This window comes from Streptomyces malaysiensis subsp. samsunensis, assembly GCF_024519315.1.
Classification (GTDB): domain Bacteria; phylum Actinomycetota; class Actinomycetes; order Streptomycetales; family Streptomycetaceae; genus Streptomyces; species Streptomyces malaysiensis.
In genome coordinates this window covers 1-56,682 of the sequence record NZ_JANIIC010000037.1, presented here as the reverse complement: position 1 = coordinate 56,682, position 56,682 = coordinate 1, and the positions used below count along the sequence as shown (strand labels likewise).

Annotated in this window: 51 protein-coding genes and 1 rRNA gene; 18 read left to right on the top strand and 34 right to left on the bottom strand. The window is 72.5% G+C overall.

What is annotated here, in order from left to right; translation table 11 throughout:
• Nucleotides 1-523: 523 nt before the first annotated feature.
• Nucleotides 524-1,729 carry a DUF5685 family protein gene (locus NQU54_RS28495; RefSeq protein ID WP_167504246.1) on the bottom strand — a complete coding sequence of 402 codons (1,206 nt, stop codon included), beginning with the start codon at nt 1,727-1,729 and terminating at the stop codon, nt 524-526.
• Nucleotides 1,730-1,963: 234 nt separating this feature from the next.
• On the opposite strand from NQU54_RS28495, the gene NQU54_RS28490 reads away from it, so the two are divergent.
• Nucleotides 1,964-2,395 carry a cell division protein SepF gene (locus NQU54_RS28490; RefSeq protein ID WP_257633568.1) on the top strand — a complete coding sequence of 144 codons (432 nt, stop codon included), beginning with the start codon at nt 1,964-1,966 and terminating at the stop codon, nt 2,393-2,395.
• A gap of 10 nt (nt 2,396-2,405) precedes the next feature.
• Here NQU54_RS28490 and NQU54_RS28485 read toward each other — a convergent pair whose 3' ends face one another.
• Nucleotides 2,406-3,593, bottom strand: coding sequence for an acyl-CoA dehydrogenase family protein (locus tag NQU54_RS28485; protein ID WP_069868809.1), 1,188 nt, complete (start codon nt 3,591-3,593; stop codon nt 2,406-2,408).
• Between the two features lie 321 nt (nt 3,594-3,914).
• Nucleotides 3,915-5,693 carry an MFS transporter gene (locus tag NQU54_RS28480; protein ID WP_257633567.1) on the bottom strand — a complete coding sequence of 593 codons (1,779 nt, stop codon included), beginning with the start codon at nt 5,691-5,693 and terminating at the stop codon, nt 3,915-3,917.
• A 448-nt stretch (nt 5,694-6,141) separates the two neighbouring features.
• Between NQU54_RS28480 and NQU54_RS28475 the strand changes: the two genes are divergently transcribed.
• Both NQU54_RS28475 and NQU54_RS28470 read left to right on the top strand, forming a co-directional pair.
• Complete coding sequence (locus NQU54_RS28475; RefSeq protein WP_257633566.1) at nt 6,142-7,329, top strand: hypothetical protein; 1,188 nt, start codon at nt 6,142-6,144, stop codon at nt 7,327-7,329.
• A gap of 303 nt (nt 7,330-7,632) precedes the next feature.
• On the top strand, nt 7,633-8,667 hold the full coding sequence (locus tag NQU54_RS28470; protein ID WP_257633565.1) for a phosphatase PAP2 family protein: 1,035 nt from the start codon (nt 7,633-7,635) through the stop codon (nt 8,665-8,667).
• Nucleotides 8,668-8,805: 138 nt separating this feature from the next.
• Here the strand turns inward: NQU54_RS28470 and NQU54_RS28465 are convergent, their stop codons facing one another.
• Nucleotides 8,806-9,021, bottom strand: coding sequence for an I78 family peptidase inhibitor (locus NQU54_RS28465; RefSeq protein ID WP_069868803.1), 216 nt, complete (start codon nt 9,019-9,021; stop codon nt 8,806-8,808).
• 396 nt (nt 9,022-9,417) lie between these two features.
• On the opposite strand from NQU54_RS28465, the gene NQU54_RS28460 reads away from it, so the two are divergent.
• From NQU54_RS28460 to ctaD, 9 genes are all read left to right on the top strand, one after another.
• Complete coding sequence (locus NQU54_RS28460) at nt 9,418-9,720, top strand: gas vesicle protein GvpO (RefSeq protein WP_257633564.1); 303 nt, start codon at nt 9,418-9,420, stop codon at nt 9,718-9,720.
• Nucleotides 9,721-9,786: 66 nt separating this feature from the next.
• Nucleotides 9,787-10,239 (top strand): gas vesicle structural protein GvpA, encoded by a 453-nt coding sequence (locus tag NQU54_RS28455; protein ID WP_069868801.1) that lies wholly within the window; start codon nt 9,787-9,789, stop codon nt 10,237-10,239.
• The gene (locus tag NQU54_RS28450; RefSeq protein ID WP_257633563.1) at nt 10,236-10,955 is read left to right on the top strand and encodes a GvpL/GvpF family gas vesicle protein; all 720 of its coding nucleotides are present in this window, start codon (nt 10,236-10,238) and stop codon (nt 10,953-10,955) included. The genes NQU54_RS28455 and NQU54_RS28450 overlap by 4 nt, the downstream gene beginning before the upstream one ends.
• A 5-nt stretch (nt 10,956-10,960) precedes the next feature.
• Nucleotides 10,961-11,161, top strand: coding sequence for a gas vesicle protein GvpG (locus tag NQU54_RS28445; RefSeq protein WP_257633562.1), 201 nt, complete (start codon nt 10,961-10,963; stop codon nt 11,159-11,161).
• Nucleotides 11,162-11,217: 56 nt separating this feature from the next.
• Complete coding sequence (locus NQU54_RS28440) at nt 11,218-11,583, top strand: gas vesicle protein (protein ID WP_257633608.1); 366 nt, start codon at nt 11,218-11,220, stop codon at nt 11,581-11,583.
• Nucleotides 11,580-12,506: a GvpL/GvpF family gas vesicle protein gene (locus tag NQU54_RS28435; protein ID WP_257633561.1), complete on the top strand. Its 927-nt coding sequence runs from the start codon at nt 11,580-11,582 to the stop codon at nt 12,504-12,506. Before NQU54_RS28440 ends, NQU54_RS28435 begins: the two co-directional genes overlap by 4 nt.
• Complete coding sequence (locus NQU54_RS28430) at nt 12,503-12,706, top strand: gas vesicle protein (protein ID WP_069868793.1); 204 nt, start codon at nt 12,503-12,505, stop codon at nt 12,704-12,706. Before NQU54_RS28435 ends, NQU54_RS28430 begins: the two co-directional genes overlap by 4 nt.
• Nucleotides 12,703-12,981, top strand: a complete 279-nt coding sequence (locus tag NQU54_RS28425; protein WP_069868791.1) for a gas vesicle protein K — start codon at nt 12,703-12,705, stop codon at nt 12,979-12,981. Before NQU54_RS28430 ends, NQU54_RS28425 begins: the two co-directional genes overlap by 4 nt.
• Nucleotides 12,982-13,058: 77 nt before the next feature.
• Nucleotides 13,059-14,768, top strand: coding sequence for an aa3-type cytochrome oxidase subunit I (ctaD, locus tag NQU54_RS28420; RefSeq protein ID WP_257633560.1), 1,710 nt, complete (start codon nt 13,059-13,061; stop codon nt 14,766-14,768).
• On the opposite strand, the gene NQU54_RS28415 is transcribed toward ctaD, so the two are convergent.
• From NQU54_RS28415 to NQU54_RS28405, 3 genes are all read right to left on the bottom strand, one after another.
• On the bottom strand, nt 14,737-15,696 hold the full coding sequence (locus tag NQU54_RS28415) for a helix-turn-helix transcriptional regulator (RefSeq protein ID WP_257633559.1): 960 nt from the start codon (nt 15,694-15,696) through the stop codon (nt 14,737-14,739). The genes ctaD and NQU54_RS28415 overlap by 32 nt on opposite strands.
• Nucleotides 15,697-15,796: 100 nt before the next feature.
• On the bottom strand, nt 15,797-16,657 hold the full coding sequence (locus NQU54_RS28410) for a hypothetical protein (protein WP_257633607.1): 861 nt from the start codon (nt 16,655-16,657) through the stop codon (nt 15,797-15,799).
• Nucleotides 16,658-16,698: 41 nt separating this feature from the next.
• Nucleotides 16,699-17,937, bottom strand: coding sequence for a glycosyltransferase family 4 protein (locus tag NQU54_RS28405; RefSeq protein WP_079257123.1), 1,239 nt, complete (start codon nt 17,935-17,937; stop codon nt 16,699-16,701).
• A 271-nt stretch (nt 17,938-18,208) separates the two neighbouring features.
• Between NQU54_RS28405 and NQU54_RS28400 the strand changes: the two genes are divergently transcribed.
• Both NQU54_RS28400 and NQU54_RS28395 read left to right on the top strand, forming a co-directional pair.
• On the top strand, nt 18,209-19,198 hold the full coding sequence (locus NQU54_RS28400; RefSeq protein WP_257633558.1) for a DUF8842 C-terminal domain-containing protein: 990 nt from the start codon (nt 18,209-18,211) through the stop codon (nt 19,196-19,198).
• 167 nt (nt 19,199-19,365) lie between these two features.
• Nucleotides 19,366-19,665: a hypothetical protein gene (locus NQU54_RS28395; RefSeq protein ID WP_079153419.1), complete on the top strand. Its 300-nt coding sequence runs from the start codon at nt 19,366-19,368 to the stop codon at nt 19,663-19,665.
• Between the two features lie 108 nt (nt 19,666-19,773).
• On the opposite strand, the gene der is transcribed toward NQU54_RS28395, so the two are convergent.
• The 14 genes from der to pyrG form a co-directional block, all read right to left on the bottom strand.
• Nucleotides 19,774-21,237: a ribosome biogenesis GTPase Der gene (gene der / locus NQU54_RS28390; RefSeq protein WP_069868780.1), complete on the bottom strand. Its 1,464-nt coding sequence runs from the start codon at nt 21,235-21,237 to the stop codon at nt 19,774-19,776.
• Between the two features lie 55 nt (nt 21,238-21,292).
• Nucleotides 21,293-22,006: a lysophospholipid acyltransferase family protein gene (locus NQU54_RS28385; RefSeq protein WP_257633557.1), complete on the bottom strand. Its 714-nt coding sequence runs from the start codon at nt 22,004-22,006 to the stop codon at nt 21,293-21,295.
• Nucleotides 21,964-22,668 (bottom strand): (d)CMP kinase, encoded by a 705-nt coding sequence (gene cmk / locus NQU54_RS28380; protein ID WP_257633556.1) that lies wholly within the window; start codon nt 22,666-22,668, stop codon nt 21,964-21,966. Before cmk ends, NQU54_RS28385 begins: the two co-directional genes overlap by 43 nt.
• 142 nt (nt 22,669-22,810) lie before the next feature.
• Nucleotides 22,811-23,896, bottom strand: coding sequence for a prephenate dehydrogenase (locus tag NQU54_RS28375; RefSeq protein ID WP_069868775.1), 1,086 nt, complete (start codon nt 23,894-23,896; stop codon nt 22,811-22,813).
• Nucleotides 23,893-24,255 (bottom strand): chorismate mutase, encoded by a 363-nt coding sequence (gene aroH, locus NQU54_RS28370; RefSeq protein WP_069868773.1) that lies wholly within the window; start codon nt 24,253-24,255, stop codon nt 23,893-23,895. The genes NQU54_RS28375 and aroH overlap by 4 nt, the downstream gene beginning before the upstream one ends.
• A 225-nt stretch (nt 24,256-24,480) precedes the next feature.
• Nucleotides 24,481-25,623: a pseudouridine synthase gene (locus NQU54_RS28365; protein WP_257633555.1), complete on the bottom strand. Its 1,143-nt coding sequence runs from the start codon at nt 25,621-25,623 to the stop codon at nt 24,481-24,483.
• Nucleotides 25,623-26,303, bottom strand: coding sequence for an SMC-Scp complex subunit ScpB (gene scpB / locus NQU54_RS28360; RefSeq protein ID WP_079257126.1), 681 nt, complete (start codon nt 26,301-26,303; stop codon nt 25,623-25,625). The genes NQU54_RS28365 and scpB overlap by 1 nt, the downstream gene beginning before the upstream one ends.
• The gene (locus NQU54_RS28355; RefSeq protein WP_441005756.1) at nt 26,300-27,448 is read right to left on the bottom strand and encodes a segregation and condensation protein A; all 1,149 of its coding nucleotides are present in this window, start codon (nt 27,446-27,448) and stop codon (nt 26,300-26,302) included. The genes scpB and NQU54_RS28355 overlap by 4 nt, the downstream gene beginning before the upstream one ends.
• Before the next feature lie 365 nt (nt 27,449-27,813).
• Nucleotides 27,814-28,401 (bottom strand): hypothetical protein, encoded by a 588-nt coding sequence (locus NQU54_RS28350; protein ID WP_079153383.1) that lies wholly within the window; start codon nt 28,399-28,401, stop codon nt 27,814-27,816.
• Nucleotides 28,386-29,402: a ParA family protein gene (locus NQU54_RS28345; protein ID WP_244453040.1), complete on the bottom strand. Its 1,017-nt coding sequence runs from the start codon at nt 29,400-29,402 to the stop codon at nt 28,386-28,388. Before NQU54_RS28345 ends, NQU54_RS28350 begins: the two co-directional genes overlap by 16 nt.
• A gap of 588 nt (nt 29,403-29,990) precedes the next feature.
• Nucleotides 29,991-31,106 carry an alanine dehydrogenase gene (ald, locus tag NQU54_RS28340; protein ID WP_257633606.1) on the bottom strand — a complete coding sequence of 372 codons (1,116 nt, stop codon included), beginning with the start codon at nt 31,104-31,106 and terminating at the stop codon, nt 29,991-29,993.
• 197 nt (nt 31,107-31,303) lie between these two features.
• Nucleotides 31,304-33,559 (bottom strand): tetratricopeptide repeat protein, encoded by a 2,256-nt coding sequence (locus NQU54_RS28335; protein WP_372506063.1) that lies wholly within the window; start codon nt 33,557-33,559, stop codon nt 31,304-31,306.
• Between the two features lie 292 nt (nt 33,560-33,851).
• Nucleotides 33,852-34,478, bottom strand: coding sequence for an NUDIX domain-containing protein (locus tag NQU54_RS28330; protein ID WP_257633553.1), 627 nt, complete (start codon nt 34,476-34,478; stop codon nt 33,852-33,854).
• Between the two features lie 80 nt (nt 34,479-34,558).
• Nucleotides 34,559-36,214, bottom strand: coding sequence for a CTP synthase (gene pyrG, locus NQU54_RS28325; protein WP_069868759.1), 1,656 nt, complete (start codon nt 36,212-36,214; stop codon nt 34,559-34,561).
• A gap of 420 nt (nt 36,215-36,634) precedes the next feature.
• On the opposite strand from pyrG, the gene NQU54_RS28320 reads away from it, so the two are divergent.
• Nucleotides 36,635-38,443, top strand: a complete 1,809-nt coding sequence (locus NQU54_RS28320) for a glycoside hydrolase family 15 protein (RefSeq protein WP_069868757.1) — start codon at nt 36,635-36,637, stop codon at nt 38,441-38,443.
• 324 nt (nt 38,444-38,767) lie between these two features.
• Nucleotides 38,768-40,420: a PucR family transcriptional regulator gene (locus NQU54_RS28315; protein ID WP_257633552.1), complete on the top strand. Its 1,653-nt coding sequence runs from the start codon at nt 38,768-38,770 to the stop codon at nt 40,418-40,420.
• A 204-nt stretch (nt 40,421-40,624) separates the two neighbouring features.
• On the opposite strand, the gene NQU54_RS28310 is transcribed toward NQU54_RS28315, so the two are convergent.
• The 6 genes from NQU54_RS28310 to NQU54_RS28285 all read right to left on the bottom strand — a co-directional run bounded on the left by NQU54_RS28310 (nt 40,625) and on the right by NQU54_RS28285 (nt 47,945).
• Nucleotides 40,625-41,797: a glycoside hydrolase family 64 protein gene (locus NQU54_RS28310; RefSeq protein ID WP_257633551.1), complete on the bottom strand. Its 1,173-nt coding sequence runs from the start codon at nt 41,795-41,797 to the stop codon at nt 40,625-40,627.
• A 109-nt stretch (nt 41,798-41,906) separates the two neighbouring features.
• Nucleotides 41,907-43,061, bottom strand: a complete 1,155-nt coding sequence (locus NQU54_RS28305) for a glycosyltransferase family 4 protein (RefSeq protein ID WP_257633550.1) — start codon at nt 43,059-43,061, stop codon at nt 41,907-41,909.
• A gap of 633 nt (nt 43,062-43,694) precedes the next feature.
• Entirely contained in the window at nt 43,695-45,440 is a 1,746-nt protein-coding gene (recN, locus tag NQU54_RS28300; protein ID WP_257633549.1) for a DNA repair protein RecN, read from the bottom strand.
• 232 nt (nt 45,441-45,672) lie between these two features.
• Nucleotides 45,673-46,593 (bottom strand): NAD kinase, encoded by a 921-nt coding sequence (locus NQU54_RS28295; RefSeq protein ID WP_069868751.1) that lies wholly within the window; start codon nt 46,591-46,593, stop codon nt 45,673-45,675.
• Nucleotides 46,594-46,643: 50 nt separating this feature from the next.
• The gene (locus tag NQU54_RS28290; protein WP_257633604.1) at nt 46,644-47,516 is read right to left on the bottom strand and encodes a TlyA family RNA methyltransferase; all 873 of its coding nucleotides are present in this window, start codon (nt 47,514-47,516) and stop codon (nt 46,644-46,646) included.
• 66 nt (nt 47,517-47,582) lie between these two features.
• Nucleotides 47,583-47,945, bottom strand: a complete 363-nt coding sequence (locus NQU54_RS28285; RefSeq protein WP_372506067.1) for a hypothetical protein — start codon at nt 47,943-47,945, stop codon at nt 47,583-47,585.
• Nucleotides 47,946-48,022: 77 nt separating this feature from the next.
• Between NQU54_RS28285 and NQU54_RS28280 the strand changes: the two genes are divergently transcribed.
• Nucleotides 48,023-48,370, top strand: a complete 348-nt coding sequence (locus tag NQU54_RS28280; protein WP_257633547.1) for a sterol-binding protein — start codon at nt 48,023-48,025, stop codon at nt 48,368-48,370.
• Between the two features lie 100 nt (nt 48,371-48,470).
• On the opposite strand, the gene NQU54_RS28275 is transcribed toward NQU54_RS28280, so the two are convergent.
• From NQU54_RS28275 to NQU54_RS28260, 4 genes are all read right to left on the bottom strand, one after another.
• Entirely contained in the window at nt 48,471-49,295 is an 825-nt protein-coding gene (locus tag NQU54_RS28275; protein WP_257633603.1) for an ABC transporter ATP-binding protein, read from the bottom strand.
• A gap of 151 nt (nt 49,296-49,446) precedes the next feature.
• Nucleotides 49,447-50,511, bottom strand: a complete 1,065-nt coding sequence (locus tag NQU54_RS28270; RefSeq protein ID WP_257633546.1) for a FecCD family ABC transporter permease — start codon at nt 50,509-50,511, stop codon at nt 49,447-49,449.
• The gene (locus NQU54_RS28265) at nt 50,508-51,557 is read right to left on the bottom strand and encodes a FecCD family ABC transporter permease (protein WP_257633545.1); all 1,050 of its coding nucleotides are present in this window, start codon (nt 51,555-51,557) and stop codon (nt 50,508-50,510) included. The genes NQU54_RS28270 and NQU54_RS28265 overlap by 4 nt, the downstream gene beginning before the upstream one ends.
• Before the next feature lie 204 nt (nt 51,558-51,761).
• On the bottom strand, nt 51,762-52,811 hold the full coding sequence (locus NQU54_RS28260; protein ID WP_257633544.1) for an HAD hydrolase-like protein: 1,050 nt from the start codon (nt 52,809-52,811) through the stop codon (nt 51,762-51,764).
• Nucleotides 52,812-52,887: 76 nt separating this feature from the next.
• Here NQU54_RS28260 and NQU54_RS28255 point away from each other — a divergent pair, with 76 nt between their 5' ends.
• Nucleotides 52,888-54,255 carry a DUF1015 family protein gene (locus NQU54_RS28255; protein ID WP_257633543.1) on the top strand — a complete coding sequence of 456 codons (1,368 nt, stop codon included), beginning with the start codon at nt 52,888-52,890 and terminating at the stop codon, nt 54,253-54,255.
• 128 nt (nt 54,256-54,383) lie between these two features.
• Here NQU54_RS28255 and NQU54_RS28250 read toward each other — a convergent pair whose 3' ends face one another.
• The 3 genes from NQU54_RS28250 to rrf form a co-directional block, all read right to left on the bottom strand.
• Nucleotides 54,384-55,274 carry a tetratricopeptide repeat protein gene (locus NQU54_RS28250; RefSeq protein WP_257633602.1) on the bottom strand — a complete coding sequence of 297 codons (891 nt, stop codon included), beginning with the start codon at nt 55,272-55,274 and terminating at the stop codon, nt 54,384-54,386.
• Complete coding sequence (locus NQU54_RS28245) at nt 55,214-56,215, bottom strand: hypothetical protein (protein WP_306279142.1); 1,002 nt, start codon at nt 56,213-56,215, stop codon at nt 55,214-55,216. The genes NQU54_RS28250 and NQU54_RS28245 overlap by 61 nt, the downstream gene beginning before the upstream one ends.
• Before the next feature lie 261 nt (nt 56,216-56,476).
• A 5S ribosomal RNA gene (gene rrf / locus NQU54_RS28240) occupies nt 56,477-56,593 on the bottom strand.
• Between the last annotated feature and the right edge of the window lie 89 nt (nt 56,594-56,682).

Below are 56,682 nucleotides of genomic sequence, written 5' to 3'. Positions count from 1 at the left end.
CTCACCGTGGTTGACGCGGAAGCGGAAGGCTGCTCCACTTGGCCCATGGACTCACGGCGGCGACTGGTCACGCGCGACCACATCGACTTCGGTCGGGTGTGGTCGGCGTCCTGTTCGGGCTGACCGCCCGCCTCCGCTGCCGTAGGGGATTCCCCTCACCCAGTGTTTCGAGGCTTCGCCCGCCCGCCGGTCCCTCGCTCCGGTGTGGCCACCGCATATCCGCGTCGTCACGCGCGTCCGGCCTTCCCACACACGTCAGTGCTCCACCCCTCCCCTCAGTGCATTTTCCGGCCACAGAGTGTCCGGCGGACCACGATGCTTTCCCCTCCCCGCCCCTTCCCGCGGCATCCATGTGCGGCTCCGCCGCGTGGCAGGGGCTCCGCCCCTGGACCCCGGGGTCCAGGGGCGACTGCGGCGAAGCCGCATATCGATGCCCCGGCCCTGGGTCCGGGGCGAGGCCCCAGTTGTGGGAAGGAGCAGGGAGGGGAGCAGCCCGCCGCGGGCGTCACGATCCGCCGGGAAACTAGCAGTCGCAGCCGCAGTCACAACCATCACAGCAGTCGCAGCTACAGCAGTCGCTGCAATTGCCACAGCAGTCACAACAGTCGCAGCAGTCATCGCACTTATGGCACAGGCCCTCACGCGGCTGCCCGGACCACGGGTCGTGGTACGGGTCCCGGCAGCACACCTGGCAGGTGCAGCAGAGCCCGGTCCACACCAGGCAGCCGGCGAGCAGCCCCCGGCGGCGGCCGTGCGGCGGCTCCGGCGGTGCGCCGCCGGGGCCTCCCGGGGTGATCCACGGCGACTGCGGCGGCCCGTAGGAGGACTCCGGGGTGGTGGAGCCCTGGCCGGTGTGCGCACAGCCGGTGGTGCCGAAGGCGCGGTCGACCGCGCGCCGGAGCTCATGGACCAGCAGCACATGGGCGAGCCGGCCGGAGCCCTCGCCCGCGAATTCGGTGTCCTTCAGCGCCAGCCGCACCCCGTGCACCGCGTCGTCGCACAGCCTGCGCACCTCGGCGAGGTCGGCTCCGGTGGCCGCTATCGGGTTCCAGGCGCCGCTCTCGGCGTCCTCGGCCAGGTCCTCCACCGCGTCCAGCAGATGCGCCAGCCGTCCGAAGAGCCGGCCCGCCTCCTCCAGCGGGGCCCGGTTGCCGGGCCGCCCGGCCAGGACGGCGGTGTGCCCGAAGGCCGCGGCGGTCGCGGTCTCGGTGGGCTCGGTGACGGCCAGCAGTGAGGTGCCGGGGCCCGCGTGGGCCTCCAGTTCGGCCTGCCGGCCGACCGCGTCGAGCAACAGGGCGGTATCAAAACCGAGCGCCGCGCCGCCGCGCTCCCCCGCCCGGTCCCACCGCCCGGCCACCCGGCGGGCGGCCGCGGCGACCGGCCGACGGGCCAACGCCCCGTCGCCGTCCGCGACATGGTCCCGTACCTTCGCCGAGGCCAGCACCAGCGAGACGGTGGCCGCGAGCCGCGCCCCCTCGCCCTGGGCGACCGACGCCGTCCGCATCCCGCGCAGCGGACAGGGCCCGGCGGTGCGCCGCCAGCCGTCCGAGCGCCCGGCCTGGGCCTCCACCAGGACCGATATCACCAGGCCGTCGTAATTGGTGGCGACACGGGCGAACTGCCCGTGGTCCCCCCTCAACGCGAGGCACAGCCCGCACAAATGCGCCATCCACTCGGTGCGCAGGTTTTCCGACAGCCGATGCCGACAAGGCCGGATAATGCCAAACAACACGATCCCCCGTTCACCCGTACGTCCCCGACGTCACCCGTCCGGCAGCGGCGGAGTCTACCCAGCGCTCCGTCAGCCCCCTTAAGCAGGTGGAACTCTGATATGGCGCCAGCCGTTGTGCACCAGTAACGTCACGAATCCCCTGTGCGGCCGCAATCCACGTGGCAGACCATCCGCATCATGGACGACCATAGAGGGGCGGACGGTACACACCATCAGGGAGAGGAGGCGTCCATGGGATCGGTACGCAAGGCAAGTGCCTGGCTTGGCCTCGTCGACGACAGCGATGACGAGCGCTACTACGACGACGACTACGCCGAGGGGTCCGAGCCCGGCGGCTCCTGGATGACCGACCCGCGAGCGCGGGTGGCCGACCAGACCGCGCGGGACCAGGGCACCCGGATCGCCACGGTCACCCCGGACGGATTCCGGGACGCCCGCGGCATCGGCGAGCTGTTCCGGGAGGGCGTGCCGGTCATCGTCAATCTCACGACGATGGAGTCCTCCGACGCCAAGCGTGTGGTGGATTTCATGGCCGGCCTGATCTTCGGGCTGAGAGGCTCGATCGACCGCGTGGCCAACCGCGTCTTCCTCCTCACCCCGTCGGACTACCAGATCGTCAGCGGTCAGTCCGGCCACGCCACGGGCTTTTTCAACCAGAGCTAGGGTCCACCGCTCACCGGAAGGCGTCGATTCCGGTGAGCGCCTTGCCCAGCACCAGTTGGTGCATTTCGACGGTGCCCTCATAGGTGAGCACGGACTCCAGATTCGTGGCGTGGCGCATCACCGGATACTCCAGCGAGATGCCGTTGGCCCCCAGAATCGTCCGGGCCGTACGGCAGATCTCGATCGCCTCCCGCACATTGTTCAGCTTGCCGAAGCTGACCTGCTCGGGACGGAGCCGCCCCGCCTCCATACGCCGCCCCAGATGGTGGGCGAGCAGCATCCCCTTGTGGAGTTCCAGCGCCATATCGGCCAGCTTGGCCTGGGTGAGCTGGAAGCCCCCGATCGGCCGGCCGAACTGCTCGCGCTCGCGGGCGTAGTCCAGCGCCGCCTCGAAGGCGGAGCGGGCCGCCCCCATCGAGCCCCAGACGATCCCGTAGCGGGCGTGGCCCAGACAGCTCAGCGGCCCCCGCAACCCGGTGACCTCCGGCAGCACCGCGTCGGCCGGCAGCCGCACCTCGTCCAGGACCAGCTCACTGGTGACCGAGGCGCGCAGCGACCACTTGTGCTTGATGTCGGAGGCCGAGAAACCGGGCGCGTCGGTGGGGACGACGAAGCCGCGGACGCCCTCGTCGGTGCGGGCCCACACCACCGCGACCCCGGCCACCGAGCCATTGGTGATCCACATCTTGCGGCCGGTGAGCACCCAGTCCGAGCCGTCCCGCTTGGCGTAGGTGCGCATACCGGCCGGATCGGAGCCGTGGTCGGGCTCGGTCAGCCCGAAGCAGCCGATGACCTCGCCGGAGGCCATCCGGGGCAGCCACCGCTCCTTCTGCTCCTCGGAGCCGAAGCGGTGGATGGCGTACATGGACAGCGAACCCTGCACCGACATCAGGGAGCGGATCCCGGAGTCGGCGGCCTCCAGCTCCAGACAGGCCAGCCCGTACTGGATCGGACTGGCGCCCGCGCAGCCGTAGCCGGTGAGCGACATCCCGAGCGCGCCGAGGGAGCCGAGCTCCCGGGCCAGCTCCCGGATGCCGGGCACCTCGCCGCGCTCGTACCAGTCGGCGACGTACGGCAGCACGCGGTCGGCGGCCCACTGCCGCATGGTGTCGCGGATGGCCAGGTCCTCGGGGGCCAGGAGATCGTCGAGCCCCAGTGGGTCGCGCGGGTCGAACGGCGGCAGGGTGCCAGCGGACATGGGCGGCGGCCTCCGGTGGGTGCGGGTCCGGGTTCGCCGGGTGGCCACCCGCCGCCGGGGCGCGTCCTCCCGCCCGGCGGCCGGGGTGATCAGCCCGGTCGATCCGACGCTACGGCCGGGTAACCCCTGGCGTCCAGCCCCGCTCACACCGGGTCACCAGGACTCGGGCAGCACTCGGGCCGCGCTCCTGTGTTACTCGGGCAGGGCTGGGGCGGGACTCGGGCAGGGCTGGGGGGCCGGGTGGGGCTCAGGCGGGCCGTGCAGCAGGGCTCGGGCGGGTCGGTCAAGCCTTGGGGGGCCGGTCAGGACTCGGAGGGTCGGTCAGGACTCGGCGGCGACGGTGGCGCGGTCGCGGCGGGCCGGGGCGTCCGTACCGCCCTGCTCGCGCTGGCCCGGCTCCCGCTGGGCCCGTTCCAGCTGGGCCTGTTCCAGCCGGCCCTGGTCCCGCCGGCCTTGCTCTCGCTGGCCCTGGTCCCGCTGCTCCTGCTCCCGCTGGCCCTGGTCCGGGCCCTGGGAGGGCTCCTCGTCGCCGGCGGGGCACTCCATGGTCCTGGGCAGCCGCAGGGCGGCCAGCGCGCCGAGCAGCAGCAGACCGGCGCTCACCGCGAGCGTGATATGCAGACCGTGGACGAAGGCGGAGCGGGAGGCCGAGCGCAGGGCCTCCCCGGCGTGGCCGCCGAGCCGGTCGGAGACCTTGTACGCCGCGCCCAGCGACTGGCTCGCGTCGGAGCTGGCCGAGGCGGGGACGCCGGGCACCGAGGAGACGCCGGGCTTGTAGGCGGCGTTCATCACGCTGCCGAGGAGGGCGATGCCGATACCGGCGCCGAGCTGGTAGGAGGTCTCGCCGATGGCGGCGGCGCCGCCCGCCGAACCGGTGGACGCCTCGTTGAGCATGGACTCGTACCCGCTGAAGAGCGTGGTCTCCAGGCCGAAGCCCAGGACGATGAAGCCGCCGACGAGCACGGCGGGCCGGTCGGACAGTCCCATGGCGGTGAGCGAGAGAACGGCGAGGGCGGTGAGCGCGAAGCCGACGGCGACCATGACGCGTGGCCCGAGCCACTGGAGCATCCGGGACCCCACGAGCCCGGCGGCCATGGCGGCGAAGGTGAGCGGCAGCAGCCGCAGACCCGTCTCGAGCGGGGTGAGCCCGAGCACGAGCTGGAGGTACTGGGCGGCTATGAGCTCCAGGCCGACGAGCGCCAGCAGGGCGAGCACGATACAGCCGACGGAGATCGAGAAGGCGGGCCGGGAGAACAGCTTGAGGTCGACCAGCGGATGCGTACGGCGGCGCTGGCGGCGTACGAAGAGCACCAGCAGCACCGCCCCGAACAGCACCGGGGCGGCGGTCACGGCGTTCAGCAGCCCCGCGCCGCTGCCCATCCGCTTGACGCCGAAGACCACGCAGAACAGCCCGCACGCGGCCATGACCGCGCCCAGCACGTCCCAGGGCCCGTCGCCGTCGCCGGTGGACTCGGGCAGCAGCCAGCGGCCGACGGGCAGCGCCACGACCATCAGGGGCAGGTTCACCAGGAAGACCGAGCCCCACCAGAAGTTCTCCACCAGGAAGCCGCCGAGCAGCGGGCCGACCGCCGCGCCCACGGCGGCGACCGCGCTCCATATGCCGATGGCCATCGCCCGCTCCCGGCGGTCCGGGAAGACCTGGCGCAGGATCGACAGCGTCGCGGGCATGATCATCGCGCCGCCGACGCCCAGCAGGGCACGGGCCACGATGAGGATCTGGGGGTTGGCGGCGAAGGCGGCGAGCGCGGAGGCGGCGCCGAAGAGCCCGTAGCCGAGCAGCAGGACACGTCGTCTGCCGACCCGGTCGCCGAGGGTGCCGAAGAGGATCAGCAGCGAGGCGCAGACCAGTGGGTAGACATCCACGATCCACAGCAGCTCGATCGCGCCGGGGCGCAGATCCTCGGTGACGGCCGGGACCGCGACATGGAGCACGGTCGCGTCCACGGCCACGAGCAGCAGGCTGACGCAGAGCACGAGGAGCACGACCCAGCGGTTGGCCCCGCCGCTCGCCTCGGTGCCGCGCCATTGCCGAGGAACGCCCGCCGTCCGCCGAGAGCCGGCCGTGGTCGTCCCGGACATGTACGCACCTCCCTGGGTCTTGCGCTCGCGGTCCGCCGCCGGAGGGCGTCACGTCGTGGGGACGTCCCGGGTGGTCCCGGTGGCGAAGGCGCGAGTGAGAGGTCAGGGTACGCGAGACCGCGCGCGGGACGTGTGCCGCAGGTCATGTTGGGACCGCCCCGCGGATCGTTACGGAGGCGTACGTTCCACACTTCACCTTTTGTCCTCCGTACCTCTGCCGTCCCTCCTGCGTCGCCTCCGCGGCCCCGCTACGGCCCACCGGTGGCCGTCTTCCGTTCGCTCCCCGTTGTCCGCGGGGCGCTGTCCACGGGGCGCTGTCCGCGAGGCGTCCGGGGAGCACTGTCCGCGGGCTGTCCGCGAGGCGTTGTCCACAGCCTCCGCGGCGTCTCCGCGGGCCGTTGTCCACAGGCCCGGCGGGCGGCCCGGACCATCCCTGATAATCGTCGCCGTGACTGATCTCGCCCAGGCCGGCACCGCGCCGCTCGGCGACGACGGCCGACCGGGCCGCGCCGCCGGCTCCGCGCTGCGCCGGGCTGCCCCGGCATTGCTCGCCCACGCGGGGACGCGCCTGCTCGGGCTGGTGGTTCTCGCGATCTGGGGAGCCTTCGCGGACAAGAGCCCGCACCAGCTGCTCTCCGCGCGCTGGGACTCGCTGTGGTACACCCGCATCGCCGAGGAGGGATACGGCTACACGCTCCATCTGCCCGACGGGGCGGTCCACTCCAACCTGGCGTTCTTCCCCCTGCTGCCCGCGCTGGAGCGAGCGATATCGGCCATGACCCCGCTGGCCTCGGCCGACGCCGGTCTGCTGGTGAGCGGGGCGATGTCCCTGGTCGCCGCCTGGGGGATCTTCGCGATCGGCGATCTGCTCCACGGACGCCGGGTGGGGCTCACACTGGCCGTGCTGTGGGGGGTGCTGCCGGTCGGGATCGTGCAGTCGATGGCGTACTCGGAGTCGCTCTTCACGGCCCTGGCCGCGTGGGGGGTCTACGCGGCGCTCACCCGGCGGTGGCTGTGGGCGGGGCTGTGCGCGGCGCTGGCGGGGCTCACCCGGCCGGTGGGGGCTGCGGTGGTCGCGGCGGTCTGGGTGGCGTCCGCGATGGAGCTGCTGCCCGGCGGGCGCTGGCGCCAGGCGTGGCGACACGACCGGAGCCTGCTCGCGGGGGTCGTGCTGGCGCCGCTTGGCTGGCTTGGCTATGTGGTGTGGGTGGCCTTCCGGACCGGAAGCGCCACCGGCTACTTCGATGTGCAGAGCGGCTGGGGCAACGGCTTCGACGGCGGTCTGGCCTTCGCGGGCTTCATCGGCGGACTGCTGATCGAGCCGCCCTTCGTGGGCGGGCTGGGGCTGCTGCTCGGTGTCGGGGCGCTGGTCTGGCTCGCCGTCCGCTGTGTACGTCAGCGCCAGCCGCTGCCGCTGCTGGCCTACGGCGGGGCGGTGCTCGTCCTGGCGCTTGCCGCGAAGGGGTACTTCGGCTCGAAACCCCGGCTGCTGACACCCGCCTTCCCACTGCTGCTGCCGATCGCGGTCGCCCTGGCCCGGCTGCGTCCGGTGCGGACCGCGCTGGTCCTGGGGTCGGCCGGGCTCGCCTCGGCGGTGTACGGGGCCTTCTGGCTGCATGGCAGCGGACCGCCATGATCCGGCCATCCCCACCGGCCGGGCCGAGCCCCGCGGTTGATCACCCCGGCCGCCCGGCGACACCCGGGGAAACTTGGGGGAACGCTTTGGCTAATAGGCGATAAACACGCCCTGTAAGAATTCCATAAAGGCCCTGAGACACGCCCATTGGAAGGGTGGTAGCGGAAAAGTTACGGAGGCTCGCGCATTCCCCGGAAAGGGCACGGCCAAAAGGCACGGACGAGACGTACTCCACATCACATCGTCATCACAAAGCGACCTGATCGACTGAACCCACCTGTCACGCAATGTAACGTCGATTAGGTGCGTACCGAAGACAAGCTCCCCGCGACCGAGGAGCGAAGGCCCGATCTCGCGCGACCGCGCATGACCCGAACACGCTTCTGGCTTCTCGGGACCACGCTGGCGGTCTACGCGGCGACCGTGATCGGCGTGCTCACCACGTCATGGCTGGTGAAGCTCGACTGGCAGGTCATGCTGTTCCGGCCCTACAAACAGTGGCCGGAGTTCCACACCTTCCTGGATTACTTCGTGGTCATGGGTCAGCGCGGCCCCACCGCCGTGGCCGTCGCCGCCTGGCTGGGGTGGTGCTGCTACCGGCAGCGCACCCTGCGCCCGCTGCTGGTGCTGGGCACGTCCCTGCTGCTGCTGAACGCCACCGTGGGCGCGGTGAAGATCGGCTTCGGCCGGCTCGGTCCGCACTACGCGACCACCGTCGGATCCAATGAGATGTGGCGCACGGGCGATATATTTCCTTCGGGTCACACCGCGAACGCCGTGGTCACCTGGGGTGTTCTGGCCTATCTGGCGACCACCCCGCTGGCCCGCAGGGTCGCCTCGCTGATCGCCGCGGGCTTCGCCTTCGGGGTCGGCATGACCACCGTCTACCTCGGCACCCACTGGCTGAGCGATGTGGTGCTGGGCTGGGCCGCCGGGGTGCTGGTGCTGCTGGCGCTGCCGTGGCTGGAGCCGGCCATGGCCCGTGCCGAGGTGCTGATGCTGGCCCTGTGGCGCCGGGTGCGCGCGGGCCGGGCACCCGTGCCGGTGCCCTCCGGGCGGCCGGTCGCCGGGAGCCCGCTGGCCACCCCGCGCGCCGCCCGCGACGACGAGCTGCCCACCCGCGAGACCGTGGCCGTGGTCCGGCCCGTCGGTGCCACCAGCCGTGGCTCCGACGCCCGGCCCCATCACCCGGTCCGTCAGCACACGGTGCGCTCCGAGCGCACCCCGGTCACCCCGGTCGGCAGCCGCCGGCCGCCGCACCCCGACCGGGTGCCGCGCGCCACGACGCCTTTCGGCCAGTCCGGCGCGGCCCGCGGCCGGACGGCCACGGGCGGCTGAGCCGCCCAGCGGACCGCGGGGCGGTACGCACCCCCTCCCCCGCGCGGACCGCTCACACCGCGGCCCCGGACGCTCCCGCCGAGCGTCCGGGGCCGCGGTCGTGTCCGAACTGGCGCGTACCGGCGCGAACGAGGTGGGTCAGCCGCGCCAGCAGCGCTTCACGGTGCCCTCGTCCACCTCGAAGTCGATCCGCCCCCGCAGGTACTCCATCGTGATGATCGCGCCCGGTGGAAGCGTCCGTACGGTGCTCCAGCCGCGTGCGCGCGCCCGCTCCTCGGCGGTGTGGGCGTCGAGGCCCACATAGCTGTCGAGGTCGTCGTCGGGTTCGGCCGGAAGGTTCGGTACAGGTCCCATGAGAGCCACCGTAGGCGGCTCCCCACGCGTGGCAAACCCAGAGTGGCCATGGAACGCCATGGGACCGCCGCGCTCTCATGCCTCTCATGGCCGCCATTCGTCACACTTGTGTCACAGAAAACACGCCCGGGTTTGTGGACGGCTTCATCACTCTTCCGGGGCTTGTGTTGACGGCTCGAAGATGATTGCGAGTTTCCGTCGATATCCCCGCGCCAATGGACCGGCCGGGGTATGGGCGGCGGGCACACCGGCGGTAACTCTCGAACAATTCACACGGCGACCGGAAAAGCACCTCCCGGCCCCCTCCGGAGCGCACAATTCCACCACAAATCGCCGGGGTCGAAGCCCGAGGTTTACGCCCACCCGGACGCGGTACCCGCCGCCACCGGAGCCAACATGACCAACAGATCCGATGAGACCCCCAAGAAGACGGCGGCCGGCGGTCAGAGCCCGTCGGCGATTCTGCGCGCCGCCCGTGAACAGCTCGTCGAGCTGACCGGCCGGCACCCCGAGTCCCTGCCCCGTCTGGAGCGGACCGACGCGGGGTGGGTGCTGGAGGCCGAGGTGGTGGAGCTGGCCCGGGTGCCGGACACGATGAGCCTGATGGGCCTGTACGAGGTGACTCTCGACCCGGACGGCCTGCTCACCGGCTACCGCCGCCTCCATCGCTATGAGCGCGGCCGGAGCGACCGCCGCTGACGGCGGCGGGGCCGGACGCCCACCGGACAGGAGACGCCCACCGGACAGGAGAGGGACACACCCGACATGACCACTGTTGTCCCGGCACAGCAATCCAGGGGCGGGGGCGGCACCAGCGGCCTGTACGACGTCCTGGAACTCATTCTCGACCGGGGGCTCGTGATCGACGCGTTCATCCGCGTCTCCCTGGTCGGCATCGAGATACTCAAGATCGACGTCCGGATCGTGGTGGCGAGCGTCGACACCTATCTGCGGTTCGCCGAGGCGTGCAACCGGCTCGATCTCGAGGCGGGCCGGAACAAGTCCCCCGGCCTGCCCGAGGTGGTCGAGGGCATCACCGAGAACGGAGCGCGGTCCAAGACCAAGGGCGCCCTCTCCGGCGCCGGGGACACCGTTTCCAAGGCCGCCCAGACCGTGGCCGACGCGATCAGGCCCTCGGAGGAGGAAGCGGAGGAGGAGCCGCGCCGTCGGCGTCCGGCCCGTAAAGCGGCGCCGAGGAAGTCCGAGGAGTCCGCATGACCACGTATGTCTACGGCATCGCGCGCGGTGAGGTCCCGGACCTGGGCGATCGGCTGCTGGGCATCGGCGACCCCCCGCTGCCGGTCCGGGCGCTGAACGAGGGCGAGCTGGCCGCGATCGTCAGCGACTGCCCGCCCGAGCTCAAGCCCCGGCGCCGCGATCTGCTCGCCCATCAGCATGTGCTGGCCGAGGTGAGCGACTCCCGTGCGGTGCTGCCGATGCGCTTCGGCAGCGTCTCCTCCAGCGACGACGACGTCCGCGTCGTGCTGGCCGCGCAAGCCGACCGCTATGAGGATCAACTGCGCCGACTGGCCGACCGGGTGGAGTACAACGTCAAGGCCGTACACGACGAGGACGCGGTGCTCCACCAAGTGCTCGCCGAGGAGCCGGAGCTGCGGATGACGGCGGAGGCCAACCGCGCGGCGGGCGGCGGCACCTACGAGGAGCGGGTGCGCTTCGGCGAGCTGATGGCGGGCGCGGTGCGGGCCCGCGAGGTGCGGGACGCCAAGCTGGTGGAGGAGGCGCTGGCCCCGGCCGCCGAGGAGGTGCGGCCCGGCCCGGAGAGCGGCGGCTGGTTCCTGAGCCTGTCCCTGCTGCTCGACAAGGACGCCGCCGAACCGCTGCTGACGGCGGCCGCCGAGGTGGAACGGGCCCACCCCTGGCTGAAGCTGCGGATCAACGGTCCGCTGCCGCCGTACAGCTTCGTCGAATCCTGACGCTGATGATCGTCTGGGTGCTGAAGCAGGTCGTCGCCGCCGCGGAGCGCGAGTACTACGACCCGGCCAATATCCAGCGCGCCCTGGCCGAGCTGGAGAGCCGACTCGACCAGGGCGTGATCGACGAGAACGAGTTCGAGCGGCAGGAGGACGCGCTGCTCGACCGGTTGGAGGAGGCGCGCCAGTGGGCGAACGGGACTCTGTGACCACCCGGGGCGGTGCGGCCCCGACGGCCGGCGGCTATGGCTCACCGGCGTCGTCGTTGGCGTCGTCGCTCGGCTCCTCGGGGCCGTACGGACCGGCCTCCCGAAGCGAGGGCGGGGCCAACCTCGCCGACATCCTGGAGCGGGTGCTCGACAAGGGCGTGGTCATCGCGGGCGATATCCGCATCAACCTGCTCGACATCGAACTTCTCACGATCAAGCTGCGGCTGATCGTGGCCTCGGTCGACAAGGCGAAGGAGATGGGCATCGACTGGTGGGAGCACGACCCGTCGCTCTCGTCACGCGCCAGGTCCGAGGTGACCGGCCGGGCGAACGCCCAGGTGACCAGCCAGGAGAACGACCAGGTCACCGGCCGGGGGAACACCGAGGTGCCCCGTGGGGAGAACAGGGAGGCCACCGAATGACCGAGGGACTGCGGTACGCCTACGCGGTCGTGCGCGACACCGGTACGCCGGAGGCCGCCCTGGACGCCCTCACCGCCCTGGAAGGGGTGCGCGGAGTCGCGGGCGAACCGGTGCGCGCCGTGCGCCATCTGGGGCTCGCCGTACTGGCGGGCGCCGTACCGGCCGAGGATTTCGACGAGGGCCCGCTGCGGAAGCGACTGGAGGACATGGCGTGGCTGGAGGACATGGCCCGCGCCCATCAGCGGGTGGTCGACACCGCGGGCGCCGAGTCCTGTGTCATACCGGTCCGGCTGGCCACCGTCTGCCAGGGCGAGGAGGGGCTGCGGCGGATGCTCGCCACCGGGCGGGATCGGTTCGCCTCGGCGCTGGACCGGCTGGAGGGCCGGGTCGAATGGGGCGTCAAGGCGTATGCCGCGCCGCCCCCTCCCCAGGAGCCGCCCGCCGGGGCCGCGAACGGCCCGGATTCCCCGAACGCCCCGGGCGCCCCGGGCGCCCCGGGTGCCCCGGGTGCCCCGGGCGCCATGTCCGGCCGCGACTATCTGCGCCGCCGCAAGGCACAGCGGCAGGCGGCGGAGCGGCGCTGGGGCGATACGGAGGAGGATGCGCGGCTGGTGCACCACACCCTCAGCGGGCTTGCCGAGCGGGCCCGGCTGCATCCGCCGCAGGACCCCCGGCTGTCGGGGGTGTCCGACCGCAATGTGCTGAACGCCGCGTATCTGGTGCGGCGCGAGGACAGCGCCGGCTTCGCCGAACGGGTCGGTGAACTGGCCGGGCGGACGCCCGGACTGCGGGTGGAGCTGACCGGCCCCTGGGCGCCGTACTCCTTCACCGACCCGGACCAGACCACCGCCGCGGACGAGACCACCGCCCCGGACGAGACCACCGCCCCGCACCAGACCGGGAGCGCCGGGGCGGACCGATGACTGCGGCGCTCCCGGACGCCCCTTTGGCCCATCAGCAAATCGCCCTGGTGGACCTGCTGGACCGGCTGCTCGCGGGCGGCGTGGTGATCACGGGTGATCTGACCCTGCGGATCGCCGATGTCGATCTGGTCCGTATCGATCTGCGCGCGCTCATCAGCTCGGTCAACGCCAATGTGCCGTCCCCCTGGGAGGAACCGTGAGCCGCGAGCTGGAGCTGGACCAGGACACCGTCGAACGCGATCTGATGAAGCTGGTGCTGACCGTCGTGGAGCTGCTGCGCCAGCTCATGGAGCGGCAGGCGCTGCGCCGGGTGGACCAGGGCGATCTGACGGAGGACCAGGAGGAGCGGATCGGGCTGACGCTGATGCTGCTGGAGGACCGGATGGGCACGCTCTGCGAGCGCTACGGCATCGCGCCCTCGGATCTCAATCTGGACCTTGGGCCACTCGGTCCGCTGCTGCCCCCGAGGGAGTGACGCTCAGGGCCGCTCCGCCGATCGCGGCATCCATCGGGCGATCATGGCGATATCTGCCCAGACACGGAGGAGTCCCGATGGCGACAGGCACCGCGCGGGCCGCCGGTCCGGCACCGGTGACACGACAGGGCAGTGTGCTCACGGACTGGCTCACCACCACCGACCACAAGAAGATCGGGCATCTGTATCTGATCTCGTCGTTCGGCTTCTTCCTGGTCGGCGGTGTGCTGGCGATGGTGATGCGCGCCGAGCTGGCACGTCCGGGCCTCCAGATCGTCTCGCAGGAGGAGTTCAACCAGGCGTTCACCCTGCATGGCACGATCATGCTGCTGCTGTTCGCGACCCCGGCCTTCGCGGGGTTCGCCAACGAGATCATGCCGCTCCAGATCGGCGCGCCCGATGTGGCCTTCCCGCGCCTCAACATGCTGTCGTACTGGCTGTATCTGTTCGGCGGGCTGATGGTGCTGGCCGGTCTGATGGTGCCCGGGGGCACCGCGGACTTCGGCTGGACCGCCTACGCGCCGCTCAACAGCGCGATCCGCTCCCCCGGTATCGGCGCCGATCTGTGGATCATGGGGCTGGCGCTGGCGGGCTTCGGGACGATCCTGGGCGCGGTGAACTTCCTGACCACCATCATGGCGATGCGCGCGCCGGGCATGACGATGTTCCGGATGCCGATCTTCACCTGGAACACCCTCTTCACCTCGATCATGATCCTGATGGCGTTCCCGGTGCTGGCGGCGGCGCTGCTGGCGCTGGAGGCGGACCGGCGGTTCGGGGCGGTGGTCTTCGACGCCCGGTACGGCGGCCCGCTGCTGTGGCAGCACCTCTTCTGGTTCTTCGGCCATCCCGAGGTCTACATCATCGCGCTGCCGTTCTTCGGCATCGTCACCGAGATCATCCCGGTCTTCTCACGCAAGCCGATCTTCGGCTATGTGACGCTGATCGGCGCGACCATGGCCATCACCGGACTGTCGATGGTGGTCTGGGCCCATCACATGTTCGCCACCGGAGCGGTTCTGCTGCCCTTCTTCTCCCTGACGTCGTTTCTGATCGCGGTGCCGACCGGGGTGAAGTTCTTCAACTGGATCGGCACCATGCTGGGCGGCTCGGTGTCCCTGGAGGCGCCGATGCTGTGGGCGGTCGGCTTCCTGGTGAGCTTCCTCTTCGGCGGGCTCACCGGCGTCATCCTGGCCTCACCGCCGATGGACTTCCATGTCACGGACACCTACTTCGTCGTGGCCCACTTCCACTACGTGGTCTTCGGCACGGTCGTCTTCGCGATGTTCGCGGGGTTCTACTTCTGGTGGCCGAAGTTCACCGGGAAGCTGCTGGACGAGCGGCTGGCCCGGATCCACTTCTGGACGCTGTTCACCGGCTTCCACACCACCTTCCTGGTGCAGCACTGGCTGGGGGTGGAGGGGATGCCGCGCCGCTACGCCGACTATCTGGCGGCGGACGGCTTCACCGCGCTCAACACCGTCTCCACGATCGGCGCCTTCCTGCTGGGCCTGTCGACCCTGCCGTTCCTCTACAACGTCTGGAAGACGGCCAGGTACGGGAAGAAGGTGGAGGTCGACGACCCCTGGGGGTTCGGCCGCTCACTGGAGTGGGTGACCTCCTGTCCGCCGCCCCGGCAGAACTTCACCGCGCTCCCCCGGATCCGCTCCGAATCGCCCGCCTTCGATCTGAACCACCCCGAGGTGGCGCGCCTGGAGCGGCAGAGGGACCAGCGGCTCGGGCCGCCGGGCCCGCTCAGCCCAGGGCCCGGTCCAGGCGGTCCCTGATCTCCCGGATGCGGTCGTTCAGCTCCACCGGCTCGCGCACCTCGAAGTCGAAGCCGCTCAGCACGATATGGAGCACCAGCACATCGGGGCCGTGGGCGCCGGTGCGCAGCAGACAGCTGTGCTCGTCGACGGCCTCCAGCACCCCCACCGAGGGCGGGAACCGCTCGGCCGCCCGCTCGGCGGGCACCCGCAGCAGCACGGTGGCCCGCTGGGCGTAGACGGTGGTGGTGATGCCCCGGGCCACATAGGCGGCGATGTCGTCGGCGGGCGGGCGGCGCGGGGTGAAGCGGGGGCCGTGCGGCGGGGTCGGGGTGATCCGGTCGGCCCGGTACGTACGCCAGTCGGCGCGGTCGACGTCCCAGGCGACGAGGTACCAGCGGCGCTGCGCGGCGACCAGCCGGTGCGGTTCGGCGGTGCGGCGGGTGACCGCACCGCCGTGGTCGCGGTACTCGAAGCGCAGCCGATGGCAGTCCCGGCAGGCGGCGGCCAGCTCGGTCAGCACCCCGGGGTCCGCCCCGGGGCCGGGGCTCCAGCCGGACAGCGGCACGGTGAAGGCGGTCAGCGCGCCCACCCGGCGGCGCAGCCGGTCCGGCAGCACCTGCTCCAGCTTGGCCAGGGCCCGTACCGAGGTCTCCTCGATGCCCTCGACCCCGCCGCCCGCGGCCTGGCGCAGCCGCACCGCGACCGCCACCGCCTCCTCGTCGTCGAGCAGCAGCGGCGGCAGTTGGGCGCCCGCGCCCAGCTGATAGCCACCGCCGGTGCCCGGTGTGGAGTGCACCGGGTAGCCGAGCTCGCGCAGCCGGTCGACATCGCGGCGCACGGTGCGCGGGGTGACCCCGAGCCGGTCGGCGAGATCCGCGCCGGACCATTCGCGGTGGGCCTGCAACAGGGAGAGCAGGCGGAGCAGTCGGGCCGAGGTCTCCAGCATGCGGCCGAGTCTGCCACCGGTCGAGGACAGCCTTCGTCCTCAACCCCCTCCCGGGGCCCGCCCGAGATCCTGGGATCCCCCAGCCCGGACTCTCCTGGGATCAGGCGGGCGCCTCGATCCGGACCGCCAGGTCGTTGTCCCGGGTGTAGTACGGCCGGGCCTGTGCCTCCCCGTGCGGACCGGCCACCGTGCGCGGCGGATAGGTGAAGATCTCCTTCTTGTCCGCCACATCGTCCAGGATCCGGGCCAGCCGCGCCGGGGGCATGGCCTCGTCCGCCGGGCGCAGCCACAGGTCCCAGGCGTCCGCGCCGCCGTCCCAGCTCCGCGCGAGCTCGGCGAAGGGGAGCTCGAAGGAGAAGTCCGAGCCGTCCACCTCCAGCGCTGCCGTACGCACCGGGGCGTCGCCCCTGCGGCAGCGGGCCTCGATAACCGCCTCGGCCAGCCACTCGGACGGGTACGCCACGCGGTAGAGCCGCCCCCGCACGGCCATCGTGTCGTCCTCCAGCCGGATCTCCCCGGCCTCGGCGTGCGGCGCCCGCCGCCAGCTGCGCAGCGAGAGATTGCCGTGTTTGGTGGCGTAGGGAATGCGGACGGACAGCGGGGAGGTGCTCGGCCCCGGGCGGCGGTCGACGAGCGAGCGCAGATCGTTCAGGCCCGGGGCGAGCCGCTGAGGCTCGGCGTCCCGGTAGGCCACATGGACGTCCCAGCGGCCCTCGGGCAGGGCGACGTTGCTGGGCAGGGCGGCCTGGAGCCGGCCGTCCGCGGTGGGGCCCAGCGGCAGCCGCACCTCCCCGTCGGGGGCGTCCGCCGCGCCCCGGCGGCGCAGCACCAGCGCACCGCTCCAGTCGTCGTAGCTGCCCGGCCCCGGCCGGGCCCAGTCGGCGATATGGAAGGTGAGCCCACCGGCGGAGTCCGCCACGCAGTCGGCGCGGGCGGGGGCGACCTCGGCGGCCTCACTCATTCCGTCCTCCTCGACGTGCTGCGCTGCCTGGGCCGTTGCACTCATGCGACACGCACCTTCCGCAGAGAGTCCTTGGTGGCGAACGCGCCGCTGACCAGGGAGCCGCGGGCGCGGTGCAGGGAGCCTCGCAGTCCGCTGCGGGCGATCAGACCGGAGAAGAGCGTCTCGTAACGCCCGGCCACCCGGGAGGGGTCGAAGCGGGCCGAATCCTTCAGCGCCGCCTGCCCCATCTGCTGGCGCAGCTCGTCGTCGTTGATGAGGTCGAGCAGCGCGGCGGCGATGGCGTCGGTGTCGCCGGTGGGCACGAGACGGCCGTCCACCCCGTTGTCGATGATCTCCGCGGGTCCGTGCGGGCAGTCGGTGGACACCACGGGGAGGCCGCAGCGCATCGCCTCCACGATGGTCATGCCGAAGGACTCCAGGCTGGAGGTGACGGCGGCGATGGAGCCCTTGGCCCACTCGGGGTCGAGCGGATTGGCCGGGCCCATCAGGAAGACGTGGTTGTAGAGGCCCAGCTGATCGATGAGGGCGCGCAGCTTGGCGTGCTGGGCCCCGCCGCCGTAGATCCGCAGCCGCCAGTCGGGGCGGGCCGCGCTGACCTTCGCGAAGGCGCGTATCAGCAGGTCGTAACGTTTGACCGGGGCCAGCCGGCCGGCCGCGACCACCCATTTCCCGGTGCCGTCGGCGGGTTCGAGACCGGATGCGGGCACGCTGTTGGGGACCGCCTCGACCCGTACGCCGGGCAGCCGCATCTGGTCGCGGTAGGTACGGGCGTCGGCCTCGGTCACGGTGGTCACCGCGTCCAGCCGGGGGTAGACGGCGCGCAGGGCCCGCTTCAGCCCCTTGGAGTGGGTGCTGAGCGTCAGATGCTCCTGGCCGACCCGTACCGGACCCCGGCGGGCCTCCCGGGCGATGTGGACATTGAGCCCGGGGCGGGTTCCGACAACGATATCGGCCTCCAGCCGGCGGAGATGGTCGGCGATACGGCGGTCGGTCAGGGCGCTGTACTGCTTGTAGCGGCCCTCGGTCGCGGGGAAGACCTTCGCCGGGCGGCTGTGGTCCGGGTCGGCGCCGTCGTAGGACGGGCTGTTCCTGCGGAGGTCCACGAGATGGCTGAGCCGCACCTGCGGGCCGGGGTCGAAGATCGGCTGGTCGCGGTGGCGGAAGACCGACACGATCTCGACATCGTGCTGCTCCCCCAGGGTGCGGGCCAGGTTGTACGTGGTCCGGATCGTCCCGCCGATCCCGTACGCGTTGTGAATAAGGAAAGAGATGTGCATCCGGCCCCGTATCCCACTGCTTCCCCGCAGACGAGTGTGTCGTCCGCCTACCACGGTGTAAGACACCGAAAAGTGGCACAGGGTTGGGTTTCATCACCTTCTTGTGCTCCAACAGATGTGAAATCGGTAGGGAGTCGGGGGAACTTTCCGGCCCGACCGCGCATCAGACCCCGGGGCGGCCGGGGGCGCGTGACCCCCGCCCCGCATGGCCCGTTGTCTACGTATGAGCCGGGGACCGCCCGGCTCGCCCACCGAGACCGAGGAGCCACCCGTGCCGCGCATGCTCGACGTCAGCGATGACGTACGTGCCGAGATCGGCGACGAAGAAGCCGACCGGCTGCTCGCCGGGGACAACGCCCCGGGCGCTTACGACTGCACGTCCTGCCGCACCCCCGGCAACACCGAGCAGGAGCGGACCAGCACCGTGCTCTTCGTGGGGCAGGAGACGGCGGTGCTGGCCTTCGCGCACGCCACCTGTGTGCCCTCCCAGGTCGTCCCGGTCTCGGAAGACGAGTTGCGCGGTGCGGTGCGGTCCATCACGGGTGAGGACAGCGCGCCGTCGGCCGCCGAGGCGCCGCACGCACCGTCCACGGCGTCGGTGCCGTCCGTACCGCACGCCTCCGCGCCCTACGACTCCATGCCGCATGCCGCGGTGTCCCACTTCCCCGGCCCGGCCGCACCGACCGGGTCGGCCCCCTCCCCCGTCCTGGCCCCATCGCCCGTGGCGCCCGCATCGCCCGGCGTCGCCTCGCACACCTCCGTGCCGTCCGGCCACGCACCGGCGGCCCAGCAGGCGGTGCTCGGGGTGACCAGCGGGGTGGTGCTGGTGGGTCAGGAGGCGTGCCCGGCGCTGGTGGTGGAGCCGACCGCGCCGATCATCCGCCCCGGTTCGGCCGGGCACGGCGATGAATTCCTCCAGCTCCTCAGCGAGCAGGGGTTCGCCCCGGTGGTCGATCTGGGCCGGCCGCCCGCGCCCAACCCCGGCTGGTCGGTGCTGCTGGCCATGGGGCGGCTGCACGCGGTGCTGATGCCGGGACCCGGTGGCGGCCGCCCGGTGGCCTGGTGGCAGGCGCACAGCCCGATGCCGCTCAGCGAGGGCTGGCGGAGCGCCCTCGGCCGCTCCCAGCGGGTGCTGATCTACGCGGCGGCCGCGGGCACGATCGGCACCCAGCCGCGCGAGGACCAGCTGCGCGCGGCGCTGGACCGGGCCGCCGCGCGCGGCGCCCTGGTCGGCGCGTCGATGCCGCTCGCGGGCACATGACCGCCATGGCCCCCGCCGTCCCGGAGCTTCCTCCGGACCTCACCGACCCCTGGTGGGCAGCCCATTCGCCACCGATGCCGCATCCGACGGGCGGCCGGGTCGTTGGCACATACGTGCACGCATACGACCTCTCCTACCGTTCCCCCTCATACGGCTGCATTCCGGCCATGCGCCCCGCGCTGGAGGCAGCGCACGATCCCTGGCGCCACTCCGCCACGCCGATCTACGACGCGTTGTACGCGGAGTACCGCAGGCTGTTCCGGGCGCTGCCCGGTGACCGCTCGGACGAGGAGAACATGGAGTTCGTGGCGTTCGCCGCCATCGGCCAGCCCCGGGGCCTGATCAGCGGCGGCCAGGGCCGCCCGGACGGCCACAGCGGGTCCTGGCACACCGACGAGCTGTACTACCGCGGCTATGTCCCCGCCCTGCCGCCCGGCCGGGGCGAGGAGCGGGGCCACACGTACTGACGTGGTGTCGCCCCGCGCGTCCGGCGGGCCGGAACCGACCCGCCGCCGGCCCCCTCCGGACGGTGAGTCCGGGCCCGGCCGGCGTGAACCCTCCCGGCGCGGCCGCCGTTACCTCTTGCGGCCGCGCTTCTCGCGCACCCGCACCGAGATCTGGAGCGGTGTGCCCTCGAAGCCGAACTCCTCGCGCAGCCGCCGCTCGATGAAGCGGCGGTAGCCCGCCTCCAGGAAGCCCGAGGCGAAGAGCACGAACCTCGGCGGCCGGGTCCCGGCCTGCGTCCCGAAGAGGATCCGCGGCTGCTTCCCGCCGCGGATCGGATGCGGATGGGAGGCGACGATCTCGCCGAGGAAGGAGTTGAGCCGCCCGGTCGGCACCCGGGTCTCCCAGCCGGCCAGCGCCGTCTCGATCGCCGGGACCAGCTTCTCCATATGGCGGCCGGTGCGCGCCGAGACATTGACCCGCGGCGCCCACTGGATCTGCACCAGCTCCGTCTCGATCTCGCGCTCAAGGTAGTAGCGGCGCTCCTCGTCCAGGGTGTCCCACTTGTTGTAGGCGATGACGAGCGCGCGCCCGGCCTCGACGGCCATCGAGATGATCCGCTGGTCCTGGACGCTGATGGACTCACTGGCGTCGATCAGCACGACCGCGACCTCCGCCTTCTCCACGGCGGCCGCGGTGCGCAGCGAGGCGTAGTAGTCGGCGCCCTCCTGGAGGTGGACCCGGCGGCGGATACCGGCGGTGTCGACGAACTTCCAGGTGACGCCGCCGAGTTCGATCATCTCGTCGACCGGGTCGCGGGTGGTGCCGGCCAACTCGTTGACGACCACCCGCTCCTCGCCCGCGACCTTGTTGAGCAGCGAGGACTTGCCCACGTTCGGACGGCCGACCAGGGCGATCCGGCGCGGTCCGCCGACCGTCGCGCCGAAGGTCTGGGCCGGGGCCTCGGGCAGCGCCTCCAGGACCGCGTCGAGCATGTCGCCGGTGCCGCGGCCGTGCAGCGCGGAGACCGGGTACGGCTCGCCGAGGCCGAGCGACCACAGCATCGCGGCGTCGGCCTCGGCGCTGGGCCCGTCGACCTTGTTGGCGCACAGCACCACGGGCTTTCCGGCCCGGCGCAGCAGCTTGACCACGGCCTCGTCGGTGTCGGTGGCGCCCACCGTGGCGTCCACGACGAAGACCACCGCGTCAGCGGCCTCGATGGCGAACTCGGCCTGGGCCGCCACGGACGCGTCGAGCCCGAGCACATCCTGCTCCCAGCCGCCGGTGTCGACCACCTTGAAGCGGCGGCCGGACCATTCGGCCTCGTAGGTCACCCGGTCGCGGGTGACCCCCGGCCGGTCCTCCACGACCGCCTCCCGGCGGCCCAGGATCCGGTTCACCAGGGTGGACTTGCCGACGTTGGGACGGCCGACGACGGCCAGCACCGGCAGCGGGCCGTGCCCCGCCGCGGCCAGGTCGCCCTCGACGTCCGACAGGTCGAAGCCCTCTTGCGCGGCGAGCTCCATGAACTCCGCGTACTCGGCGTCGCCAAGCTCCCCGTGCTCGTCGCCGCCGCTGTGGATCTGGTCGTTCATGAAGATTTCCTCGTCGTCCCTCAGTACCGCGCGCCGCCCCTGGGGGCTCGCGGGTCTATGTCTGTTCCGGGCGGCCGGTGAGCCGCCTGGCGGTGCCCAGATGCGTGGCCAGCCGCTTCTGGATGCGCTCGGTGGCCTGGTCCAGGACCGCCCGCGTCCGCCTGCCGCTGCCGTCCCCCGCCTGGAAGGGGTCGCCGAACACCACATCGATCCTGCTGCGCAGCCGGGGCAGCGGCCTGGGCCGCCCGTCGCCGTGCGGGGTGGCGGTGCCGAGCACCGCGACCGGCACGATCGGCGCGCCGGAGCGCACCGCGAAGTACGCGAGCCCCGAGCGCAGCGAGGCGAAGTCGCCGTCGCCCCGGGTGCCCTCCGGGAAGATCCCCAGCACCCCGCCGCGCTCCAGCACCCCCAGGGCCTGGCCGATCGCGGTGCGGTCGGCGCTCGTACGGTCCACCTTCAGCTGCCCGATACCGCGCAGGAACGGGTCCAGCGGACCGATGAACGCCTCCTTCTTGACCAGGAAGTGCACCGGCCGCGGCGAGGTGCCGATCAGCATCGGGCCGTCCACGTTGTGGGAGTGGTTCCCGGCGAGGATGACGGGCCCGGCGGACGGGATCCGCCATGCGCCCAGCACCCGGGGCCGCCACAGCCCGTACATCAGGCCGATGCCGATCCGCCGCGCCACGACGGCCCCGGCCGCGCTGGGAAGTGTCGCGTCGGTGGCGCTCACGCTGCCGTCCGCTTCTCCTCGACGAGGGTGACCACACATTCGATGACCTGGTCGAGGGTGAGCTCGGAGGTGTCCACCTCGACCGCGTCGTCCGCCTTGGCCAGCGGCGAGGTCTCACGGCCGGAGTCCAGGGCGTCCCGCTTGGCCAGCGCGGCCTGGGTGGCGGCCAGGTCGGCGGCCTCCTTGCCCTTCAGCTCACCGCTGCGGCGGGCCGCCCGGACCTCCGGGGAGGCGGTCAGGAAGATCTTGACGTCGGCGTCCGGGAGGACCGTGGTGCCGATGTCCCGGCCCTCGACCACGATGCCGCGCGGCGCCTCGGCGGCGATGGTCCGCTGGAGCTCGGTGATCACGCTCCGCACCTCGGGCACCGCACTGACCGCGCTGACCCGCGAGGTGACCTCCTGGGTGCGGATCGGCGCGGAGACATCGGTGCCGTCCACGGTGATCGTCGGGGCGGCCGGGTCGGTGCCGGAGACGATGGTGGGCTTGCCCGCGACGTCGGCCACGGCGACGGCGTCCTCGACGTCGATGCCGTTGGTCACCATCCACCAGGTGATCGCCCGGTACTGGGCGCCGGTGTCCAGGTAGCCCAGGCCCAGCTTGGCGGCGACGGCCTTCGAGGTACTGGACTTGCCCGTGCCTGCGGGGCCGTCGATCGCGACAATCACTGCTGCCGGGGCGGTCCGGGCGGCGGTTTCCACGGTGACAGACACCTTTCGTGTGCACGGGGCTGAGCTGAACGGGCCATGTGGGCCCCGGACAAGGTTACTGGCTTCCCCCGGGCGGCTTCGCACCCCTGTGGACAGCCTCCGGGCCCGAGACGTCCGGCGGTCCGCTCCGCCGCTACTGCCGGATGGACCATCCCCGCTCCCGCAGGGCCTTGGTGAGCGCCGGGGCCGCCGAGGGCTGGACCACCAGCTGGATCAGACCGGCCTGCTGCCCGGTGGCGTGCTCGATCCGGACGTCCTCGATGTTGACCCCCGCCCGGCCCGCGTCGGCGAAGATCCGGGCCAGCTCGCCCGGCTGGTCGCCGATGAGCACCGCCACGGTCTCATAGACGGCCGAGGCGGCGCCGTGCTTGCCCGGCACCCGCTCGCGTCCGGCGTTGCCCCGGCGCAGCACGTCCTCGATGCCCGCCGCGCCGTCGCCGCGCTTGGCCTCGTCGGCGGACTGGAGCGCGCGCAGCGCCCGCACCGTCTCGTCGAGGTCGGCGGCGACGGCGGCGAGCACATCGGCGACCGGGCCGGGGTTGGCGGAGAGGATGTCGATCCACATGGCGGGGTCGGAGGCCGCGATCCGGGTGACGTCGCGGATGCCCTGCCCGCACAGCCGCACGGCCGTCTCATCGGCGTCCTGGAGCCGCGCGGCGACCATGCTGGACAGCAGGTGCGGGGTGTGCGAGACGAGCGCCACCGCCCGGTCGTGGGCCTCGTCCTCCATCACCACGGGCACGGCCCGGCACAGCGCGACGAGTTCGAGCGCCAGGTTGAGCACCTCGGTGTCGGTGCCGCCGGTGGGCGTGAGCACCCAGGGCCGTCCCTCGAAGAGGTCGGCGGTGGCGGCCAGCGGCCCGGAGCGCTCCCGGCCCGCCATCGGATGGGTGCCGATGTAGCGGGTCAGCTCGCAGCCGAGGGCCTCCAGCTCGCGGCGCGGACCGCCCTTGACGCTCGCCACGTCCAGGACGCCGCGCGCCAGGCCGCGGCGCAGCACATCGGCCACCGTCCCGGCCACGTACGCGGGCGGCACGGCGACGACGGCCAGGTCCACGGGCCCCTCGGGCTCGGCCTGTGTCCCGGCGCCGAGCGCCTCGGCGGTGCGGGCCTGGCTCGCGTCATGGTCGGCGAGGTGCACCTGGACGCCACGGCCGGCCAGGGCCAGCGCGGCGGAGGTGCCGATCAGGCCGGTGCCGATGACGAGGGCGGTTCTCATTGGGCGATGTCCTTGCGGAGGGAGGCGGCGGCGCCGAGGTAGACATGGGCGACGTCGGACTTGGGCAGGGCGGTCTCGACATGCGCCAGGATGCGGACGACACGGGGCATGGCCCCCTCGATGTCCAGCTCCTGGGCGCAGATCAGCGGTACGTCGGCGATGCCCAGCTTGCGGGCGGCGACCGCGGGGAAGTCGCTGTGCAGATCGGGGGTGGCCGTGAACCACACGCTGATCAGGTCGTCGGGGTCCAGGGCGTTGCGCTCCAGGATGGCGGTCAGCAGCGCGGAGACCTGCTCATGCATGTGCTCCGGCTCGTCCCGGTCCAGCTGGACGGCCCCACGAACCGCTCGTACCGTCACGTCTCGCTCCCCTGTGCGCGCTGTGCCTGTCGTGCCTCGGGCGCGGCCGTGTCGTTCGGCCGCGCTCCCGATCAGCGTAACGAGCGGGTCGGACAGGCTCCCGGCGCGACCGCTGGGCGAGACGCCCGGCGGTCGGCGGAGGACGCCGGGCCCCTGACAAACGCCGGGGTTCGCGGCCGGGGCCGTCAGCGGGCCCCGGGCCTCGGCGTCAGCGGCGACCGGGCCTCAGAGGTCGACCTCGCGCATCAGCATGCCGACCTCGGTGTTGGTCAGCCGGCGCAGCCAGCCGGACTTCTGGTCGCCGAGCGCGATCGGGCCGAAGGCCGTCCGCACCAGCTTGTCGACCGGGAAACCGGCCTCGGCGAGCATCCGCCGCACGATGTGCTTACGGCCCTCGTGCAGGCTCACCTCGACCAGGTAGTTCTTGCCGGTGTTCTGCACCACGCGGAAGTGGTCGGCGCGGGCGTAGCCGTCCTCCAGCTGGATACCGCTCTTGAGCTGCTTGCCCAGGTCGCGCGGGAGCGGGCCCTGGATGGCGGCGAGATAGGTCTTCTGCACGCCGTAGCGGGGGTGGGTGAGGCGGTGGGCCAGCTCACCGTGGTTGGTGAGCAGGATGATGCCCTCGGTCTCGGTGTCCAGTCGGCCGACGTGGAAGAGCCGGGTCTCGCGGTTGGTCACATAGTCGCCCAGGCACTGGCGGCCGTCGGGGTCCTCCATGGTGGAGACGACACCGGCGGGCTTGTTCAGCGCGAAGAAGAGGTACGACTGGGTGGCCACGGTCAGCCCGTCGACCTTGATCTCGTCCTTCTCCGGGTCGACGCGCATCCCCTGCTCGGTCACGATCTTGCCGTTGACCTCGACCCGGGCCTGGTCGATCAAGTCCTCACAGGCCCGGCGGGAACCCATACCGGCGCGGGCGAGCACCTTCTGGAGCCGCTCGCCCTCCTGCTCGCCGAAGGTCTTCGGCAGCTTGACCCGCGGCTTGTCGTGGCGGGCACGGTTGCGCTCCTCTATCTGCGCCTCGTACTCGCGCGGACGGGCCGGGCCCGGCTTGCGGCCACGGCCGCCACCGGCCTTGGGACCGCCCGCGTCGGGGCCGCCCGTCCTGGGACCGCCGCCCTGGGAGCCTCCCCTGGGACCGCCGCCCTGGGAGCCCGCCTTAGGACCTCCCTTGGGGCCCGCCTTGGGGCCGCCTCCCTTGGGGCCCGCCTTCGGACCCGCCTTGGGGCCGTCGCCCACGTCGTAGCGGCGCTCTTCGGGGCGGGGGCGGCCGGCGCGCTGCTGCTGCTCGTCGCGCCTGTTCCCCGCGCCCCGGTAGTTCTTGCCGCCGCTACCGCTGCCCCTGCTGTTCCTGCCGCTGCTTCGCATCAAGTTTCCGTCTGAGAGTGGCCGCTGCCGGCTCGGTGTTCTACGTCGTCATGCGCGTCATCGCCGTCGATGGCGTCCGGATCGAACGACGGCACGCCCTCCTGGGACTCGCCCTCGACCGCGTCCGCCTCGGGGAGGAACGGCGCGAGCTCCGGGAGCTCGTCCAGCCCCCGCAGGCCCATCCGCTCCAGGAAGTAGTTCGTCGTCCTGTACAGGATCGCACCTGTTTCGGGTTCCGTGCCCGCCTCCTCGACCAGGCCCCGCTGGAGGAGGGTCCGCATCACGCCATCGCAGTTGACGCCGCGGACGGCCGAGACACGGGAACGGCTGACCGGCTGACGGTACGCGACCACCGCCAGGGTTTCCAAAGCGGCCTGGGTGAGCCGGGCCTGCTGACCGTCCAGGACGAACCCCTCGACGGCGGCGGCGTAGGCCGGGCGCGTGTAGTAGCGCCAGCCGCCCGCGACCAGCCGCAGCTCGAAGCCGCGGCCCTGCGTCGCGTACTCGTCGGCCAGCTCGCGCAGCGCGTCCGCGACGGCGCGGCGCGGCCGCGCCAGCACCTTGGCCAGGTGCTCCTCGGTGGCGGGCTCGTCGACGACCATGAGGACGGCCTCCAGGGCGGGCTTGAGGTCCAGCTCGGCGACCTCGGAGAGCCCGGCGGGTGTCCGCTGCTCGGTCAACTCGGTACCTCCTCCTTCTCCTTCTGCGGCGCGGCCGTCTCCTTGGGAGCCGTGGTCTCCTGGTCGAACTCGTCGGTGACCAGCGGCTCCTGCCCCGCCTCGCCCGTCCAGCGGACCGTGAGCGACCCGAGCGCCTCCGGCTGGTCGAGGAGCACCGCGCGCTCGCGGTAGAGCTCCAGGAGCGCCAGGAAGCGCGCGACGACCGTAAGGACGTCGGCGGCGTCCTCGGTGAGCGTGGCGAAGGTGGCCTCCCCCAGCTCCCGCAGCCGCGCGACCACCACCTCGGCCTGCTCCCGGACGCTGACCAGCGGGGTGTGGATGTGGTCGACGTAGACCTGCGGCTTGGGCTTGGGCTGCATCGCCTTGACGGCCAGCTTGGCGAAGCCCTCGGGGCCGATGCTGATGACGACGTCGGGGAGCAGCTCGGCGTGGTGCGGCTCCAGGCCGACGGTACGGGGGTGGCGGGCCGCCTCGGCCACCAGCCGGTCGTTGAAGATGTCCGCGATCCGCTTGTACGCGCGGTACTGGAGCAGCCGGGCGAAGAGCAGGTCGCGGGCCTCCAGCAGCGCCAGGTCCGCCTCGTCCTCGACCTCTGCGGCGGGCAGCAGCCGGGCCGCCTTGAGGTCCAGCAGGGTCGCGGCGACGACGAGGAACTCGGTGGTCTGGTCCAGGTCCCAGTCCGGTCCCATGGCGCGGATATGGGCCATGAACTCGTCGGTGACCTTGGAGAGGGCGACCTCGGTGACGTCCAGCTTGTGCTTGGAGATCAGCTGGAGGAGGAGGTCGAAGGGCCCCTCGAAGTTGTCCAGCCGCACGGTGAACCGACGACCACCGTCATCGCCCTGGGGCTCGCCTCGGGCCTGCCCGCCCTGGTCGCCGCCGTCTCCCGCTTCCCCGGCCCCGGCGCCGTCGCCCGCCTCCTCGGTCCCATCGCCGGTCCCGTCGCCCGTCTCCTCGGTCCCGTCGCCCGCGTCCTTCCCGCCCCCTGCCGCCTCGCCGCCGTGGCCGCCCGCGGTGGGCGCCACATCGAGGTCGGCCCGTGCGTGCACCGGCTCCGGCTCGGCCCCCGTCGCCTCAGGCACCATCGGCTCGACCGCCGTCGGCTCAGGGACCATCTGCTCGGGCTCGGCGACCGCCTCGGGCACAGCGACCGGCTCAGGCTCGGCAACCGGCTCCGAAGGGGCCTCTGGCGCCGCTGGGGCATCGTCCCGCGGCTCTCCGGCCGCCGGGGTCGGGGCGGCGGGCTCGGGCGGCGGAGAGGGGCTCTGGGGGGCCGTCTGCGGGGCCGGGGCGTCCGGGGCGGGGGGCTGTGCGTCGTGGCGCTGCGGAGGGGGCGCAGTGGGACGGTCAGGGCCCGCGGTGGGGGGCGCCGTGCCGGGGCCCCGGCCGAGGCTGCGGCGAGGGGGTCGGGGCGGCGGGGCGGGAGCGTCGTTCGTCGGCATCGCGGTCCAGGGTGCTCAGGGCCGGGCGGGGCAGCCCGTACGACCGGGCAGGCTATCGCCCAGCCCGGTCAACGGCCGCGGAGGCGGCGCACCAGGATGCTCGCGTCGCCGCGCGACTCGAGGTCGGCGAGGACGACCGCGACCGCCTCGCGGACGATCCGGCCGCGGTCGACGGCGAGCCCGTGCTCGCCGCGGAGCACCAGTCGCGCGTGCTCCAGGTCCATCAGCTCCTCGGCGGAGACGTAGACCGTGATCTTCTCGTCATGGCGCTCGCGCCCGCTGGGCCGCCGGTTCGCCGCACGGGCGCGGCGGCGGGCCTGGCCGCTCTGCTCGGCCGCCGCGGCCGAACCGCTCTGGGCCTGGCGGCCCTTGGGCCGATCCCCGGCCGCGGGGCGCCGCTCGCCGACCGCGTCCTGGGGGGCCGCCGTCTCCCGTCCGGTGTGTTCGCCGGAGCCCGACTGTTCACCGTCCGCGCGCCGCTCCTGCCCGTCGCGTGGCTCGCCGCCCGCCTCGGGCTCGGCGGCGGGCGGGGGCACCCGTGGGCCCTCGCCGTTCGCCTGGCGGCGCCCGGAGGCGGGTGAGGAGGACTGGAGCGCCATCCCTCCCGTGGTGCGGAACAGTTCGTCGGCTCCCGGCAGACTCACTCGGCGTGACACCGGGCGAGCACCTCCCTGGCAAGCTGACGATAGGCGGCGGCACCGACGGAGTTGGACGCGTACGTGGTGATCGGCTCGCCCGCGACCGTGGTCTCGGGGAAGCGGACCGTACGGCCGATGACCGTGTGGTAGACGTGATCGTCGAACGCCTCGACCACGCGGGCGAGGACCTCACGGCTGTGCACGGTGCGTGAGTCGTACATCGTCGCGAGGATGCCGTCGAGCTCCAGGTCGGGGTTGAGCCGCTCCTGGACCTTCTCGATCGTCTCCGTGAGCAACGCCACACCGCGCAGTGCGAAGAACTCGCACTCCAGCGGCACGATCACCTTGTGCGCCGCGGTGAGCGCGTTGACGGTGAGCAGACCGAGCGAGGGCTGACAGTCGATGACGATGTAGTCGTAGTCGGCCATCAGCGGCTTGAGCGCGCGCTGAAGGGTCGACTCCCGGGCGACCTCGCTCACCAGCTGCACCTCGGCGGCCGACAAGTCGATATTGCTGGGCAGCAGGTCCATATTGGGCACGGCCGTCTTCAGCAGCACCTCGTCGGCGGACATGCCCCGCTCCATGAGCAGGTTGTAGACGGTGAGGTCGAGCTCCATCGGGTTGACCCCGAGGCCGACCGACAGGGCGCCCTGCGGGTCGAAGTCGACGAGCAGGACCCGGCGGCCGTATTCGGCCAGGGCCGCGCCCAGGTTGATGGTGGAGGTGGTCTTGCCGACCCCGCCCTTCTGGTTGCACATCGCGATGATCTTCGCAGGACCGTGATCGGTCAGCGGCCCCGGAATCGGGAAGTACGGCAACGGGCGCCCGGTGGGGCCGACGCGCTCGCGGCGCTGCCGGGCAGCGTCGGGCGCGAGCGTGGCCGCGTATTCGGGGTCTGGCTCGTACTCCGCGTCCGGGTCGTAGAAGTGCCCGTCGGGGAGGTCGTCGTAGTCGGCGAAGCGGGCGGGATCCGTGCCCCCCTGGTCGCCGGCCATGGCGTTCACGTGATGGCCGTCCATGCTGTGGCTCTGGTGGGCTGTCGTCGGGCTCTGGTGGGTAGCGAAGGTACGGACAGCGACGGAGCCGACAGCCTCGAGCCCCGAGGGACCCTGGCCCCGCGCAGCCGATCCTGGTTGACCACCCCCGGGAGAAAATGTCGACTCATTCACAAGTCGTCCTACCTCCTTGGTGACCAGGAAATTTCTCTATAGGTCAGCGTGACACCATGCCGACGGTTGGCGACTCTATGGCGTGTCACCGGTCCGCAGCAACACAATCCACCGGACACGGCACGATGTGTCGGCAATCGAACACCCCAATGTCAAGGGCGTGTGAACGGTGCCGCGGAGATTTCACCACCGCATAAAGCGTCTGAATAGTTGCATTTAGGGCGAGTTGGCCGAGCCATGGCCAGCCCTCGATACGGGACACAGCGGACACGCCTTCGGCCGGGCCTCGCCCATCGACAAGACCCGGCCGGATGCCCGTTGTTGACATGTGGTTGACGGTTCGGGTTGACGGAACGGCAACGGGAGTTCACCGGCCCCGGCGGCCGGAGCCGGTGCGCTCCGCGCGTCGCCCAGGGGCCGGTGAACTCCCGGTGTCCTTCAGCCGATCAGCGAGCTCAGTTCGACGGCCGGCAGTTCGTGCGCCTCGGCCACCGGGCCGTAGACGACCTGCCCCTCATGGGTGTTGAGCCCCTTGGCCAGCGCGGCGTCCCGGCGCAGCGCGTCCCGCCAGCCGCGGTTGGCCAGCTCCACGATGTACGGGAGCGTGGCGTTGGTGAGCGCGTAGGTGGAGGTGTTCGGCACCGCGCCGGGCATGTTGGCCACGCAGTAGAAGACCGAGTTGTGCACCTCGAAGGTCGGCTCGGCGTGGGTGGTGGGCCGGGAGTCCTCGAAGCAGCCGCCCTGGTCGATCGCGATGTCGACAAGGACACTTCCCGGCTTCATCCGGGACACCAGCTCGTTGGTGACCAGCTTGGGCGCCTTGGCGCCCGGGATGAGCACCGCGCCGATGACCAGGTCGGCGTCGAGGACGGCCTTCTCCAGTTCAAAGGCGTTGGAGGCGATGGTCCGCACGCGGTTGCCGAAGATCCGGTCGGCCTCGCGCAGCTTGTTGATGTCCTTGTCGAGCAGGGTGACGTGGAAGCCCATGCCGATGGCGATCTGGGCGGCGTTCCACCCGGAGACGCCACCGCCGATGACGACGGCCCGCGCGGCGGCCACACCCGGCACTCCACCGGGCAGCACACCGCGGCCGCCGGCCGAGCGCATCAGGTGGTACGCGCCGACCTGCGGCGCGATCCGGCCCGCGACCTCGGACATCGGCGCGAGCAGCGGCAGGGCGCGGTTGGCGGTCTCGACGGTCTCGTAGGCGATGGCGGTGGTGCCGGACTCCAGGAGCGCGTCGGTGCAGGCCCGGGAGGCGGCCAGATGCAGATAGGTGAAGAGCGTCTGGCCCTTGCGCAGCCGGTGGTACTCCTCCGCGATGGGCTCCTTGACCTTCAGCAGCAGGTCGGCGGCGGCCCACACCTCGTCGGCGGTGCCGAGAACGCGCGCACCGGCGGCGATGTACTCCTCGTCGGCGATGGACGAGCCGAGGCCCGCGCTCCGCTCGACGACGACCTCATGGCCGCCGCGGACCAGCTCATGCACACCGGCGGGGGTGATGGCCACCCGGAACTCGTTGTTCTTGACCTCGCGGGGGATACCGACCTTCACGTCGATCACGGTCCTTGAATGGGGGAAAAGGAACATATCGCCATAGCCGGCCACTGCTCGATACACCATCGACCATAGACAGGCAAACCGGAACGCGTCCGCATGCCGGAGACGACCGCAACAATCGCGGTACAGCCAGTCTAATGAAGGACCTCGCACTGTCTAGCCTTGCAATGCACCAATCTTTTGGAGCACCACTACTGATTTCGTAGGTCGACTGGGTTTCTATCGTCACTCTGAGATGACGAACCCGTGTCCTCCGCCCCATCCGCCTCGATCCTGCGGGCGGTGCGGCGCAGCGACCGGGCCACCGCGGGATCCCCGCCGAGCCGGTCCAGCGCGTCCGCCACATGCAGCGCCAGATCGGCGTGCAGCCGGGTGTCACCGCAGGTCCGGGCGGCCGCGGCGACCTCCGCCCAGGTGCGCAGCGCCTCCTTCGGCCGCCCCGCGCGCTCCTGGGCCTCCGCGGTGCCGCCGAGCGCCCGTGCGTACCCCGGCCGGTCCCCCGCGCGGCGGCAGGCGGCCGATGCGGCACGCCAGTCGCGCAGCGCCTCGCCCCACTTCCCTGCGTAGCCGTGGACGGTGCCGAGCCGTGCGTACAGCCGGGCGGCCGCGGGCAGATCGCGGCGGCTCAGCCGCAGCTCCAGGGCGCGTCCGTACCAGTCGGCCGCCCGGTGCCAGTCCTCCAGCTCCTCGTATGTGCCGCCGATCGACTCCAGCGCGCGGCCGGTCGTATACGGATCGCCCGAGGCGCGGGCCGCCTCCAGGGCGCTCTTGTAGCGGGCGAGGGCCTTGTCCACCCGGCCCGCCCCGCCGTCCAGATCGCCGAGGTTCAGCAGCGCGGCCGCCCGTTCCACCGGCAGGTCGCGGCGCCGGGCCACGTCCAGCACCAGCTGATGCAGCCCGTACAGCTCCACCGCGGCACCCGCGGCGCCCCGGTGGGCGGTCAGGGCGTGGGTCAGCGCGGCCACCAACCGCCGTGCCAGGGTGTCGAGTCGGCCGGTCTCCACGGCCAGCCGGGCGGCCTCGATCAGCGTGGGCAGCCGCTCCTCCAGCCAGCCGGCCGCCTCCGCCGACGACGAAAACCGCAGCGGCTTCGGCATCCCGGCCAGCTTCTTACGGCCCGGCGAACCGGCGGGGTCGGCGGCCAGCCGGCACGCGTGCAGCTGCCGTACGGTCCGCTCCAGCATCCGCGCCCGCGCCAGCTCCACCTCCGCCGGGCGCTCCTCGGCCGCCAGCCGCTCCCGCAGCAGCGGATAGAGGCAGCCGGGCACCTGGTAGCGCCCCGGCCCGCGCGGGCGCAGCATCCCGTACGCGGCGAAGCCCTCCAGCGCCGCCTCGCCGTCGGCCACCGAGCAACCGGCCAGCGCGGAGGCGATCTGGGCGTCGGCCGAGCCGCCGGGCGCCAGCACCAGCAGCCGCAGCATCCGGGCGACGGCGGACGGCAGCGCGGCGAAGGCCAGCCGGAAGGCGCGGGTCAGGGGGCGGGCGCCATGGTCGAGGTCGCCCTCGTCCGGCGGCAGTTCGCGCAGCCGGGCCAGGGCGTCGGCGACCGACGCCTGGGGGCAGGCGGCGAGCCAGCCGCCGACCAGGACGAGCGCGGCGGGCTGCCCCGCGCACTCCTCGACCAGGGACTGCGCGGCCACCGGGTCGCAGGTGATCCGGGTGGGGCCGGTGTACTGCGCCAGCAGCCCGACCGCCGCGCTCACATCCAGCCCGCCCACCGTGCACGGCCGCACATCCGGCACCCCGGTCAGCGGGCCGCGCGAGACGGCGACCACCAGACAGCCGGGCTCATCGGGCAGCAGCGCGTCCACCTGCTCGGCCCCGGCCACGTCATCGAGCAGCAGCAGCACCCGCTTGCCGTCGAGCGCCGCGCGCAGCGCCTCGCTCAGATCGTCCTCGTCCGCGCCGGGCGGGGCGGTCACACCGAGCCGTCCGAGCAGCTCGCGGGCGGTGCGCTCGGTGGGAACGGGGTCTCCGGCGGAGGTCGTCAGCCGGGCTCCGAGCACTCCGTCGGGATAGTCGTCGGCGAGCCGCCTGGCGAGCTCCTCGGCCAGCGCCGTACGGCCCCAGCCGGGGCGGCCCGCGATCAGCAGCACCCGGCTGCGGGCGGCCTTGCGGCCGGCGAGGGTGTCCAGGCCCGCGCGCTCGATATCGGCCCGCAGCGAGAGCAGCTCCCGCCGCCGCCCGGCGAACCCCCGCCCCACGGAGGCCGCCGCCGCGAACAGCACGGCCCGGGTCGCCCCGCTCCACACCCCGCCGTCCTGGGCGTCCGCGCGCCCGGCCGCGGCACTCGCGGAGCGCCGCTGCCGCGGCGGGGTGTCGGAGGAGGCCGTCAGATCGTCCTGGGGCGGACGGCCGGAAGCGGACGGAGCAGGCGCGGCGGACGACGGCTGCCGCTCTTGGGGGGCCGCCGGCTCCCCATCGGTGTCGACCGCCTGCTCAGCCACGGGCCCACTCCCGTCCACCTGCGCGTACGAGCCCCTTCGGCTCACTATGAGCGTAGTTCACTCCGCGTCAGGTACCCGGCACTCGCGGCCCACAGCACGGACCGAAAATCACTCCATCGGATCTTCACCGGACCCGGGCGGGCCCAGGCGCCGGTTCCACGGTCCAGGCGTCGGCGCGACGGGCCCGCGCGCCGTCTCCGCGGGCCTGTGCGCCGGTTCCGTCGGGCCTGTGCGCCGGTTCCGTCGGGCCTGTGCGCCGGTTCCGTTGCGTCTACGCGGCGGTTCGTTGCGTCTACGCGGCGAAGGGCCGGGCCGGCCAGGGGGCGTCGGCGGGGCGGAGGGCGTCGATGCCGTCACCGGCGAGCGCGGCGTGCAGCGCCAGCGCGCCGACCGCGAGGCAGTTGTTGTGCAGCTCGCCGACGAGGGCGCCGCGTACCAGCTCCTCCAGCGAGACCCGGGCGAGCTCCATGTCGGCCTCCTCCTCGGAGACCTCGAACCGCTCGCCCTCGGCCGCGGAGATCTCCCGGGCCAGGAAGATCCGCACGGCCTCGTCACAGCCGCCGGGCGAGGTGTAGACATCGACGAGCACGCGCCAGTCCTCGGCCTTGACGTGCGCCTCCTCATACAGCTCCCGCTGGGCGGCGTGCAGCGGGTTCTCACCGGGGATGTCCAGGAGACCGGCCGGGATCTCCCACAGCCGCTGGCGGACCGGGTGCCGGTACTGCCGCAGCACGATCACCCGGCCGTCCTCGTCCAGGGCGAGGACGGCGACGGAGCCGGGGTGGACCTGGTAGTCGCGCTTGACCCGGCTGCCGTCGGGCATCTCCACCTCGTCCGTGCGCACGCTCGTCTTGTTGCCGGTGAACGGCGTGGCGGTGGCGGTGACCTGCCATTCCTCGGGGGTGTCCTGGATGCGCATGCTTGTCTCAGCGTCCTTTCCACGTGCGGTGACGGGGCGGTGGGGCCGCACCGGCCGCCCGCCCCCGTCAACCGTAGCGGTCAGACGCCGGCACCCCGGGTGTGAGCTGCGGTCTGTCGCAGGACCGCCGCCTTCACCAGCCCCGCGAAGAGCGGGTGCGGACGGGTCGGGCGGGAGCGCAGCTCGGGGTGGGCCTGGGTGCCGACCAGATAGGGGTGGGCCTCCCGCGGGTACTCCACGTACTCCACGAGCTTGTTGTCGGGGGAGGTGCCGGAGAAGACGATCCCGGCCTTCTTCTCCAGCTCACCGCGGTAGGAGTTGTTGACCTCGTAGCGGTGGCGGTGGCGCTCCTCGACATACGGCTGGTTGTCGTAGACCTCGCGGACGATCGAGCCCTCGGCCAGCTTGGCCGGGTACATGCCCAGCCGCATGGTGCCGCCCATGTCGCCCTCGCCCGCGACGATGTCGAGCTGCTCGGCCATGGTGGAGATCACCGGGTCGGTGGTGGCGGGCTCGAACTCGGTGGAGTTGGCGCCCTCGATGCCCGCGAGGTTCCGCGCGGCCTCGATGACGATGCACTGGAGCCCGAGACAGAGGCCCAGCAGCGGGATCTTGTTCTCCCGGGCGTAGGTGATCGCGCCGACCTTGCCGATCACCCCGCGGTCGCCGAAGCCGCCGGGGATGCAGACCGCGTCCACGCCGTCGAGCTGCTCCCGGGCGCCCGCCGCCGTCTTGCAGTCGTCGGAGGTGACCCACTTGATCTTGACGCGGGCGCTGTTGGCGAAGCCGCCGGCGCGCAGCGCCTCGGTGACGGAGAGATAGGCGTCGGGCAGGTCGATGTACTTGCCGACGAGCGCCACGGTGACCTCGTGGTCGGGCTGGTGGACCCGCTCCAGCAGATCGTCCCACTCGGTCCAGTCCACGTCGCGGAAGGGCAGATCCAGCTTGCGGACGACATAGGCGTCCAGGCCCTCGGAGTGCAGCACCTTCGGGATGTCGTAGATCGACTTGGCGTCGATGGCGGCGACCACGGCCGCGTCGTCCACGTCGCACATCAGTGAGATCTTGCGCTTGATGGAGGTCGGGACCTCGCGGTCGGCTCGCAGCACGATCGCGTCCGGCTGGATGCCGATGCTGCGCAGCGCGGCCACCGAGTGCTGGGTGGGCTTGGTCTTCAGCTCGCCGGACGGGCCGATGTAGGGCAGCAGTGAGATGTGCACCACGAAGACGTTGTCCCGGCCGACCTCGTGCCGGACCTGGCGGACGGCCTCCAGGAAGGGCAGCGACTCGATGTCGCCGACGGTGCCGCCGACCTCGGTGATGACGACGTCCACGTCGTCGGTGGCCATGCGCCGGATGCGGTGCTTGATCTCGTTGGTGATGTGCGGGATGACCTGCACCGTGTCCCCGAGGTACTCACCGCGCCGCTCCTTGGCGATTACGGTGGAGTAGACCTGGCCGGTGGTCACGTTGGCCGAGCCGTCCAGGTCGACGTCGAGGAAGCGCTCGTAGTGGCCGATGTCCAGATCGGTCTCCGCGCCGTCGTTGGTGACGAACACCTCGCCGTGCTGAAAGGGGTTCATCGTGCCCGGATCGACATTCAGATACGGATCGAGCTTCTGCATGGTGACGCGCAGCCCGCGCGCCTTCAGCAGAGCCCCCAGACTGGAGGCGGTAAGGCCCTTGCCGAGTGAGGAAGCGACACCCCCGGTGACGAAGAGGTGCTTGGTCGTCATGGGTTTAGCGGCAATGGCCAAGAGGGGGCTCCCGTGGTCGCGTCGTGAGTGTGCGTACGGCAGCCGTTCCGGGGTCCGGGGGAGCCGTCGCTGAGGTTCGGGGGTTTTGTGCCCGCCGCTCCACGGGCTACCAGGGTATCAGCGCCCCGGAGCGGTCGCTGATGACCTGGTTCCCGCGTTCGGTCTGCGCAATCGCCCGAACACCATGCGTGACCTGGCCACCCGATCGGCCGCGAGATGCGAGCCACGATGTGGACGGGCTCAAGCGGATCACCGCTCGCCGTCGTATCCTCTTCGGACGCACGCATGCGAGCCACCCCGGCACGGCACCACCAGCACGCCCCCGGTACAAGAGCTCGTCAGAATTTTCCGAGACCGTAAGAAGCGCCCTCCGGGGCAATACGGCCGTTCGAATGGGGAATGCACGTGGCCGGGCGTATCGAGGATTACGCACTGATTGGTGATATGCAGACGGCCGCTCTCGTCTGTAGAGACGGGACGGTTGAGTGGCTGTGCCTGCCTCGCTTCGACTCCCATGCCGTCTTCGCCAGTCTGCTGGGGACCGAGGAACACGGCTTCTGGCGGCTGGGGCCCGCCTCCCCCACGGGGAGCGAACCGCCCGCCGCCGACCGCCGCCGCTACCGCGGCGACTCGCTGGTCCTGGAGTCGGAGTGGGACACTCCGCGTGGCACGGTCCGTGTGATCGACTTCATGCCGCCGCGTGACGGCGCCCCGCAGCTGGTGCGGATCGTCGAGGGGGTCAGCGGCCGGGTGCCCATGCGCTCGTCGCTGCGGATGCGGTTCTCCTACGGCTGGGTCGTGCCCTGGGTGCACAGGGTGGACACCCGGACCGTCGCCGTGGCGGGGCCGGACTCGGTGTGGCTGGACACCGAGGCCGACACCTACGGCAAGGACCTCACCACCTACTCCGACTTCACGGTGGGCCCCGGCGACCGGATCGCCTTCACCATCAGCTGGCAGCCCTCGCACAACGAGCCGCCCGCGCTGCCCGAGCCGGAGGTCGCGCTGGAGGCCACCGAGGCGTTCTGGCGGGAGTGGGTCGAGCAGTGCACGTACCACGGCCCCTACCGGGACGCGGTGGTCCGCTCGCTGATCACGCTCAAGGCGCTGACGTACGCCCCCACCGGCGGCATCGTCGCGGCGCCCACCACCTCCCTCCCGGAGGAGATCGGCGGCGTCCGGAACTGGGACTACCGCTTCACCTGGCTGCGGGACGCGGCGATCACCCTCTCCTCGCTGCTGCGCACCGGCTACCGCGAGGAGGCGCGCGCCTGGCGCGAATGGCTGCTGCGCGCGGTCGCGGGCGATCCGGAGAACCTCCAGATCATGTACGGCATCGCGGGCGAGCGGGAGTTGGCCGAGGCCGAGCTGACCTGGCTGCCCGGCTATGAGAACTCCCAGCCGGTCCGGGTCGGCAACGGCGCGGCGGGCCAGGTCCAGCTCGATGTGTACGGCGAGGTCACCGAGGCGCTGCACCTGGCCCATATGACGGGTCTGGCGCGCAACGACTACGCGAGCATCCTCCAGCTGAAGCTGATCGGCTACCTCGAGGACCACTGGGACGAGCCGGACGAGGGCATCTGGGAGGTGCGCGGCCCGCGCCGGCACTTCGTGCACTCCAAGGTGATGGCCTGGGTCGCGGTCGACCGCACCGTCAAGCTGATCGAATCCGGCGATGTGGACGGCCCGTTGGACCGCTGGCGGGAGCTGCGCGACGAGATCCACCGGGAGGTCTGCGAGAAGGGCTACGACGCCGAGCGCAATACCTTCACCCAGTCCTACGGCTCCAAGGAGCTGGACGCCTCCCTGCTGCTCATCCCGCAGATGGGCTTCCTGCCGCCGGACGACAAGCGCGTCATCGGCACCATCGAGGCGATCCAGCGGGAGCTGTCGACCGAGGACGGCTTCGTCATGCGCTACCCCACGGCGGGCGAGGACGCCGGGGTGGACGGTCTGGAGGGCGACGAAGGGGCCTTCCTGGCCTGCTCGTTCTGGCTCGCCGACGACCTGGCGATGATCGGCCGGGTGGACGAGGCCCGGAAGCTCTTCGAGAAGCTGCTCGCGCTCCGCAACGACCTCGGGCTGCTGTCCGAGGAGTGGGACTCGCGCAACCAGCGGTTGGTGGGCAACTTCCCGCAGGCGTTCAGCCATGTGCCGCTGATCGACACCGCGCTGCGGCTGACGGCGTCCGGCGCGTACGGAGGCTGATCCCCGGCCCGGGCCCTGAGGGCCCGGGCACCCCATGTCCGGGCTCGGCCCGCCGGGCGGCGTCCGCCGGGCGGGCCCAGGCCGGTCGAGGCGGGACATCGACCGGGCGGCTGAGCGGCCTCGCCGAAGTCCGGTGCGGTTCGGCTGCGCCCCGAAGGGGCGCGGGGCTGCGTCGATGTGCGGCTCCGCCGCGGCTGTGTCGATATGCGGCTCCGCCGCGGCTGTGTCGATATGCGGCTCCGCCGCGTGGGACCGGCCACGACGCAGCCGCGGACGAACGACCGCACCTCGCGGCACTTCCCGCGGAGCGCTTAGCGTGGCGGCATGGAACCGCAGGGAACGATCACCGTGGCGCGGGCCCTCGCCCTTCCCGCCCTGCGCCGCGGGCTCCCCGAGGTGGTGTCCGGGGAAGAGCTGCTGGACCGCCCGGTGCGCTGGGTGCACGCGGGCGAGGCGCCCAATATCGCCGCGCTGCTCAAGGGCGGTGAGCTGCTGCTGACCACCGGTCTGGGGGTCGGACCGCGCCCCGCCGAACAGCGTGCCTTCGTCCGCCGGCTCGCCGAGCGGGGCATCGCGGCACTGGTGGTGGAGCTGGGGCCGCGGTTCCGCACGCTGCCGGGGCCGGTCGTGGAGACGGCGCGCTCGTGCGGGCTGCCGCTGGTACAACTCCATCGCGAGGTGCCGTTCGTAGCGGTCACCGAGGAGATCCACACCGAGATCGTCAATGAGCACTACGCCCTGCTGCGCCAGGCCGAGGTGGTGCACCGGCAGGCCACCGAGGTGCTGCTGAGCGGCGGCGGGGTGCCGGAGATCCTGCGCCGCTTCGCCGCCTTCGCGGCCAATCCGGTCTTCCTGGAGACCCCCGACGGGCAGCTGCTGTACGCGGCGGGGCCGGGCGGTGCGTCCCCGGCGGGCGCGGCCGATCCGCTCCAGGTGTGGGAGGGGCTGCGGGCGCGGCGCGCGGCCGAGCGGCCCGAGCCTCCGGCGGGCAGTGTGATGGCCGACATCCCGGGCGGCGGGCCCGGCCCCGGTGCCGTACGGGCGCGGCTGACCGTGCTGCCGGTGGCCGGGCCGCTGGGTCCGGTGCACCGGATCGCGGCCGAGCGGACGGCGGATCTGCTGGCGGTGGTGCTGCTGCGGGCGCGCCAGGAGGAGGAGCTGGCGGCGCGCGGGCGCGGGGACTTCCTCACCGATCTCGCGGAGGGCCGGATCGAGGCGTCGGACGCCCCCGCGCAGGCCCGGGTGCTGGGCTTCCGGCCGGGCTCGGGCGGATCGCTGCTGCCGGTGGTGATGCGGCTGGTGGAGGATCCGCGGCCGCTGGCCGGGGGCCAGGAGAGCTGGGCGGCGCTGGCCCACGCCCTCCAGGAGGAGCTGGCGGGGGTCGGGGTGCCGGTGCTGCTCGGCGTACGGCTTCCGGAGGGGCGGGTTCCGCTGCTGGCGGGGCTGCGCGGCGCCACCGAGCGCGGCGCGGTGGCCGAACGGATCGCGGCGGCGCTGCGGGCCGCGGTGGAGCGGGCCTGGCCGGAGCGGGCCGGCGCCCGGCCGCCGGTGGTGGTGGTCGCCGGGCTCGCGGTCGGCTGGGACGCGGCCGGCGCCGAGCTGCGGCACGCGGCGGAGGCGGCGAACGCGGCGTGCGGTCCGGCCGACCGGGGCTGGTACGACGTACGGAGCCTGGATGTCGACCTGTTGCTGTGGCGACTGCGGGAGCACGGCGATCTGGCCGCCTTCGTCGACCGGGTGATCGGTCCGCTGCTCGCCCATGACCGCACCGCCCGTCCGCCGCTGGTGCCCACCCTCGAGACGTATCTGCGGCATGCGGGCCGCAAGGCGGAGACGGCCCGCTCGCTGCACCTCAACCGCCAGACGCTGTACGACCGGCTGGCCCGGATCTCCCGGCTGCTCGGCAGCGACCTGGAGGACCCCCGGACGGTCCTCGCCCTGGGGGTGGCCCTCCAGGCCCGCCGCCATGTGAGGTGACGCGTTCGCGGGGCGGCCCCGCCGCGCGTTCGCGGGGCCGCCCCGCCGCGCGTTCCGGGGGCCGCCCCGCCGTGCCCGGGCTCCCCCGCCCGGCGTCCCCCCGTACCGCCGGGCGGGGAGGGGCTCCCTCACCCGTCCGCGGCGCCGCCCCGCCGTGGCGCCGCGGACACCTCCCCGCCCGGCCGCTCCGTGCCGAACCGCGGCTCAGAACGGGGTCAGGGTGAGCGTGATCTCCTTCGGGGCGGTGTCCTGGATGTAGGACGCGAACTCGGCCACGTCGTCGAAGGCGAAGCCGTACGCCTTGCCGTCCACGGTCGCCGCGTGCATGGCCTTGGCGTAGTGGTTGGTGACGTCCTCGCCGTAGAAGGCGGCCGGGTCGGTGGTCGGCTGGGCGTCGGCGTTGTGCAGCGTGCTGCGGTTGAAGCCCGCGCCGAGGATCGCCGCGACCGGGCCGGTCGTCCCGTCGTTGGGCGCGGCCAGGGCGCCGTCGCAGAACAGCACGTCCTTGGTGGAGGGCTTGTCGAAGGAGACCGAGGCCGGTCCGGTGAAGGAGAACTTCCCGTCGCTCACCCGGCCGGTGAAGGTACCCGCGTTGGTGGTGACCTTGAGGTCCTTCGATCCGTAGGCGTCCCAGACCTGGTCGACGTAGGACGCGAAGTAGTCCTCCGCGAACAGACCCGAGGCCATGCCATGGCCCGGAGCGATCACCCGCAGATTGTCGCCGATGATCAGCTTCTTGAAGGCGTCGACTCCGGCGAGGTCGGAGAAGACCTTGTCACGGGCACCGTCCTTGAGGGTGCCGGTCGTCTGGTCCTCGGCGCCGGTGAGGTGGATCGACAGCGGGACGCTGAACATGTCCACCATGGTGGTGTTGCAGAACATCCCGGAGTCGTTGTACGTGAACTCCGCGCAGTCGTGCATGATGTCGAAGTTCGGGTCGCCGGACACCCATCCCGCGGGGTACTGGAGCGCGGCCTTGCCCGCCCCGTCCTCGACCACCTTGAGCTTGAGCTTCGAACCGAGCGCGACATAGATCCGGCCGGACATCTGAGGCAGGTTCAGCTTGGTGTCACCGCTTCCGGACAGCGGGATCGCGTAGTCGGTGAAGCCGTCCGAGCCGTTGTCGGAGAGCGCGACGGGGGCCGTGGTGCCGTCGGGGGTGACCCGGACCTGCTGGTCGCCCGCGTTGCCGACGATGTAGAGCCATACCGACCCGTTCTCGTACTTCCCTGTCTTGTTGACGATGGTCAGGGGCAGAGAGGCGGCCGCCTTCGCGCTCGGCGCGCCGCTGGCGCGGCCGCCTGCGAGGGCCAGACCGGTTCCCGCGGCGGCGGCGGAGGCAGCGATTCCACCCAGCAGCTTCCTGCGACTGATCATGATGATGGTGCTCCTCGGCGTAGTGGGGGTTGCCGGGAAAATGGCGTGGGGGGTGACGGGAGGCGCGCTGTTGAGAGCGCTCTCGCGTTCCTGCCCTGCACCCTGCCGATCAACGACCGGGCCCGTCAACCCCTTCACGCAGAAAGGTCTGAACCAACTCGTCATAGACGCTGAGCACATGGGCGACGGTGTCGTCCTCCGTCGGCCAGCCGGCCGTCCGCGCCCGCCCCGCCGCGGTGAGCTCCACCCGGCGCACCGGGTCGGCGAGCAGCCCGGTCACGGCGTCGGCCAGGGCCTCGGGGTCGCCGTACGGGACGAGTTCAGCCGCGTCCCCGACCAGCTCGGGCACCCCGCCCACCGCCGTCGCCACCAGCGGCACCCCCGCGTGCAGCGCCTCCTGGGCCAGCAGCGAGCGCGCCTCCCAGCGGCTGGAGAGCACCGCGACATCGGCCGCGGAGAGCAGCCCCGGGACATCGTCCCGCCGCCCGAGCAGCCGCACCGGCAGCCCCTCCGTGTCGATCCGGCGCTGGAGCACCGCACGGTCCGGCCCCTCCCCCGCCACCACCAGCAGCGGCCGCGGATCCAGCGCCCGCCAGCGCCGCGCCGCGTCCAGCAGCGGGCCATGTCCGGCCATCGCCTCCAGCCGTCCCACCGTGACCAGCAACGGGCGCTCCACCACGCCCAGTTCGGCCCGCGCCTTCTGACGGCGGCCGTCGCCGGTCTCCGGCACCCGGCGCGGGGCGGGCACCGCGACCGGGGCCAGCCGCGCGTCACGCGCACCGCGGGCGCGGGCCCGGTCCACCAGATCCGAGGAGACCCCCAGCACGATCGCGGCGGCCCGCGCCACCCGGCGCTCCATCAGCCGGACGAGACGGGCCCGCGCCCCCTCGGCGTCCAGGCGGGTGTGCCAGGTGACGATCAGCGGCACATTCCGGCCACGCAGCGCCTCCGCCGCCAGCAGCCCCGAGCGCAGCCCGTGGGCGTGCACCAGGGCCGCTCCGAGGGTGGCCTTGCGCAGCGACGCCATGCTCCCGGCGTCCGTCAGCGCGTCGAGCCCGGTGAACCGCGCTCCGGTCTGGGTGAAGCCGTAGCCCCGCTCGGCGCTCCAGGGCCCGCACACGGTCACCCGCAGTCCGCGCGCCACCAGCCCGGCCGCCAGCGACCGCACATGCACCCCGCTGCCCGAACTCCCACCACCCAGCACCTGGACGGCGTGCAGCGACGGCTGCCCGTGCGGCGGGACCGGGGTGCAGCTACTGCTCACGCGGGCGGAGCTCCTGAGATGGTGAACGGGTCGAGAAGGGGACGGCCCAAGGATGCCAGCACTCACCGAACCCTCGTCGCAACGCCCCCAGGCCATGTCTGCCCCGAGCCCGTCCGCACGTCCGCGGTATCACCCTTTCGGGTGAAGGGTCGGTGTTCCGCCCACCACGAAGGGCCAGCGTTCCGCCCGCCTCGACGCGGAGGGTTGGTCGGCGTCTCGCGCGCGCCGCGAAGCGAAGGGGGCATCCCACGCCCCGCGAAGGGTCGGCGTCCCGCGCGCACCGCCTTACGAAACACCAGCGCCCCACGCCCCGCGAAGGGTCAGCATCCCACACGCGCCGCGAAGCGAAGGGTCAACGTCTCGCACGCCGCGAAGGGGCGACGTCCCGCCCGCGCCACCTTACGAAACACCAGCGCCCCACGCCCCGCGAAGGGCCGACGTCCCGCCCGCGCCGCGAAGCGAAGGACCAGCGTCCGGCACACGCCGCGAACCGCCAGCACCCCGCACACGCCGCGAACCGCCAGCGTCCCAGGCACGCCTCAAAGCATCAGCGCCCGGTGCGCGGGCCCAAGCGAAGGGGCGGCGGCCATGCCCCGCGCCGAAAGGCCGGCGTCCCGCGCGCGCCGCGGGTCGTCAGCGTCCGGCGCGTGCCGCCTCCAGGAGCTCTTCGGCATGCGCCCGCGCGAGTTCGGAGTCCTCCTGGCCCGCGAGCATCCGCGACAGCTCCCGTACGCGGTCCTCGCCCTCCATGGCCTTCACCCCGCTGCGGGTCACCGACCCGTCGTTGGTCTTCTCGACCACCAGATGCCGGTCGGCGAAGGCCGCGACCTGCGGCAGATGGGTGACCACCACGACCTGCGCGGAGCGGGCGAGCCGGGCCAGTCGGCGGCCCACCTCGACCGCCGCCTTGCCGCCGACGCCCGCGTCCACCTCGTCGAAGAGATAAGTCGGCACCGGGTCGGAGCCCGCGAACACGACCTCGACCGCGAGCATCACCCGGGACAGCTCGCCTCCGGAGGCGCCCTTGGCGATCGGCCGGGGCGGGGCGCCCGGGTGAGGGGCGAGCAGCAGCTCGACCTCGTCGGCGCCGTGCGGCCCGAAGACGACCGGGCGGCCGCCCACCTCGATGCCGTCCTCCTCCGTCTCGGTCTGGCGGATCGCGAACGTGACCCGGGCGTGCGGCATCACCAGCGAGGCCAGCTCGGCGGTGACCGCCTCCGCGAAGCGCCCCGCCGCCTCCGTACGGGCGTCCGTGAGCGCCTGCGCCAGCTCGCCCAACTCGGTGCGGAGCGCGTCGCGCTCGGCGGTCAGCTCGCCGATGCGGTCGTCGTCGCCGTCGAGTTCGGCCAGCCGGGCGGCGCCCTGCTCGGCCCAGATCAGCACATCCGCGATCGTCTCGCCGTACTTACGGGTCAGCTGGGTCAGCGCGGCGCGGCGCTCCTCGACGCCCGCCAAGCGGATCGGGTCGGCGTCCAGGTTGTCGGCGTACCCGGCGAGGTCCCCGGCCACGTCGGACAGCAGGATGCCGACCTCGCCGATCCGGTCGGCCAGCCCGGCGAGCGCCGGGTCATGGGAGCGCACGGCCTCCACGGCGCGATGGGCGCCCGCGACCAGGGTGGCCGCGTCCACGCCCTCCGGGTCCTCCGGGTTCCCGGCGAGGGCGGTGTGCGCGACGGCGGCGGCGGACGCCAGGGCCTCGGCGTGCCCCAGCCGCTCGGCCTCGGCCGCCAGCTCCTCGTCCTCCCCGGGGCGGGGCTCGGCGGCCGCGACCTCCTCGAGGCCGAAACGCAGCAGATCCGCCTCCTGCGCCCGCTCACGAGCGCGCGTGGTCAGCTCCTCCAGCTCGGCCGAGACGGCGCGCAGCCGGCGGTACGCGCCCGCGTACTTCTCCAGGGGCCCGGCCACCGCGGCCCCCGCGTACCGGTCCAGCGCCTGCCGCTGCCGGGCGGGGCGCAGCAGGCCCTGCTGATCGGTCTGGCCGTGCACGGCCACCAGATCGTCGGCCAGCTCGCCCAGCAGCCCCACGGGCACCGAACGGCCGCCCACATGTGCGCGCGACCGCCCTTCGGCGGAGAGCGTACGGCTGATCAGCAGCACGCCGTCCTCGAGTTCGGCCCCCGCCTCCTCGGCCCTTACGGCCGCCGCCGAGCGGGCGTCGACCGTAAGGCGCCCTTCGACGACCGCCGCCTTGGCCCCGATCCGCACCAGGGCAGCGTCGGCCCGGCCGCCCAGCAGCAGCCCGAGGCTGGTGACGACCATGGTCTTGCCCGCGCCGGTCTCACCGGTCACCGCGGTGAAGCCGGGCGACAGCTCGACGACCGCGTCGTCGATGACGCCCAGCGCACGTATCCGCATCTCCTCCAGCACGTGAAAGACCATACGAGGTTTGGCCGGTGCGATGCGACGAAGGGGCGCCACTTATGGGGTCCGCCCGCACATCTGCCCGGGGTGGGTGGGGTGCGGGTGCCTCCGGCGGAGAGCCCCCTACCCGCCCCTTCCCGAAACGAAGGGGCTCCGCCCCCTCGCCCCCCGCCGGGGCGGAGCCCCGGGTTCGGGGAGGGGGCGGGTAGGGGAACAGCCCGCCGCAGGCGGCACAACCCGCCGGACACCCCTAGTGCGGCGCCCCCCGCCACCCCGCCACCGGAAGCGCAAACTTGGCGACCAACCGGTCCGTGAACGACGCGTGGTGAAGCCGAGCCAACCGCACCGGCACCGCCCCCCGCCGCACCTCCACCCGCGCCCCCGCCGGCAACTCCACCGTGCGCCGACCGTCGCACCACAGCACCCCGTGCGGCGTCTGCGGCTGCACCTCCACCGCGAGCACCGACTTGGGCGACGTCACCAGCGGCTTGGCGAAGAGCGCATGGGCGCTGATCGGCACCATCAGCAGCGCCTCCACCTCGGGCCACACCACCGGCCCGCCCGCCGAGAAGGCGTACGCCGTGGAGCCGGTCGGGGTCGCGCAGACCACGCCGTCGCCGCCGAAGCGGGAGACCGGGCGGTTGTCGACCTCCGTGACCACCTCGAGCAGCCGCTCACGCGCGGCCTTCTCGACCGACGCCTCGTTCAGCGCCCAGTCCGTGTGCACGATGTGCCCGTCGTTGCGGACCAGCACATCGATCGTCATCCGCTCCTCGACCTCGTACTGCCGGGTCACCACCCGGTCCACGACCTTGTCGAGGTCGTCCCGCTCCGCCTCGGCGAGGAAGCCGACCCGGCCGAGGTTCACCCCGAGCATCGGCACGCCCGAGACCCGGGCGAACTCCGCGCCGCGCAGCAGCGTCCCGTCCCCGCCGAGCACGACCAGCAGCTCACAGCCGTTCAGCACATCACGGTCCGCGTCGACACGCTGGACAGCGGGTGGCAGCGGCAGGTCCGCGGCCTCGGCAGCGAGCACCCGCACCCCGATTCCGCTGCGCAGCAGCCCCTGGACGACCAGCTCGGCGCTGCGGATGGCCGCGGGACGGCCGGTGTGCGCGAGGAGGAAGACGGTGCGGTCCGCCGTCGGCTCGGCCGCCCGCGTCGACGGCATACGCGCCGCGTCGGGTACTGCTTCCTTCTCCTGCGCTGCTTCTGAAGTGGTCAACTGGGCCCCTCCGCCACTGCACGGTCAACATCCGCCGGGTCCAGTGCCGGCGCCCCGGCGCGCATCCACAAAAAGTACTCGACATTGCCCGACGGCCCCGGGAGCGGGCTGGCCGTTACGCCCAGCACGCCCAGTCCGAGTTCCGCCGCCCGTCCGGCCACCGTACGCACCGCCTCGGCGCGCAGTTCGGCGCTGCGGACCACGCCCCCGCTGCCCAGCCGCTCCTTGCCGACCTCGAACTGCGGTTTGACCATCAGCACAAGATCGGCGCCGGGCGCCGAACACCGTACGAGGGCGGGCAGTACCAGCCCGAGCGGGATGAAGGAGAGATCACCGACCACCAGGTCCACCGGCTTCCCGCCAATCCGCTCAAGTGTCAGCTCGCGTACGTTCGTACGGTCGTGAACACTGACGCGTTCATCGCTCTGAAGCGACCAGGCGAGCTGGCCGTAGCCGACGTCCACGGCGAGCACCCGCGCGGCGCCCGCGCGCAGCAGGACGTCCGTGAAGCCCCCGGTCGACGCGCCCGCGTCCAGCGCCAGGCGCCCCGCGACCTTCAGCTCCGCGCCGGGGACCGGGCGGACCCCGGGGTCCTGCCCCGCGCCCGCGCCCTGCCGGTACTCCTCGCTGAAGGCGTGCAGCGCGCCCGCCAGCTTGTGGCCGCCGCGCGAGACATAGCCCGGATCGCTGTCGTCCTCGATCACCACGACGGCCGCGCTCTTCTCCACCTGGGTGGCCGGTTTGGTCGCCACCGCCCCGCCGACGGTGACCCGGCCCGCGGCGATCAGCTGGCTGGCATGCTCACGCGAACGTGCCAGCTCGCGGCGGACCAGCTCCGCGTCGAGTCGTGCGCGTCGTGGACGGGTCACTGCCACGGGCGGTTCAGCTCCTGAGGTTGTCTACGAGGTTGTTTACGAGGTTGTTTACGAGGTCGTTTACGCAGCGGACGGGGGGCGCGGACCGGGCGGCGGGGGCCCGGGGCGCCGGTCGAGTGCCGTCAGCGTGTCGCGCAGGCCCCGGTGGACATCCTCGTACACCTCCAGATGGCCGCTTGTCGCGAGGTGGTCGGCATCGGCCAGCCGGCCGAGCCGGGCGTCCACCTCGGGAACGCCGGTGGGCGTACGGTCCACGCCGAGCGGGGCCGGATCGGCGGGGCCGGGCGGCTCGGGCACGGGGGCGTCAACCGGCTCCGTGGCGAGCACCGGCTCCGGCACGGAAGCGGAAACCGGCTCCGGCGCGGCCTCCGGGGCCCGCTCGGCCGCCGGCTCGGGCTGTGGGCCGGGCCATCCGGCCGGCATCGGCTCGCTCATGGCCCCGACGCTACCGCGAATCCCTCGTTCTCCGACGTACGGGACCTGCGGTAACGTCGTCCGCGATGGCGACCTTGCAACAGTGCCGCAGCGCACTCGACAAACTCGCGGAGAACCTCGCCTCCGCGAACGGGGACCTTCGCAGCGCTACCGCGCTCGATCGCTCCGTCAGCTGCTGGATCACCGACCTGGACACCACCTTCATCGGCCGTCTCGTGGACAGCAGGATCGAGGATGTGACGCCCCTGTCGGGCGCGCCGACCGAGCGTGCGCAGATCCGACTGGCGATGACCGGTGACGACCTGGTGGCCCTGGTCGACGGTGAGCTGCACTTCGCCCGGGCGTGGGGCAGCGGACGGATCAAGCTCGAGGCCGGGCTGCGCGATCTGCTGCGGCTGCGGAAGCTGCTTTAAGGCGGGCGCCCCCAGCTTCAAGACGGGCACCCCAGCCGCACCGAGGACGCCCTTCAAGCCGCCTCCGAGCCACCGCCGCCCTCCGAGCCACCGCCATCCCTCACGACTCGCTCGCCGAGGCCGCCGCCAGAGGCGCCTCGACCCGTGCCGTACGGGACCGGCGGGCGGCCGGGATGACCAGCGGCGTCCCCGTCTCCGGGTCGTCGATCACCTGACAGGGCAGCCCGAAGACCCCCTCCACCAGCTCCGCCGTGACCACGTCCGCCGGCGCCCCCTCCGCGACGATCTCCCCGCCCCGCATCGCGATGAGATGGGTGGCGTAGCGGGCGGCGTGGTTCAGGTCGTGCAGAACCGCGACGAGGGTACGGCCCTGCTCCTCGTGGAGCTGGGCGCACAGGTCCAGCACATCGATCTGGTGTTGGATGTCCAGATATGTCGTGGGCTCGTCGAGGAGCAGCAGCGGGGTCTGCTGGGCGATGGCCATCGCGATCCACACCCGCTGGCGCTGACCGCCGGACAATTCGTCGACATAGCGATCGGCGAGCTCCGCCACCCCGGTCGCCGCCATCGATTCGCCGACGATCCGCTCATCCGTCTCCGACCACTGCCGCAGCAGCCCCTGGTGCGGATAGCGGCCGCGGGCGACCAGGTCGGCGACGGTGATCCCGTCCGGGGCAATCGAGGACTGGGGCAGCAGCCCGAGGGTGCGGGCGACCTTCTTGGCGGGCAGCGAGCCGATCGCCTGCCCGTCCAGCAGCACCGATCCGGCCACCGGCTTGAGCATCCGGGACAGGGCGCGCAGCAGGGTCGACTTACCGCAGGCGTTCGGCCCGACGATCACCGTGAAGGAGTGGTCGGGGATGGTGACGGACAGCTCCTCGGCGACCGTGCGCCGGTCGTAGGCGAGGGTCAGCCCCTCCGCCATGAGCCGCTGCCGCTGGTCCGGAGCGCCGCTCGGGCTGGAAGCCGCGGTCTGCCGGGTGTCCTTGTCCATGTCCTCTTCCGTCCGGGTCGTGTCCACAGTCGTCATATCCGCCCCGGCGTCATTCCGCCACCGGCGCCCGCGCCCCCCGTCGTCATATCCGCCCCGCCTTGCGCTCGGTCACCAGCAGCCACAGCAGATAGGCGCCGCCCAGCATCCCGGTGAGCACCCCCACCGGCAGCTGATCGGCCCCGAAGGCGCGCTGCGAGGCCCAGTCGGCGGTGACCAGCAGTGCGGCGCCCATCCAGGCCGCGGGGAGCAGGTTCGGACCCGGTGAGCGGGTGAGCCTGCGGGCCAGCTGCGGGGCGACCAGCGCCACGAAGGCGACGGGCCCGGCGGCGGCCGTGGCGGACGCGGTCAGCAGCACGGCCGCGCCCATCATCACCATCCGCGTCCGCTCCACCGGCACCCCGAGGGCGTAGGCGCTGTCGTCGCCCATCTCCAGCATCCGCAGCCCCGGGGCATGGCCGAGGACCACGGGCAGCAGCACCGCGCAGACGGACAGCAGCGGCCAGACCTGGTCCCAGTCGCGGCCGTTCAGCGAGCCGGTGAGCCACATCACCGCACGCGCCGCGTCCTCCTGATGGGCCTGGGTGAGCAGATAGCCGTTGACGGCGGTGAACGTCGCGGAGGTGCCGATGCCCACCAGGACCAGCCGATACCCATGGACGCCCTGCCGCCAGGCCAGTGCGTAGACGCCGATCCCGGTGAGCACCCCGCCGAGGACAGCCCCGGTGGCGACCACACTCGGATCGCCCTTGATGAGCACGATGGCCGTGAGCGCCCCGGCCGCCGCCCCCTGACCGAGGCCGATCACATCCGGACTGCCCAGCGGATTGCGGGAGATGGACTGGAAGATCGCCCCGCCCAGCCCCAGGGCCGCGCCGACCAGCAGCCCCACCAGCACCCGCGGCAGCCGCAGTTCGTTGACGATGAAGTCCTGGGCCACGGTGCCCTCGCCGAACAGCGTGCGCACCACATCGGCGGGGGCGATGGGGAAGTCACCTGTGCCGATCAGCACCACGCTCATCACCAGCGCCACGGCGATCAGCAGCAGCCCCACGACCGCGCCGCGGATGTCCAGGCGCAGCGAGAGACCTGCGGTGCGCACCGTGACCCCGCGCGTCCCGGGCTTTCTGATGCGCTTGCTCGCGTTCACAGTTGGGCCATCCTTCGGCGGCGTACGAGGAAGATGAAGAGGGGCCCGCCGACGAAGGTGGTGACGACGCCGACCTGGAGCTCCGCGGGCCGGGTGACCAGCCGGCCGATCACATCGGCGCCCAGCAGCAGAACGGGCGAGAGCACCGCGGCGTACGGCAGGATCCAGCGCATATCGGGCCCGGTCAGCGCGCGGACCAGATGCGGCACGATCAGCCCGACGAACGCGATCGGCCCACAGGCGGCGGTCGCGGCCCCGCACAGCAGGGTGACCGCGACCATCGAGAGCGCCCGGGTGCGGTTGAGGTTGCTGCCGAGCGCGCGGGCCGTGTCGTCGCCGAGCGCCACGGCGTTCAGCGAACGGCCGAGCGCCACCGCCAGCACGGCGCCGACCAGGAGGAACGGGGCCACCTGCCGGACCACGGTCATATTGGCTGAGGCGAGTGAACCGACCGTCCAGAAGCGCATCTTGTCCAGCGCCGCGGTGTCCAGCAGCTCCACCGCGTTGACGTATCCGTAGAGCGCCGCGTACACCGCCATCCCGGCGAGCGCGAGCCGCACCGGGGTGGCGCTCCGGCTGCCGCCGAGCGCGTACACCAGCACGGACACGACGGCGGTGCCGAGGAACGCGAACCACACATAGCCGGTGAGGGAGGTGATGCCGAGAAAGCTGATGGCCGAGACGACGGCGGCGGACGCGCCCGCGTTCAGCCCCAGCAGCCCGGGGTCGGCGAGCGGATTGCGGGTGAGGGCCTGGATGACCGCGCCCGCGAGGCCGAGGCCGACGCCGACGAGCACCCCGAGGATCGTGCGCGGCAGCCGTACGTCCCGGATCACCACATCGGTGTCGCTGCCGGTGTAGTGGAACAGCCCGTGCCACACCTGGTCCAGCGGAATCGGTTTGGCACCGATCGCGATGGACGCCGCGGCGATCGCCAGCAGCACGCCCAGGGAGGCGACCAACCCGGCCGCACGGCGCGCGGTGCGCCGCCGGGGCGGCGCGCTCGCTGTCTCGGGCCCGGCTTTCGCCGGACTGACCAGGGTCACGCGGAACTCCACCTCACAGCACGGCCGATCGGGACTCAGCTTAAGTTAGGTTACCCTAAGTCCCGACGGCCACATCCATGCGGGCTCCCTGGACCGCGAGTTCGGCGCACAGCCCGGCCGCTGTCGGCGCACAGCCCCCGACAGCGTCGGCGCACGGCCCGGCGGCGTAGGCGCACAGCCCTACCGCGCCGAGACCGCGCCGGCTCACAGCCCCAGCCGCGCCAGAGCCTTCCCCGCGTCCGCGCCGCTCACACCGTCCCCCGCCTCGGCCCACGCCGCCGCGCACAGCGCCCGCAGCCCGTCCAGCGGCTGATCGCCCTCGCCGTCCAGCACCAGCGCGCCGTTCTCGACCCGCGCGGTCCAGCCCCCGCACCGGAAGCCGCCCGCCGCCCCGCCCGCCGCCCCGTCCGGCTCCACCTCCGGCTGTGGGGTGAGCAGCCCCCGCAAGTCGCGGTCCACATACGACGGCCGGTGTCCGGGCTCGGCGGCCAACAGCTGTGCGGGCGTGGTCACCCCGGTCAGCACCAGCAGCGAGTCCACCCCGCCCGCGTACGCGCCCTCGATATCGGTGTCCAGCCGGTCCCCGACCACCAGCGGCCGCCGGGCGCCGGTCCGCAGAATCGTCTCCCGGTGCATCGGCGGCAGCGGCTTCCCCGCGGCCTGCGGGGACTTGCCCGTCGCGATGCGCACGACCTCCACCGCCGCGCCGTTGCCCGGGGCGATGCCCCGGCCGCTGGGAATCGTCAGATCCAGGTTGGAGGCGAACCACGGCACCCCGCGCGCCACCGCGTACCCCGCCTCCATCAGCCGCGCCCAGGGCAGGTCCGGCCCCCCGTACCCCTGCGCCACCGCCGCCGGGTCGTCGTCCGCCGAGTCCACCGGGGTCAGCCCGCGCTCGCGCAGCGCCACCCGCAGCCCCTCCCCGCCGATCACCAGCACCCGCGCACCCTGCGGCAACTGCTCGGAGATCAGCCGGGCGACCGCCTGCGCGGAGGTGATCACATCGTCGGCGCCTGCGGGCATCCCGAGCCGCGTCAGATGCTCGGCCACCGCCGCCGGCGTACGCAGCGCGTTGTTGGTCACATACGCCAGCCGCATCCCGTCGTCCCGCGCGGCCACCAGCGACTCCACGGCGTGGTCGATCGCCTCGCCGCCTGCGTACACCACCCCGTCGAGGTCCAGCAGGGCCGTGTCGTACGCCTCGTTCAGCGGCCGCCGACTGGGCTCGGGCCGGGTGCGGACAGGCTGGTTCATGGGGGCCACTCCTCGCGGATCTGTGCGCTTCTCCCCCGATCATCGCGTATCGCCGCCCGGGGCATAACATTCACTGATGAGCATTCCAGGGCCTGGCGGACAAGGTCTTCAGCTCACCCCCTTCCGGGGGCTGCGCTATGTCGCGGAGCGGGTCGGCAGTCTCGCCGCCGTCACCTCACCGCCCTACGACGTGGTCGTCAGACCCGACGGACTGCGCCAGCTCGAGACGGCGGACCCGTACAACATCGTCCGGCTGATCCTCCCGCAGGCCGACACCCCGGAGGCCCGCCACCGCCAGGCCGCCGAGACGCTGCGCCGCTGGCAGGCCGACGGAGTGCTCGCCCCGGACCCCGAACCCGCGCTCTACGTCTACGAACAGCGCGACGGGCCAACCCTCCAGCGCGGGCTGATCGGCGCACTGCGGCTGAGCCGCCGTGAGGAGGGCATCGTCCTCCCCCACGAGGAGGTCATGCCGCATATCGTCGAGGACCGAGCCGATCTGATGCGGGCCACCGCGGCCCATCTGGAACCCCTGCTGCTCGCCTACCGCGGCAACGGGAACGGGACCTCGGCGAACGAAGCCTCCGGGTACGGAACCGGTGGTGGCGGAACGGGCGGGAGCGGAATCGGCGGGGAAGGGATCGGCGGGGCCGCGCGGGTCATCGAACGCACCATCCGGGGCGAGCCGTTGCTCTCCACGACCACCGAGGACGGCGTCGACCACCATCTGTGGCGGGTCACCGACCCCACCGACCTGGTGGAGGTCGCCGCGGACCTCCGCCACCACCAGGCCCTCATCGCCGACGGCCACCACCGCTGGGCCACCTATCTTCGGCTGCGCGAGGAGCGGCGGGAGCCCGGCCCCTGGGACTACGGACTCGTCCTGCTCGTCGACACCGTCCGCTATCCGCTCCGGGTCCGGGCCATCCACCGGCTGCTCCGCCGGCTGTCACCGGACGACGCGCTCGCGGCGGCGCGGCGCGCCTTCCGGGTGCGGACGATCGACGGCCCGCTCCCCCGCGCCCTGGAGACTCTCGGCGAGGCGGCCCACGCCGAACCCGGCGCGCCAAACGCCTTTCTGCTGGCCGGGGACGGCCGCTTCCACCTCCTGGACCGGCCGGACCCCGAGCTGCTGGCCCGAACGATCCCCGAGGGACGGCCTGAGGCATGGCGGACGCTGGACGCGACCGTGCTCCACCACACCCTGCTGGACCAGCTGTGGGACGTCCCGGACACCCCCGAGCACATCGGCTACATCCACGACCCGACGGCCGCCGTCGAGCAGGCGGAGCGGCTGGGCGGTACGGCGGTGCTGATGCATCCGGTGCGCGAGGACGTCGTACACGAACTGGCGCGGCAGGGCATCGCGATGCCGCACAAGTCGACGTCCTTCGGGCCGAAACCGGCGACAGGGCTGGTGCTGCGGAGCCTGACGCTGGGCTGAGCCTTTCTCGGTCCGTCCGAGCCCTCCGACCCGTCTGCGCCTTTCAGCCGCGGACATGCGTGAGTCTTACGGCGGCGGACATGCGAAGGGGGCGGGATCCCGGTGTGGGATCCCGCCCCCTTGTGACATCAGCTGTCGTCGCCGGCCTTCTCGGGCCCGGCCTGGCCGTCCTCGGACGTCGCCTCCGCCACCGGCCTGGCCTCTTCGGCCGGTTCCTCGGCGCCCTCGTCCCCGGCCTTTTCCTCTACCGCGTCCTCCGCCGCCTCCGCCGCGTCCATGGGCTCGGCGGCCGTGGGCTCCTCGACCGGCCGAGGGGCCTCGTCGTCCGCCTCCTGCTCCAGGTCGAGGGCGTCCACGAACTCGACGCCGTCCAGCTCGGCGAGCCGGTCCGACGCGTCCGTGGTCCCGCCCTGATCCGCCTCGAGCGCCTTGGCGAACCACTCACGGGCCTCTTCCTCGCGGCCCACCGCCAGCAGCGCGTCGGCGTACGCGTAGCGCAGCCGGGCGGTCCAGGGCTGGATGGCATGCGAGGCCAACTCCGGGCTCTGCAAGGTGACCACGGCGGCGTCGGCCTGGCCCATGTCGCGCCGGGCACCCGCGGCCACCATCCGCATCTCGACCTGACCGGCCCGGTCCAGCTTCTGCACCTCCGGCTCACCGGCCATGGCCAGCGCCCGCTCGGGACGGCCCATGCCGCGCTCGCAGTCGGCCATCACCGGCCACAGATCGGAGTTCCCGGTCATCCGCCGCGCGGCGCGGAACTCCGCGAGCGCCTCGGCGTACTTGCCGACGCCGTACGAGGCGAAGCCCGCGGCCTCGCGCACGGCGGCCACCCGGGAGGCGAGCCGCAGGGCGACGCGCGAGTACTGGTACGCCCGCTCGGGGTCGTCGTCCAGCAGCTTGGCCACCATGACGAGGTTCTTGGCGACGTCCTCGGCAAGCGTCTTCGGCAGGCTCATCAGCTCCTGCCGCACACCCTTGTCGATCTCCTCGCCGGTGACGTCCTCGGGGATCGGCATCCGCTTGATCGGCTCACGGTCGCGGTCCCGCACACGGTCGTCGCGGCGTCCGTAGCCCCCCGCGCGGTCGTCACGGCGCTGGAAGCCACCGCCGCCGGCCCGCCGATCGTCACGGTCCCGACCCTGACCGTACGGCCGACGCGGCCCGCGGTCGTCGCGACCGCCCCGGAACCCACCGTCCCGGTCATCACGCCGCGGCCCACGGGGCCGCTCATCACGACGATCCTCACGGCGGTCGTCACGACGGAACCCGCCACGGTCATCGTCACGGCGGTACGAAGGCCGCTCATCACGACGGTCGTCACGACGGAATCCACCGCGGTCGTCATCACGGCGGTACGAGGGCCGCTCATCACGACGCTCATAGCCGCCACCCCGGCCGCCACGATCACGATCATCGCGGCGGAACCCACCACGGTCATCACGACGCTCATCACGACGGAACCCGCCACGGTCGTCATCACGGCGGTACGAGGGCCGCTCATCACGACGCTCATAGCCGCCACCCCGGCCGCCACGATCACGATCGTCACGGCGGAACCCACCACGGTCATCACGACGCTCATCACGACGGTCATCGCGCCGGTAGCCACCACGGTCGTCGTCCCGGCGGAAGCCCGGCCGATCGTCACGGTCCCGGCGGAAACCGCCCTGCCGGAAGCCACCGTCGCGGTCATCGCGACGTGGCCCACGCGGCCGCTCATCACGGCGGTCGTCGCGCCGATCGTCACGCCGGTCATCACGGCGCTCGTAACGTCCGGTCGGACGGCCGCCCCGGTCGTCGCGGCGCCCATAGCCGCCCGGACGGCCGCCTCGGTCCTCGTCCCGACGAGGCCCACGCGGGCGCTCGTCCCTGCGGTCGTCCCGACGGTCATCCCGGCGGTCATCGCGACGGAATCCGCCACGGTCGTCATCGCGGCGCGGCCCGCGCGGTCGGTCATCGTGGCGATCGTCACGCCGGAAACCACCGCGACCGCCGTCGCGGCGCGGTCCGGAGCCGCGGAACTCCCGCCGGTCGCCGGCGTCCCGGCGCCGCGGCTCGCGGCCCGACCGGTCGTCGGGAGAGTTGGTGGACATCGGCGTGACTCCTGTCTTCATGTACTACAGCCATTCTCCCGCACCAGACACACTGATGCGGGCCCAGCAAAAAAAGGACCCTTGGTCCCAGCATGCACGCTGGGGCCAAGGGTCCTTCAAAGATTGTTCGGCGGCGTCCTACTCTCCCACAGGGTCCCCCCTGCAGTACCATCGGCGCTGAAAGGCTTAGCTTCCGGGTTCGGAATGTAACCGGGCGTTTCCCTAACGCAATGACCACCGAAACCCTATCGGGTTCTAGCGAACAAGCACACTCTTCAATTAAGTCAAGTGGAACTGATTCACCGGTGCGACTGTTCGCAACCCGGGAACC

Coding starts and splice junctions, on each gene's coding strand:
- NQU54_RS28285 (WP_372506067.1), bottom strand. CDS start 47,945: ATGCCGGCCGGATGGCCCGGCCCACAGCCCGAGCCGGCGGCCGAGCGG.
- NQU54_RS28375 (WP_069868775.1), bottom strand. CDS start 23,896: ATGAGAACCGCCCTCGTCATCGGCACCGGCCTGATCGGCACCTCCGCC.
- NQU54_RS28275 (WP_257633603.1), bottom strand. CDS start 49,295: ATGGCGGAGGGGCTGACCCTCGCCTACGACCGGCGCACGGTCGCCGAG.
- NQU54_RS28255 (WP_257633543.1), top strand. CDS start 52,888: ATGAGCATTCCAGGGCCTGGCGGACAAGGTCTTCAGCTCACCCCCTTC.
- NQU54_RS28260 (WP_257633544.1), bottom strand. CDS start 52,811: ATGAACCAGCCTGTCCGCACCCGGCCCGAGCCCAGTCGGCGGCCGCTG.
- NQU54_RS28435 (WP_257633561.1), top strand. CDS start 11,580: ATGACCGAGGGACTGCGGTACGCCTACGCGGTCGTGCGCGACACCGGT.
- NQU54_RS28310 (WP_257633551.1), bottom strand. CDS start 41,797: ATGATCAGTCGCAGGAAGCTGCTGGGTGGAATCGCTGCCTCCGCCGCC.
- NQU54_RS28330 (WP_257633553.1), bottom strand. CDS start 34,478: ATGCGCATCCAGGACACCCCCGAGGAATGGCAGGTCACCGCCACCGCC.
- NQU54_RS28445 (WP_257633562.1), top strand. CDS start 10,961: ATGATCGTCTGGGTGCTGAAGCAGGTCGTCGCCGCCGCGGAGCGCGAG.
- NQU54_RS28245 (WP_306279142.1), bottom strand. CDS start 56,215: ATGACCGACCGCGCGGGCCGCGCCGCGATGACGACCGTGGCGGATTCC.
- recN (WP_257633549.1), bottom strand. CDS start 45,440: ATGGTCTTTCACGTGCTGGAGGAGATGCGGATACGTGCGCTGGGCGTC.
- der (WP_069868780.1), bottom strand. CDS start 21,237: ATGAACGACCAGATCCACAGCGGCGGCGACGAGCACGGGGAGCTTGGC.
- NQU54_RS28295 (WP_069868751.1), bottom strand. CDS start 46,593: ATGCCGTCGACGCGGGCGGCCGAGCCGACGGCGGACCGCACCGTCTTC.
- NQU54_RS28345 (WP_244453040.1), bottom strand. CDS start 29,402: ATGGACGGCCATCACGTGAACGCCATGGCCGGCGACCAGGGGGGCACG.
- NQU54_RS28395 (WP_079153419.1), top strand. CDS start 19,366: ATGCGCCCCGCGCTGGAGGCAGCGCACGATCCCTGGCGCCACTCCGCC.
- NQU54_RS28365 (WP_257633555.1), bottom strand. CDS start 25,623: ATGCGAAGCAGCGGCAGGAACAGCAGGGGCAGCGGTAGCGGCGGCAAG.
- ctaD (WP_257633560.1), top strand. CDS start 13,059: ATGGCGACAGGCACCGCGCGGGCCGCCGGTCCGGCACCGGTGACACGA.
- NQU54_RS28415 (WP_257633559.1), bottom strand. CDS start 15,696: ATGCTGGAGACCTCGGCCCGACTGCTCCGCCTGCTCTCCCTGTTGCAG.
- NQU54_RS28480 (WP_257633567.1), bottom strand. CDS start 5,693: ATGTCCGGGACGACCACGGCCGGCTCTCGGCGGACGGCGGGCGTTCCT.
- NQU54_RS28250 (WP_257633602.1), bottom strand. CDS start 55,274: ATGCCGATCCCCGAGGACGTCACCGGCGAGGAGATCGACAAGGGTGTG.
- pyrG (WP_069868759.1), bottom strand. CDS start 36,214: ATGACGACCAAGCACCTCTTCGTCACCGGGGGTGTCGCTTCCTCACTC.
- NQU54_RS28430 (WP_069868793.1), top strand. CDS start 12,503: ATGACTGCGGCGCTCCCGGACGCCCCTTTGGCCCATCAGCAAATCGCC.
- NQU54_RS28490 (WP_257633568.1), top strand. CDS start 1,964: ATGGGATCGGTACGCAAGGCAAGTGCCTGGCTTGGCCTCGTCGACGAC.
- NQU54_RS28280 (WP_257633547.1), top strand. CDS start 48,023: ATGGCGACCTTGCAACAGTGCCGCAGCGCACTCGACAAACTCGCGGAG.
- NQU54_RS28405 (WP_079257123.1), bottom strand. CDS start 17,937: ATGCACATCTCTTTCCTTATTCACAACGCGTACGGGATCGGCGGGACG.
- NQU54_RS28450 (WP_257633563.1), top strand. CDS start 10,236: ATGACCACGTATGTCTACGGCATCGCGCGCGGTGAGGTCCCGGACCTG.
- NQU54_RS28410 (WP_257633607.1), bottom strand. CDS start 16,657: ATGAGTGAGGCCGCCGAGGTCGCCCCCGCCCGCGCCGACTGCGTGGCG.
- NQU54_RS28485 (WP_069868809.1), bottom strand. CDS start 3,593: ATGTCCGCTGGCACCCTGCCGCCGTTCGACCCGCGCGACCCACTGGGG.
- NQU54_RS28385 (WP_257633557.1), bottom strand. CDS start 22,006: ATGTGTGGTCACCCTCGTCGAGGAGAAGCGGACGGCAGCGTGAGCGCC.
- NQU54_RS28320 (WP_069868757.1), top strand. CDS start 36,635: ATGCACGTGGCCGGGCGTATCGAGGATTACGCACTGATTGGTGATATG.
- NQU54_RS28455 (WP_069868801.1), top strand. CDS start 9,787: ATGACCACTGTTGTCCCGGCACAGCAATCCAGGGGCGGGGGCGGCACC.
- NQU54_RS28460 (WP_257633564.1), top strand. CDS start 9,418: ATGACCAACAGATCCGATGAGACCCCCAAGAAGACGGCGGCCGGCGGT.
- NQU54_RS28465 (WP_069868803.1), bottom strand. CDS start 9,021: ATGGGACCTGTACCGAACCTTCCGGCCGAACCCGACGACGACCTCGAC.
- NQU54_RS28315 (WP_257633552.1), top strand. CDS start 38,768: ATGGAACCGCAGGGAACGATCACCGTGGCGCGGGCCCTCGCCCTTCCC.